Origin of the sequence: Kitasatospora sp. NPDC004614, assembly GCF_042873675.1 — a bacterium.
In the GTDB taxonomy this organism is placed as follows: Bacteria; Actinomycetota; Actinomycetes; order Streptomycetales; family Streptomycetaceae; genus Kitasatospora.
The window spans coordinates 225,278-270,391 of record NZ_JBIALR010000009.1 but is presented as its reverse complement, the minus strand read 5'-3'; the positions used below and the strand labels follow the sequence as shown (position 1 = coordinate 270,391).

The following is a 45,114-nucleotide window of genomic DNA, read 5'->3' as shown; positions in this document are numbered from 1 at the left end:
TTACATTCCGAACCCGGAAGCTAAGCCTCACAGCGCCGATGGTACTGCAGGGGGGACCCTGTGGGAGAGTAGGACGCCGCCGAACAATCATTCAGAAAAGCCCCTGCCCGGGAAACCGGGCAGGGGCTTTTCGTGTTCGGCCTCGATCTTTTAGCGCACCGACATGATGCCGGGCTGGTCCCGCAGATGCGGGGGGACCAGGAAGCGCGGCCGGTTGTACCAGACGATCGCGATTCCCGTCAGGCTGGTGGTGACGACGCCGACGAGGAGGATCAGCAGCACGACGACCAGAGCTGCGGCCGGCGGAGGTGGGTTCGTTCCTCCTATGACACCTGCGGCGCTGAGGTATCCGCCCAGGCCGATCATGGCGCCGAGGAAGCACCCGCACGCCCCGAGCACCAGCAGGGCACGTTCTCCTCCGGCCAGTACGTTCGCCGCAAGTGACCGCGCCAGGAACGTGGAGGGAGTCTGGCCTCGCCAGCTCCGGATCCCCTGCCGGACGAGCACCGTCCCGAACCATATGAGGCACAGGGCGAGAACTGTTGTGAGGACAACCATCGTTCGGGCCTACCAATCGAAGAAGTCTGCGACGGCGTCAATGATCTCATCGGCTGTCAGATCAACGCCTCGGGAAAGCTCGAGGTTGGCGGGGGTGTTGGCAAGGCCGTGCCGACCTGGGCGCGGATGGCCTCTACGCTCTCCCAGTCCTCGGCGCTGAGTTGGGCGAGGGCGGCGGAGAGGATGCCGTCCTGTTCCCTGAGGATGTGGTTGCGCAACTGGGCGAGGGCGTCGAGGAGTTGCCGCCGTGCCGCGGCGTTCCGGGGGTATCAGGCGTTGACGACGGGGGTGCCGATGGCGAAAGCGGTGTCGCCGATGCGGAGGAAGAAGCGGCCGACGAGCAGCGCGGTGAGCGAGGAGTGGCCGATCAGGCCGAGGTAGAGCACTGGCTCGATGGCGGCGGCGGACACCAGCGGGAGCATCACCCGGCCGCGGTGCCGGTCGGTGAGCGCGCCGACCGGGATGCGGCCCGGGGAGCCGATGATCACCGGGACGCGGCCAGCAGCGACTGCTCGTGGAGGTGCTGGAGGTGCCTGGCCGCTGACCCCGTAACCGGTCGCCGTCGGCACACAGCGCTGCGGCCGGTGTGCGACGCGACCTGATCGCCGCACACCGGGCGCACCCGCCAAGGCAGTTGGACCCGCTCAGTCGGTGACGAGTTCCACCGACCTGATCATCCGCGTGCCGCGCGAGACCGCGAGGCGGACCACGGTGCCGGGGGCGGGTGTGGGGGCGCCGGCGGGGAGGGCCCAGGCTCGGCTTTGGTCGGTGGTGCCGGTGTCGAGGGCGAGGAAGCGGGGGGACTTGGCGCGGCGGCGGGGTTCCATGCGGAGGACTTCGCCGGTGAGGGTGTGGGGGGCGCGCCGTTCCAGGGCGGCGAGGGTGAGGTAGTGGGCGGTGAGGGCGCCGAAGCAGACGATCACGACGGTTTCGGCGAGGGTCGGGCCCGGGTGGTTCAGGGCGTCGGACGCCCAGCCGTGGCGGCCGGCGAAGTTGCCGGGCATCATGCCGAGGAAGGCCAGGAACGCCGTCCAACGGCTGAGGCGTCCGGCCACCAGGAGGGCGAGGACGGCGATGCCGACCCAGCCGGCGCTCAGCACCAGGCCGGGGCGGCGCACCGTCTCGGTCACGTCGGGGGCGGCGGCCCACTCGGGGCGGCGGAGGAGCGCGAAGACCGTCAGGCCGACGGCCACCACGGCTGCGGCGCCCGCGAGTTGGAGCAGCCGGGTGGTGTTGGCGCCGAAGCCGGGGCGGAGCCGGGGGTAGCGGATGCGGACGGGGCGCCAGGTGCCGCCGTAGGAGGACCAGACGCGGCGCTTGTCGCCGGAGTCGAAGCCGAGCAGGCGGGAGGTGCGGACGGTGACGCCGAGCGCGGCGGCGTAGGCGAGGTAGCGGTCCCAGACGGTGACGGCCGCGGGCGGCAGTTGGGCGAAGTCCTCGTGGGCGCGGAGCCAGGACTGGACTCCGGCCCAGTGGCCGGCGCGTTCGAGCCCGGAGCGGGTCGCCCGTTCGCCGATCGCCAGCGCGAGCAGGAACCCGAGCGGGAAGATCGGAAGGGCGCCGACCCCCATTGCCGCGCGGACGCCGTGCCCGCCGGTGATGACGCCCAGCCCGAGGAGCACGCCGGGGGCGAACAGGCCGGTGAACAGCACACTGGAGAGCAGGGGGCCGAGCCGCGGCCGGGAGAGGCCGCGTCGGCGGGCCTCGGCGACGATCTCCCGGCGGAAGGCGCCGTTCCAGGCGGTCGCGCGTTCCTGCGCGCGGAAGGCGATCGCGCCGATGGGGGCGCCGGAGCCGCCGGCCTGCTCGGTGATCCGGTCGAGGACCCGCTGTTCGTAGGGGGCCAGGGCGGGGGAGGCCTTGCCGGTGAGGTGCACCGTGCTCTGCGCGGGGTCGTCGGCGGGCTGGCGGATCTCGACCAGGCCGCGCGCCGCGAGGTCCAGCAGGGTCGCGGCGGCGGCGTGGTCCACGGAACGCCAGTGGTTCGACAACAGGGCGACCACGGCCGGTCGTTCGGGCTCGTCGCCGAGTTCCTGCGTCGCGGGGCCGGGGCGGACGGTGCCGTTCCGGGTGGCGACCAGGGCGATTCCGTAGACCACGAGCCAGAGCGCGGCCAGGCCGGCGCCGGCCCAGTACAGCTGGGCGTCGAGGCTCACGCGAGGTTCACCCGGGGCGCGTCCTGCGCGGTGGCCCCGGCCTCGAAGTACTCCCGTCGGGCGTGCCCGCCGCCGAACCCGGAGATGACGTTGCCGGGGAAGCTCTCCAGGGCGGTGTGGTAGGTCTGGACGGCGCTGTTGTAGAACTGCCGCGCGTAGGCGATCTTGTCCTCGGCGGTGGTCAACTCGGCCTGCAGCTTGAGGAAATGCTGGTCCGCCTTCAGCTGCGGGTAGGCCTCGGCGAGGGCGAGCACCTTGCCGAGGGCGGCGGTCAGCAACTCCTCCGCGACCGCCTTGTCCGTGACGCCGAGCCCGGCCTCCTCCGCCGCCCCGCGCGCGGTGATGACGGCTTCCAGCGTGCCCCGCTCGTGCGCCGCGTACCCGCGCGCACCCTCGACCAGGTTCGGTATCAGCTCGTGCCGGCGCTTCAGCTGGACGTCGATCTGGGCCCAGGACGCCTGCGTCTGGTTGCGCAGCCGGATCAGCCGGTTGTACGTCCTGACGACCCACCACAGCAGCACCGCGACCAGCACGGCAAGGACGCCGCCCACGACGAGACCCACGTTGTTCCCCCTGTTGTCGAGACCAATTGCCGGGCTGTTCCGGCAGGTCGGGGGCGATCATAGGGCCGGCGACCGTTCGAATGCCCCCAATTAATCGAAAGCGGCAGCGAATCGAGACCGGGAGGGGCCGGGCCGGCGCCCGGCCGGGTGGGGCCGGGCGCCGGTGTGTGGGGCGCGGGGTCAGTTCCAGATGTCGTTGAGGGGGGTCGCGTACTGGTCGTTCTGGGTCAGGCGGCCGGGGAGGTGCAGGCCCTCTTCGACGGTGCGCAGGATGCTGTAGTGGTTGTAGGGGGCGGGGGAGCGGTAGCCGGGCTTGGTGAGGCCGGGGGAGCCGGTGACGATGGTGGGGATGCGCTGGCCGTGGTTGTTGTCGTCCTCGTCGAAGGTGATGACGAGCAGGGAACGCTGCTGCGTCCAGGCGGGGGATGCGAACAGCTTCGGGAGGTTGGTGCGCATCCAGGTGTCGCCGGTGGCGACGTCGCAGTTGTGCATGGTGTTGCAGCTGTTGGGCTCGAACCAGACGAAGTCGGGTGTGGTGGCGGGTGCTTGGAGGTCGGACCAGAGCCGGGTGATCGGCTGGAGCTTGTCCTGGCAGCGGGCGGTGTCGCCGGTGACGTCCTTGTAGTACACGAACGGGATGTTGTCAGCGTCGTAGTTGCCGCTGGAGCTCAGGTTGCAGGGCGCGTTCATGTCCTCGACGTAGCCGCGCCAGGACCGGCCGGCCTGCTCGACCAGGTTGCCGAGGTGCGGTGCGGTGATCGCGCCGGTCAGGGCCGGGTAGGGGTTGTCGGTCCGGCCGAACGTGGAACCTCCGGACACCGCAAGGTAGTTGGGGTCGCTGGGGTGGACGACGCCGTAGGACTGGGTGAGCGTGACGCCGCTGTTCGCCAGCTGGTTCAGGTAGGGCGCGGCGGAGCTGCCGATCACCTGGTCGTAGGACCTGTTCTCCAGCATCACGAAGAACACGTGGTCCAGCGAAGGCACTTGGGACGGGACGGGGGCCGGCAGGGCGGGGGCGGGGACAGCGGCCGAGATGGTCAGCGACAGGTTGTCCGCGTAGGCGTCGTTGTACGCGGTGCCGGTGCGGCTTGCCTCGCGGGTCAGTTGCAGGGCGACGGCGATGCTGCGGGTGCCGGCGGGGAGGGTGCCGGTGGCGGTGCGCTGGAGCAGGGCGGTGGCCAGGCCGCGGTCGGTGGCGCTGACCGGTCCGATCCGGGTGGTGCCGAGGGACGCGCCGGAGCCGCCGAGGAAGGTGGCCGTGAGGGTGGCGGTGGAGTTCTCCGTGGCGTAACCACCAAGCCAGCCCGAGAGGTTGTACGTCACCGTGCCGGTGTCGATCGGGCCGGCCGCGGCCGACACGTCGGCGGTCTGGGAGAGCGTGGAGCTGCCGACCGGGCCGCCGGAGAAGAAGGCGTTGCCGCGGTTGCCCGGGCCGGAGGTGCCGTTCGACGGGAAGCCGTTCGGCGCGCCGTACGCCACGGCGGTCGGGACGCCGGTGGTCTGCCAGCCGGGGAGCGTCACGCCGTCGTAGCCGCTGACGGAGGCGTCGGCGCACTCGGCGTCCCCGTTGACGATCAGGTTGGGGCTGCCAGTGGCTCCGGGCGCGGTGACGGAGAAGCGGGCGGGCCGGGCGAGCGCCGTGTAGCCGTCGTTGGAGAGGTAGTTGGCCGTGTAGGCGCCCGGGGCGAGCGTGCCGGTGGCGAGGGAGACCGAGCCGGTTCCGTTCGGCGCGTAGGCCCAGACGGGGGCCGGACTCCCGCCCGGCTGCTGGCCGTTGTCGGGGTAGATGCCGATCCAGTTGGTCGCGGAGACCCGGCCGGTGCCGTAGGAGGCGACCACCGCCTGGCCCTGCGGGTACGAGGTCTGGCCGACGCACAGCACGCTGTTCTGGGTGTCGAGGACGGCCGAGGAGGTCACGGTGAACAGCACCGGCGCGGCCAGCGGCGTGTAGCCGTTGTTGGCGAGCAGGTAACTGAGGTAACTGCCGGGCGCCAGCGAGCCCGCGGCCAGGGTGACGGTGCCGCTGCCGTTCGGGGCGTACGCCCAGGCCAGCGAGGCCTTCCCGCTGCCGGGGCCCTTGGCGGGGTCGGTGGGGTAGATGCCGACCCAGTTGGTGGAGGAGGGCTGCCCGGTGCTGTACGTCACCGCGACGGCCGAAGTCCGGCCCTGGACGTAGCTGGTGGTGGCCATGCCGACCGAGCTGCCCGCCGCGGCGGCCGGGGTCGGCAGCAGCGGGACGAGCAGGGCCACGACGGCGAGCAGCAGTAGATGCAGCCGCCGGTGAAGCCGGTGTGCGGACGGGTTCCGCATAAGGGGGACTCTCCTGAGGGTGGGAGGGCTGGGGGGATTGGCGCGCGTCAGGATCGCAGGCCCGGTGCTGCGGACTCAAGGAGTCCCGGCGGAACTCCTCGCGACGCCCGTGTGAAAAGTTGTTCGGCCAACTGTGCCGCACCGAAGGCTTCGCCCGCCTCCTACCGGTCGGTAACGATTCGTCAATTTTCTGTTTCCGCACGTGTGTTGGCGGATCGTTGATAACCTGGGTGCGTAGTCCCATGTCCTTCCGGGTTCACGCAATGTGGCCCGCCGCCAATGTACGGTCAAGCCTTCTGTGTGCTGCCCCCATTGAGCCGGTGTCATGATCGCCGGAAGGATCCGCGGTCATGACTACGCGAGTAAACCTTCTGTCGCGATGGCTGGTGGCCCCCTTGCGGTGGGCGGCCCTGCTGTCGGTGCTGGTGTCGGTCGGAGTGTTCTTCGCCGGAGCGGGGGCGGCGCAGGCCGCGCCTGCCTGCGGGGTGCTGTCCACCGGCGGGGCGTCGCAGGCGAATGCCGCGGTGCGGGCGGCCTGCGGGCTGATCGGGACTCCGTACTCGTGGGGTGGCGGCCACGGTTCGCAGCCGGGGCCGACGTACGGGATCTGCGACTCGTCCAACGGTGCCCCGAACGACTGCAACGTCCGCGGCCTGGACTGCTCCGGCATGGTCCGCTACGCCTACTCGCTGGCGGTCGGCGCGGACGTCATCAACGGCACCACGCGGACCCAGTGGCCGACGTCGCGGGCGGTGGCCCGCTACTTGCGGGCGGACGGGACGGGGCCGCTGCTGCCCGGTGACCTGGTGTACTTCGGCAGTACCGCCTCCACCATTCACCATGTGGCGATGTATCTGGGGCAGGGCTGGATCGTCGAGGCCCCGTACTCCGGCGGGTACGTCCAGGTGGCGGCGCTGTCCTCGCACGGCGACTACTACGGCGCGATCCGGCTGTACGGCGCCGGCAACACCACCCCGGCGCCGAACCCGCCGCCGGCGGGTGGCGGGCAGTACTGGGTGAACACCTTCGCCAACGCGCCGGTGTTCGCCTCGCCGACCTCCACCAGCAGCACGGGGACGCTGTACCAGGGCACCAACTACGTGTACTGCAAGACCTGGGGCCGTGAGGTGTCGAACGGCAGCGCCTTCAACCACTGGTGGCTGAAGACCGACCCGGACGTCGGCCCGAGCAGCCAGTGGGTGTCGGCGTTCTACCTCTCCGGGTGGGGCAACGACGTGGCCAAGGACAACAACGGCGCGGTCATCCCGGACTGCGCGGGCGGCGGCGGCGCCCCGGCCCCGACCGGCAAGTACTGGGTGGACACCTTCGCCAGCGTCCCCGTGTACGCCTCCGCGACCTCCGGCAGCGCCGGCCCCACCGGGACGCTGTACCAGGGCACCAACTACGTGTACTGCAAGGTGTGGGGCCGCGAGGTGTCCAGCGGCGGCAGCTACAACCACTGGTGGCTGAAGACCGACCCGGACGTCGGCCCGAAGGGGCAGTGGGTGTCGGCGTTCTACCTGACGCGGTGGGGCAGCGACCAGGCCAAGGACAACAACGGCGTGACCATCCCCGACTGCTGACACGACGCCGGCCCCCGTCGAAGGCGGGGGCCGGCGCGTGCGGACGAGGAGGCTACGGGGTCGGGCAGTTCTCGTCGATCTTGTACTGGAGCGCCCTCGGGTAGTCGTGCCGGCTGAGCCGGACGCGGGCCAGGATCGGCGCGTGGTTGAGCTGGTTGGTGGGGTCGGCGAGTTCGGTCAGCAGGGTGTCGAGCTCGGCGTAGGTGCTGAGCTTGAAGCCGTGCATCTGGTCCTTCTCGCTGCCGAAGACCTGGGCCAGCTTCTCGTAGTGCCACGGGTGCAGCACGTTGTAGAAGTCGGCGCCGTCGGACGGCTTCTGCTGGTAGTAGCAGGGGCTGACCAGCATCTGTTCGATGCCGTAGAAGCCTTCGTTGTCGAGGACGAAGACCACCGGCCGCAGGTGGTGGCGCACCTGGGTGGACAGCTCCTGGCAGATCTCCTGGAACGAGCCGTCGCCGACGAACACCATCGGGCGCTTCAGCGGCTCCTGCCGGCCGAAGGCCACGCCGGTGGCGGCGCCGACGGAGTAGCCGATGGACAGCCAGCTGTTCTGCGCGAGGAAGCCGGCCCGCTCGTTGATCCGCAGGTTCATCGAGCCGAGCAGCGAGAACGCCGCGTCCGAGACCACGGTGAACGGCGAGGGGGCCTTCGGGTCGCCGCCGGTGGCCTCGAACTGCAGGAAGTGGTTCATCCGTTCGAAGAAGCCGTCGTAGGTCAGCTCGGTCTTCTTGTGGTGCTTGGCGCTGAGCGAGCCCAGGAACTCGGCGGTGGTGGCGGGGACGTCCAGGCCCGCCTTGTGGGCCAGCGCGAAGTGGTCGGCCGGGAAGGTCTTTCCGGCCAGCGCGGTCTTCAACGCGGGGACGAAGTTGCGGAGTTGGACGTCAGGGTAGTACATGGCGCCGACGCTGACGCCGCCGCGGGCGGCCACGATCCAGTCGTCGCCGATGGACTGTTCGCCGTTCAGGTTCTTGGACGTGGACCAGGTGCCGAGGCCGATCCGGCAGCCCGCGTTCTTGAAGGTGTCGCGGATCTCCGGCAGGCTCGCCTTGCCGTTGTACACGCCGGCGAACAGCGGGTGCTGCTCGGAGACCACGGACTTCGCGCCGACCGTGGTGCAGAACTGCATCTTGGTGGCCTCGACGAACTCCACCAGTTCGTTCTCCAGCCGCTGGTGCATGAGTTCCTCGCCGGCCCACACGATCGGCGTCTTGAACTTCGTGATCAGCTCGACCGCCGCCGCCACGGCCTTGGCCAGGATGTCCTGGTTCCGCTTGGTGAACGGCCGCTCGTGCGCTCGGAGTTGACCCTGCGGGGGGTCGCAGGGCGCGTGCCAGAGGTCGTCCATGACCTCCAGGTAGACGGGCTTGCGCTCGGTCAGGCAGGCGGTGATGGCGCTGTCGATCTGCGAGGGCGCAAGACCGGGGTTGGAGAGCACCTGCGCGTCCACCGTGACCTGCCGGTAGACCTCCAGGTTGGCCTCCCGGCGCGGGCTCATGTGCGAGGTGAGCAGGCCCACCGCCTGGAAGTTGAGCCACTGCTCGTACGACGGCGCACCGTTGATCGCGATCAGCGGCACGTCCTCGACGTACGCGCCGCCGATGGTGTTGAGCAGGCTGAACGCGCCCACGCCGTACGTCACCGCGACGGCGGCGACGCCCTGTTCGGGCTGGTCGGGCGCGGCGTCGGCGAGCCGCACCCGGGCGTAGCCGTCGGCGGCGTAGCCGGCGCCCATCTCGGTCGGGGTGCCGACCCAGCGCACCGACGTGGTGTCCTGCATGATCGACAGGAACGGGCCGAGCAGGTCGCCCGGCACGCCGAACAGGTACCGGATGCCCAACTGTTCGAGCCTGGTGGCCAGGTAGCGACCCACGGTCCACTCGGTCTTGTTGCTCATCGCTGAAGTGCCTCCTCTTGGTTCTCCTGGCGGAGCTGGACTTCGGGCCGCAGTGCCCGGCGCGTCGCGGCCGGCGCCGCCGCCTCGTGCACGGCGAGCGCCGCGCGGACGGCGGTCTCCACCGCGCCCTCGATCCAGGCGTGCTTGAGCGAGATGTGCTCGCCCGCGAAGTGGACGGGGCCTTCCGCCTTGCCCGCGTCGAGGTGGAAGCTGGTCATCTGGTGCGGGGTGTACACCGCCGCCTCACCGAAGGCGTACGGGTCGCGCAGCCAGCTCTGGGTCTTGCCGTAGCCGGTGTAGAACACCTCGATCCGGCGGCCGTGCACCGACTGGAGGTTGCGCAGCGCGTAGACGTAGCGCTCGTCGTCCTCCATGGAGTCCCAGCGCGCCGCGTCGTCCGACCAGCTGTAACTGGCCAGCACCACGCCGCCGCCGTCGCCGGCGGGCACCGGGTGCGAGGGGTAGTACATGAAGCGGTTCGGGTTGTCGGTGGTCGAGCCGCCGCCGAAGCAGTCGGTGGCGGGACGGACGCTCGCCCGCAGCAGCGGGGTGTGCCGGTAGACCTCCAACTGGCCTTCGCTGATCCGGCGTTCGTCCACGCTGCGGTGCGCGCCGAGCAGCGTCTCCGGCAGGTTGCGGGGCGGCCGGTGGCCGTTGTGGGCGGCGGCCACGGCAGCCTCGGCGTCGTCCTCGCCCGCCCGTTGGTAGTACTCGTACAGACCCGGTGCGATGGAGTCGAGTTCAGCCTGCCAGTCCGCCTCGGTGAACTCCCACCAGCGGCGGGAGAACTCGAGCAGCACCTTGGTGGCCTGGTCGTAGTGGGTCTCGATGATCGCCCGGCGCTTCTTGTACGAGAACGGCGGCGTCACCTGGACGAAGGTCAGCGCCGAGAACGGCACGGTGACGATCGCCAAGTCGCCCTTCCAGACGGTGGGTTCGGCGTCCGGCTGGTCCTCGGGGACGGTGTGGACGGCGACCTGCGGACCGACCGGGCCGACGTCCCGGGCGCCGCCGCCGTCCCGGCGCGGGTCCCAGTACTCCATGCGGATCATCCGCTGGCCCATCCGGAGTTCGTCCCGCAGCTGCTCGGCGAGGGTCTCGGGCAGCATCCGGGTGCCGCCCTCGATCTCCCAGTAGGTGACGTTCGGGTTGATGTCGCTGCGGCCCAGGAAGGAGTGGAAGAAGGCCAGGTGCAGCCGGGAGGTCATGTTCTCGATGGTGCCGATCGCCTCGATCGCCTCGTCGCTGAAGCCCGCGTACTCGCGCAGGAAGCGGCCCATCGAGTAGCCGTCGAAGTCGTGGATCACCCGGGCCCAGCCGTCCAGCCACTCGGCGAACGGCTTGTTCACCCGCGTCCCGTCGGGCTGGCGGTCCGAGTAGTAGTCGCGGACCGGATCCAGCGCATCGTTGATCATCGTGGCGGTGGTGATCCGCGCCTCCTCGCCGGTGAGGTGGAAGCCCTCGTTGATGCTGGTCGGGTCGTCGGCGTACTCCTTGCGGCGGGTCTGGATCCGGTTGGTGCGGATCCAGGAGTTGTTGCGCTTGACCGGCTCGCGGAACTCGGGGCTGTCGGAGCCGTACTTCCAGACCGTGCCGTCGAAGGACTCGTAGACCACCGGCGGGACGGGCGCGTTCTGGTTGCCGGTGTCGGGGTCGATGTCGACGTTGAAGAACAGCCGCCGTTTCAGGCCGAGGCTGTCGATCAGCGCGAGGGCGAGCGGGTGGAAGCTGGGCAGCCGCATCGCCCCGGCCTCCGCGTACTGCTTCGGGTCGTGGAACGGGCCGTCGCCCTCGCCCGCGTTGTCGCCGGCGTGGAAGGTCTTGATCCGGCCGCCCACGCGGCTGGCGTTGGCCTCCAGGATGGTGACGTTGTGCCCGGCGTCCTTGAGCAGCTTGCCGGCGACCAGGCCCGCGATGCCTGCGCCGATGATCAGCACGTCCTTGCGGGCGCCGTTCGGCGGAATGCCGTCCTTGATCAGGACGTCGAGGTAGCGCAGCTTCAGGTCCTCGTCGTCCGGGCCGACCAGCAGCAGTTCGCGGGCCAACTGCTGGGCGGTGTGCCGGCGGGTGCTCTCGTCGGAGGGGTTCTTCACGGGTGTCTCCTCGGTGGGTGGGGCGGTCAGGAACCGACGCGCTTGTTGGGGAGGTCCTGGCCCCCGGCGAGCAGCCGCAGTGTGGTGATCGAGGGAGTGAAGGCGTACAGCGCGCCCGTGGTGTGGACGAAACGCTGCATGTCGACGGTGCCGTGGGTGCCGTCCGCGAGCCCGATCTCGGCCTTGCCGGCCAGGCCGACGACCTTGTCGAAGCCGTTGGGGGCGGGTGTGGAGCCGTTCGGCTTTCCGGGCGGGAAGGTGTCGCTGTTGGCCCAGAACCGCTGCACCACCTCGAACTGCTCCTCGAGCGAGGTGCCGTAGCAGACGAACATCAGCCCGCGGTCCACGCCGTCGTCGTTCGCTCCGCCCGGGAACTGCACGCCGTACGGGATGCCCCGGCGCATCAGGCGGTGGCTCTTCGGGTGGCCGTCGCCGTTGCCGGCGAAGACCCGCGGGTGGGTGCGGCGGATGTGCGCGACCCACGGGGTGTGCTCACCGGCCGGGTCGTTGCTGTAGTCGAAGTCGTTGCGGTCGGAGCCGACGCCGGTCACGGTGCCGTTCGGCGGGGCGAGCGGCGTGCCGTCCTTGAACCGGCCGACCAGGCAGGCGCCGAGGCGGGTCGGGTCCATCGTCCCGGTGAACTTGGTGGCGCCGTCGATCACCGCGGCGTTCCAGCCCGCGACGTCCTGGCGCAGGCGGCGCACCACCTGGAAGGAGCCGTTCGCCATCCACTGCGGAGCCGGCCGGTCGCCGTTCTCGCTCTTCTGGCCGAAGACGAACTCGCCCGGTTCGATCAGCTCGGTGCCGGCGTGCATGTCGCGGACGCCGGGCTGGTCCGGGCTCTCCGGGTGGAAGTCCTTCACACCGGGCTGGGAGATGCCGTCCTTGTAGCCGAAGTGCTCGTGGCCCTTCAACGGGCCCGTCAGGGTGCGGCCCTCGTCCACGTGGACGCGGACGATCTGATTGGCGTTCTCGACCGCGTCGAGGTTCTTCAGCTTCTCCTGCAGCATCTCGTCGGTGTCCGCGGCGACGATCAGCACCGCGTGCACGACCTGGTTGCCGGCCCCGGCGCCGAACAGCCACTGCTTGGGGTCGCTCGCGTCGGTGTCGCCGAGGTCGGCGGCCCGGGCGGCCGCGCCCGCGAGGAAGGACTGCATGTTGTTGTTCTCGAGGTCCGTCCGGACCTGATCGGGCTTGTTGGCGACCGCCATCAGGCCGTCGAAGGTGAGCGACACCCCGCAGCGGACGGTGACCAGGTTGGGGTCGCGGCCGAACGCCCGGCGGGCCAGCGAGAACTGCTCGTTGAAGTCCTCGGTCTCACTGGTCGTCGAGACGGTGTTGAGGATCGCGGAGAGCCAGCCGCGCCCTCTGGCGGCGTCCGGGAAGTGCAGGTAGCGGAAGTCCATGAAGTCCTTGTTGAACGCCGCCAGGATGTTGCCCTGAATGTCGGTGCTCGTCCGCAGCGGCGGCTGCGGCAACTGCTCGATGGCGGGCACGCCGGCGGGACGGGCGGAGGTGGTGGTCACGGTCGGGCTCCTCGAGTGCAGGCAGGACTGATCGCACAGTGCGATCGGGTCACCACTCAACGTAGCCCCCGCGCCGAGAGTCCTGCCACCGAACGTCGGCTTCCGGACGCAACGAAGGCTTCTTACATACCTTTGCCGTCGCTCTGCCGGGCGGCTGACAGGCACTCGGCAGAGTCGTGCCCACACCGACCGCAGGACGTACGGAGGGCACGGCGATGACGACCAGCACCAGCACTGACATGACCGCGAGCACCAACGGAGCGGCGAGGCGCGGCACCCTGGCGGCCGCGGCGCTGGCCGTACTGGCGGCCGCGCTGCCGCTCACCGCCGTCCCGGCCGCGCAGGCCGTGCCCGCCGCGCAGGCCTCCGCCGCCACCCAGGGCCGGCCCGCGTGGTGCCCGGACGTCCCGGGGCACCAGGTCGACTGCACGACCATGCGCCGCCCGCTGGTCACGGACGAGCCGCGCCTCGGCGGCATCGACGTGAGCTACGCCGTGGTGCGCCACAGCAACCCCGGCCCGGCGCTGGGCACCGTCGCGGTCAACCCCGGCGGCCCCGGCGAGACCCTGATCGACCGGGCCGAGCAGGTGGCCGGCGCGCTGCAGGGCGTGCTGGACGACTACGACGTGCTGCTGCTGGACCCGCGCGGCACCGGCCGCTCCGGCCGGCTGCCCTGCGACGTCACCGAGGCCGAGTACCGCTGGGCCCCGCGGGCCGGCCAGCGCGAGGCCGTCGCCGAGTGCGCCGAGGAACTCGGCCCGCGCGCCCGCGGCTACACCAGCGCCGCCACCGCCGACGACATCGACGCCGCCCGCGAGCGCCTCGGCGCCCCCAAGCTGGTGCTGTACGGCCTGTCGTACGGCACCTACCTGATGCCGGTCTACGCCGACCGCCACCCCGAACGGGTCGAGAAGATGGTGCTGTCCGGCGCCTACCCGCTCGCCTTCGACTCGCTGGCCCGGCCCGGCGCCCAGCAGGTCAACCTGACGCTGCGCCGGATCTGCGAGCGCAGCGGCGCCTGCGACCCGGACACCGCGGTGCACGACCTGGCCGCCGTCACCGCGCGGCTGCGCGCCCGCCCGCTGAAGGTGACCGCCCCGGTCGACGGCAAGCGGCGCACCGTGCTGTTCACCGAGGACAAGCTCGCCGACCTGATGTACGAGCCGGCCACCCGCGGCATCGGCCTGAACCCCGGCGAGCCCGGCCTGCTCGGCGCCCTGCCCGCCGCCCTGCACGCCTTCGCCGCGGGCGACGACGGGCCGCTGTCCGCCCTGGTGCGCGACGAGATGGCGAACACCGGCACCGAGGACCAGGCCTCGTTCCTGGCCGTCACCTGCAACGACTACGCCCGCGCCTGGGACCAGGACGCCCCGGTGGCGGAGCGCCGCCGCCAGTACCGCGCCGCCCTGGCCGCCGCCGACCCGGCCGACTTCGGGGCGTTCAGCGTCAAGGGCTGGACCGAGGGCCAGACCGACGGCGGGGACAACTGCCTGAACTGGCCGCGCCGGAACACCGCCCGCCCGCAGCCGACCGACCTGAAGCACGTGCCCGACGTGCCCGTCCTGGTGCTCTCCGGCGACCTCGACACCAACACCCCTGAGGTCAACTCCCGCCTGTCCGCGGCCCAGTTCCGCCACAGCACCTTCGTCTCGGTACCCAACAGCGGACACCTCCCCGAGATGGAGTCCACCGGCTGCGCCCTGGAGATCTCCAGCCGCTTCATCCGCACCGGCGAGGTCGGCGACACCTCCTGCCTGGCGCAGATCCCGCCGGTCACCGTCGTCCCCGTCCCGCGCTGAGCGGCCACTCCTTACCGGCACAACCACGCCCGCCACCAGCGAAAATGATGACATGACAGATTCCACCGCCACCCGGCGCACCATCCTGGTCGTCGAGGACGACCCCGGCGTCCGCAGCACCCTCGACCACCTGCTGCGCTTCGAGGGCTACCAGGTGCTCACCACCGCCGACGGCCAGGAGGCCCTGGAACTCCTCGAACACCGGCGCCCCGACCTCGCGGTGGTGGACGTGGTCATGCCCCGCCTCGACGGCCTCGCGCTGTGCCGGATGCTGCGCCGGCGCGGCGACCGCCTGCCCGTCCTCGTCCTCACCGCCCGCCACCAGCTCGGCGACCGGGTCGCCGGACTGGACGCGGGCGCCGACGACTACCTCGCCAAACCCTTCGCCACCGAAGAACTGCTGGCCCGCATACGCGCCCTGCTGCGCCGCACCGATCCGCCCCGCGCCGAGGACGAGGGCACCGGCAGCGCGGACTTCGCCCTCGCCGACCTCGTCCTGGACCCGGCCGCCCGGCTGGCCCACCGCGGCACCCGCCGGCTCGACCTGACCAAGACCGAGTTCGACCTGCTGGAACTGCTCCTGCGCAACCAGGGCACCGTCCTGACCCGCCACCAGATCTACCAGCGCATCTGGGGCTACGAGTTCGACACCGACTCGCGCTCGCTCGACGTCTACGTCGGCTACCTGCGGCGCAAGACCGAGGAGAACGGCGAACCCCGGCTGATCCACACCGTGCGCAACGTCGGCTACACCGCCAGGACCGCCTGATGCTGCGCACCAGGATCGGCCTCGTGGTCCTCGCCTCCGTCCTGCTGGCGATCGCGGTGCCCGTCACCGCCGCCTACCGCGGCGTCAGCGCCCTGGTCTCCGACCAGCTCGACCGCAGCCTCCAGGACCGGAGCCGGACCGTGCTCGACGCCCTGGACCTCGGCCGCCTGCCGCCCGCCCGGCCCGACATGGTCGAACAGCTGCTGCCCGCCGACGGCGCCGCCCGCCCGCTGACCCCGGGCGGCCCCGCCCTGCCGGTCTCGGCCCGCGCCCTTGAGGTGGCCCGCACCGGGCAGGGCTCCCACCAGGAGGACGTCACCGTCGACGGCACCCCCTACGGCCTCCTCACCCAGGCCCGCCCCGACGGGCAGGGCGCCGTGATGGTCGGCCAGACCTACGCCGGGGCCGCCGAGGTCGACGAGGCGTTCCTGCGACGGATCACCGTCACCAGCACGGCGGCGGCCGTCTCCTGCGCCCTGCTCAGCTGGCTCGTCATCGGCCGGATCCTGCGCCCGGTACGGCGCCTGGCCCACGCCGCCGAACACATCACCACCACCCGCGACCTCGCCACCCCGCTGCCCGCCGCCGGACGCGACGAGGTCGGCGGCCTCACCCGGGCCTTCGAGACGATGGTCGGCGCGCTGCGCCGCTCCCGTGAGCAGCAGCAGCGCCTGGTCCAGGACGCCAGCCACGAACTCCGCACCCCGCTGACCTCGGTGCGCGGCTGCGCCGAACTCCTCCAGCGCGCCCGCGGCCGGCTCGCCCCCGAGGACGAGGAACAGATCCTCGCCACCCTGGTCAACGAGACCGTCGCACTCGACGAAATCGTCCGCGAGCTGGTCGAGTTGGCCACCGACCGGCAGACCGCGGAGGACCCCGAGCCGCTCGACCTGCCGGCCGCCGCCGAGGACAGCGCCCGGCGGTTCCAGCGCCGCACCGGCCGCGAGATCGCCGTCACCGCCGACGGCCCCGTCCCGGTGCTGGCCCGCCCGCGCGCCCTGCAACGCTGTGTCGACAACCTGGTGGGCAACGCCGTCAAGTTCAGCCCCGACGGCACCCCGGTGGAGATCCGGATCACCGGCACCCGGCTGTCCGTGCGCGACCACGGACCCGGCATCGCCCCCGGCGAACGGCAGGCCGTCTTCGAACGCTTCTTCCGCGCCGCCGGCACCCAGGCCACCCCCGGCTCCGGGCTGGGCCTGGCCATCGTCCACGACCTGGTCGCCGCCGACGGCGGCACCGTCTTCGCCACCGCGGCCCCCGGCGGCGGCGCCGAGGTCGGCTTCCGGCTGCCGCCCGCTACGAGTGAAAGCTGATCTCCGGGTTGCCGGGGGTCGGGCCGTCGAGCAGCGGCTGCGGGATGCCCTTCAGCTGGAGGTCGAAGAACGCCGCGACGTACTGCCGGGTCAGCTGGATGCCGCGCTCGGGGGCGATCGTGGTGGTGGGCGGGTGCGGGAGGCCGAGCTGGCCGGCGAGCAGCGGGATGTCGGTGAAGGAGTGGTGCTCGGCGCCGGCCAGGGTCAGCCAGCGCTTCCAGCCGTCGAGGTTCCTCCAGGCATCCGTCCAGCTGGTGTCCTTCCCGCCGTCCATCTGGTGCTCGATCATCAGGAACGGCTTGCCCTTGAGGCCGGTGGCGGGCACGCCGTAGTCCATGCTGCCGTCGAGGTTGACCCCGGCCCGGACCCGGTCGTCGCTCAGCAGGGTCGGGACGGTCGCCGCGCCGCCGACCGAGTGCCCGGCCATGCCGATCCGGTCGCGGTCGATCAGGCGGGCGTAGCGCCAGGCCGGATGCGGGCGGGTGGTGAGCTGGTCGAGGACGAAGGCGACGTCCTTCGCCCGGCTCGCGTCCAGGTTCGCCCACTCCTCCCTCGGGCCGAACTTGCCGCACATGACGCAGGTGGTGGTGTGCCCGTCGGGGAACGTCGTCCCGCTGTTCTCGTAGGTGTGGTCGATCAGCGCGACGACGTAGCCGCGGCTGCTCAAGTCCTCGGCGAGCGCCGTCAGTTCGGTGCGCGGCATGGTGAAGCCGGGGGAGAGTACGACCAGCGGGAAGCGGCCGTGCTGCGGCAGCGCGTCCGTCCTGGACCACGTCCGGGTGTCCGCGACCAGCTCGGCGGGGATGGTGTTGCCGGCCACCTTCGCGTCCAGCAGCAGCCGCGCCGCCTCGGGCGTCATGTACGGGGCCGGCCCGCCGGTGTCCGGCTTCGCGGGGTAGTACATGGAGACCATGAGTTGGCGGGGGCCGGCGGACGGGACCCAGGGGTCGGTCCGGTCCTGGTCGGTCAGGTGCAGGATCTGCCGGCCGACCGCGAACGGCCCCGTGGGGCGCGGGAGTTCGAGCTGGACGCTGGCCTCGATGGTGGCGGTGGCAGATGCGGGTGCGGCCAGCGCGGGCGCGGCGGTAGCGACTGCCAGCGGGAGAGCGAGCAGGAGGGCGGTTGCCGCGGCGGCGCGACGGATTCGGGTCATGGAGCTCAACGTAGGTCGGTGGTGGCCGAGTTGGCGTCACGTCGGAGGCGTAAGGGATCCCACCGAGGGCGCGGCGGGGAGCGGGTCGCGGCCCCTAAGGGTTGTCTTTCGAAGGTGTCCGGGATCCGCGGCAAGATTTCCCGGGACGTGGTGTCGATTCTCGCTACGGTCGTTCGTCATACCTGCGCAACCAGCCCGATCCGACGCACGAGGAGCGCACCCTTGAAGTACCTGCTGCTGATCAACACCGTCGCACCCGACTCCACCGAGGAGCAGCCGGCCGACGGGCCGACCATCGAGGAGTTCATGGCGTTCGACAAGGCCATCTGCGACGCCGGCGTCAAGCTCGACGGCAACGCGCTCGACACCTCGAACGCGACCAGCGTGCACGTCCGCGTGAACGGCGAACGCATCGTCACCGACGGGCCGTTCGCCGAAACCCGGGAGATCGTCGGCGGCTACCTGCTGATCGACGTCCCCGACCTCGACGCCGCGCTCGACTGGGCCGCCCGCTGCCCCGGGTCCAAGTACGGCAACGTCGAGGTCCGCACCGTCTGGGAGCACCACCAGTCGTGAATGAGCAGCGAGCGGCCCGCTCCGTGGAGGCGGTGTTCCGCGAAGACCGGAGCAGGCTGCTCGCTCTGCTCGCCGCCAGATTCGGCGACCTCGACCTGGCCGAGGAGACCGCCTCCGAGGCCATCGAGGCCGCACTCCAGCGGTGGCCGATCGACGGCGTGCCGGACAAGCCACTGGCCTGGCTGCTCACCACCGCACGCCGCAAGGCCATCGATCGGATCCGGCGCGACCGCACGTACGCGCAGCGGCTGGCGGAACTCCAGGTGGAGAGCGACCGGGCGGCCGTTCCCCCTGCCGGGCCGGGGTTCGACGACATCCCCGACGAGCGGCTGCAACTGTTCTTCACCTGCTGCCACCCCGCGCTCTCGCCCGAGGCCCGCACCGCGCTCACACTGCGCTTCCTCGCGGGCCTCACCACCGCCGAGGTCGCCCGCGCCTTCCTGGTCCCCACCGCGACCATGGCCCAGCGCATCGTCCGCGCGAAGAGCAAGATCCGCAGCACCCGCATCCCGTTCCGCGTCCCCGGCCCGGACGAACTGCCCGCCCGGCTCCCCAGCGTCCTGCGGGTCGTCTACCTCGTCTTCACCGAGGGCTACGCCGCCAGCTCCGGCACCGACCTGCTCCGCCCCGACCTCGCCGACGAAGCCATCCGACTTGCCCGCATCCTGCACCAACTGCTGCCCCGCGAACGCGAAGTGACCGGCCTGCTCGCGCTGCTCCTGCTCACCGACGCTCGCCGCGCGGCCCGGACCGACGCGGCGGGCAACCAGGTACTCCTCGACGAGCAGGACCGTGCCCGATGGGACACCGGCCTGATTGCCGAGGGACAGCGGCTCCTCGTCCCCGTTCTCACCGGACCGGGCGTCGGACCGTACGCCGTGCAGGCGGCGATCGCGGCGCTGCACGACGAGGCGGGCGACTTCGAGACCACCGACTGGCCGCAGATCGTCGCGCTCTACGACGTGCTGCTCGAGCTCGAACCGTCACCTCTGGTCGCACTCAACCGGGCCGTCGCCATCGCCATGTGCGACGGCTACGAGGCCGGACTCACCCTGCTGGACGACCTCACCGAGAGTGGTCAACTCCCCGGCTACCATCTGCTCCCCGCCGCCCGCGCCGACCTCCTGCGCAGGCTCGGCCGCACCACCGAAGCAGCCGCCGCCTACCGGGCCGCCCTCGCCCTCGCCGACGCCGGCAACGAACCGGAGCGGGCCACGCTCGCCCGCAGACTCGCGGAACTCACCGGTGGAAGCTGACCTCCGGGCCCGCGCGACGCAGGTGGTGGTGTGCCCGTCGGCGCGAGACCCTGCACACGAGTACGAGTACGGATGGAAGGCCGGGCTGTGCGGAAACTGATCTACGCCATGAACCTGACCCTGGACGGCTACATCGCTGCGGCGCACGACGACATCGGCTGGAGCGGACCGCCGAGCCGCGAACTGTTCCAGTGGTGGCTCGACCACGAGCGGGCGAGCGGCCTGACGCTGTACGGCCGCAAACTGTGGCAGACGATGAGCTCCTTCTGGCCGACCGGCGACCAGCGGCCGGGCGCCACCCCGGCGGAGATCGAGTTCGCGCGGAACTGGCGGGACACGCCGAAGGTGGTGTTCTCCTCGACCATCCACGAGGTCGACTGGAACACCCGCCTGGTCACCGGCGACGCGATCGCCGAGATCACTCGCCTCAAGGCCGAGGACGGCCGCCCCATGAACATCGGCGGCGCCACGCTCGCCGGCGCGGCCATGCGCGCCGGCCTGATCGACCAGTACGTGATCGCCACCCATCCGGTCCTGGTGGGCGGCGGCACGCCGTTCTTCACCGCGCTGGACAGCTGGGTGAACCTGAACCTGCTGGAGACACGGACGTTTCCCGGCGGCGTGGTCCTGACCAGGTACGGGACGAGGCGCTGAGCTCTTGCCGTTACAGGTGGAAGGCGATCTCCGGGTTGGCGGCGGTCGGGCCGTCGAGGGCCGGCCGGGGGATGCCCTTCAGCTGGAGGTCGAAGAACGCCGCGACGTACTGGCGGGTGAGCTGGATACCGCGCGCCGCTGTCATGGTGGTGCCGGGAGGCTGGGGGATGCCGAGCTCTTCGAAGAACAGCGGGTTGTCGGTGAAGGTCATGTGACTGGCGCCGGTGACCGTCAACCAGCGCTTCCAGCCGTCGAGATGGGCCCAGGTGTTGGTCCAGGTGGAGTCGTCCCCGGCTGCGTTTGCGCGGCCGACCATCAGGAATGGCTTGCCCTTGAGGCCGGTCGCCGGGACAGGGACGTCCATGCTGCCGTCGAGGTCGACGCCGGCCCGGATCCGGTCGTCGGACAGCAGGGCGGGCACGGCCGCGGCGCCGCCCGCGGAGTGACCGGCCATGCCGATCCGGGTGCGGTCGATCAGGTGGGCGTAGCGGGGGTGCGTGGTGAGTTGGTCGATGACGAAGGAGACGTCCTTCGCCCGGCCGTTCTCGATGGCTTCCCGGACGGCATCGGTGAGCGGTATCTCGCAAGCGACGCAGGTGGTGGTGTGGCCGTCGGGAAAGGTGGTGCCGGTGTTCTCGTAGGTGTGGTCGACCAGTGCGACGACGTAGCCGTGGCTGGTCAAGTCCTCGGCGAGGGCGGTGAGTTCGCTGCGCGGCATGGTGAAGCCCGGCGAGAGGACGACCAGTGGGTACCGGCCGTGCCGGGGGAAGGCGTCGGACCTGGACCAGGTGCGGGCGCCGGTGACGACCTCGGTGGGGATGGTGGTGCCGTGCAGCTTCCCGTCCAGCAGGAGCCGGGCGGCCTCGGCGGTCATGTACGGGGCCGGACCGCCGGTGCCCGGCTTGGCGGGGTAGTACATCGAGACCATGAGTTGGCGCGGGCCGGCCGACGGCACCCACGGGTCGGTCCGGCTCTGGTCGGTCAGGTGCAGGATCTGCCGCCCCACCGCGAACGGCCCGGTGGGGCGCGGGAGTTCGACGTGGAAACCCGCCGCAGGAGCGGCGAGAGCGGGTGCGGCGGCGACGGTGGACAGGGGTAGGGCGAGCAGGAGCGCAGCTGCGGCGGCGGCGCGACGGATTCGGATCACGGGCCGTACCATAGGTCGACTGCACGAAAATTGACGTCCCGTCAGAGACGTAAGTGATTCCACTGAGATGGCGAGAGGAAGCGGGCTTCGACCCCTACGGGCCAGTGTCGGGACGTTGGGGGAACGGCAACAGGCGAGAACCCGCACGCGAGTTGGGGCAGCGTGCATAGTGTGCGCATGGACCGATTCGTGAGCCCGGCACGTCTTGAGTGGTGGGCCAATTCATCGACGTGCTTCGGCGAGTTCGACATCGACATCACCGTGGTGGTCGATGAAGCGGGCGCGTGGCACGCGTCCGGCGAGCACTCCCTCGCCCTCGACGCGGATGCGCGTGAGGGCTGGTACTTCCTGATGGGGATGGACCCCCACTTCTCGCTCGCGTTTCCCGGCGAGGATCGCGGCAGCCTCATGGTGCGGGTCGACGAGATGGAGGATGGAGGGCTCGTCCTCAGGGAGGCGCCGGACTGGGACGGTTCCGTGAGTGTCCCGTTCGGTCTCTGAGTTGGTGTTCGATACCGGTTCAGGCTGCCGCGAGGGGTTTCGGGCAGAGGTGTCGCCCGGTTCTGTCCGGGTCAGCGGTCAGCCGGTCGGTCATGGAGCAGGCCACCGACGGCACCACCCTCCGCGCCCTCGCCCGCCGGCTCGGCGCGGGCGGCCGCGAATGACCGTCCCACCAGGGCCAGTTCGGCACGGACCGGTTCGACATGGGCCGTGACGGAACACCTACACCGGGTGCGCGCCCGGCCATAAGGTCGTTCCCGTGACCGAGACCGCCGCGCCACCCCCGCCCGACACCCAGAGCCAGACGCTTCGCCAACTGCTGGGCGAACCCGCCTGGACGGCGATGCTCGACGGCGCACTGGTGCGCCGCCACCCCATCGGTTCCACGCTGCTCAGGCAGGGCGAAACGGGGCAGCACGTCCTGGCGCTGCTCGGCGGCGTCGCGAAGGTGCTGCGGCGCGAACACAGCGGCGAACTCACCCTGTTGGCGTTTCGCGGGCCCGGCGAACTGCTCGGCGAAGTGGCCGTCCTCGACGGCGGTACCCGGTCGGCGAACGTGCTCTCGATCACCGACTGCACGGTCGCCGTCCTCGCCAAACCGACGTTCCTGCACATCGTCGCCGCCCAGAACCTGTACCCCGTCCTGGTCCGCTACGCCCTCGCCCGCCTGCGCGAGTCCGACCTCGCCCGGGCCGGCGGTGACATACTGCCCCGCCTCGCCGCCGCCCTGCTCACCCTCGCCGACCTCTCCGCCGCACCGCCCGGCGGACCCGTCGAACTCGCCCTCACCCGCGAGGAGTTGGCCCAGCACCTCGGCGTCTCCCGGAACACCGTCAGCACCGGCCTGGGTGAACTCGCCCCGCTCGGCGTGCAGAGCGCCCGGAAGCGCGTCCTGCTCACCGACCTGCCCGCGCTGCGCCGTGCGGCTCCACGGCATTGACCAGCCGTCAGCCATGCTGTGACGCCCGTCACTCTCCTTTCGCACTGCGCGAGCACACCGCCTCGCGCGAACTCGGGAAGCTGGAGGCACTTCGTCCGCACAAGAAGATTCCGAGGTGCCGCCATGACCCAGTACGACCAGTACGACCAGTACGACGAGCACGAGCCGATGCGCCGCCCGTACGACCGGCCGCTGCCGCAGGCCAGCGCCCTGCCGCACAGTCGCAGCCGCCAACTGCCGCCCTACCGGGGGCTCGTGGCCGTCGACGCCAAGGACTTCACCGGGTACCCCGCGATCGAGCACGGGGTGATCAGCCGGGCCGTGCCGGAACTGCTGGAGCGCTCCTTCGAACGGGCCGGCCTGGCCCACGTCTGGGACGACCGGCGGTTCCCCGCGTCCACCGGCGACGGCTACATCTTCGGCTTCGACCCGGCCTGGATGCCGTTCCTGATCCACCCCTGGCTGCACACCCTGCAGGACGTGCTGACCGAGTTCAACGTCCACTCGGCCGGCGCCGTCCGCACCCGGCTCCGGGTCAGCCTGCACATCGGCCCGCTGCCCGACACCGGCGACGAGTTCGACGGCAACGGCACCCCGCGCAACGACACCCACCGGCTGCTCGACTCCCGCCCCGTCAAGGCGATGTTGGCCGCGTCCAGCGAAAGCATCACCCACGTCGCCGCGATCCTCTCCGACCGCTGCTACCAGGACGCCGTCGCCTCCGGCTACACCGGCCGCCACCCCGACCACTTCGTCGAGGTCCCCGCCACCGTCGAGGGCAAGCGCTTCGACCAGCGCGCCTGGCTGTACGTCCCGATGCCCTCCGGCAACCTCTACGACCGCCGCATCCTCGGCGACCGCGTCGTCGACGAACACGAATCCGCGAAGTCCGCCGCGGACACCGACGAGCGGGGCGTCGGTCGGCCCGCGCGGTCCCACGTCACCCAGCGGGCCGACCGGGGCATCATCAACTCCGGTACCGTGCACGGCGGTCAGAGCGTCACCAACACCGGCCGCGACAGCATCGGCGGGGACCGGTTCGGCGGGGACAAGATCGGCGGCGACCGCCTCGGCATCGCCGGTGACTACGTCGGCGGTAACAAGTCCGGCACCGTGAACGGCAACCAGGCCGGTACGGTCCACGGCAACCAGGGTGACACCGTGCGCGGCAACAAGAAGGAGAAGCGCCGGTGACCGCGCCCGATGCCGGACCCCTCGAACAGGCGGCGGAATCCTTCGCGGACGACCCCGACGAGGAGATGTACGACGACGAGTTCGCCGACCGGTTCGCGGAGCACCTCGCGGGCGGGCAGCCGTTCATCTACGCCCCCAACGGCAGCATCAACACCGGCTCCGTGTACGGCGGCCAGCGGGTGAAGAACGTCGGCGCATCGGTCGGCGGCCCCGGGCCGCGCCGCGTCGAGGCCTTCGAAGGGCCGATCACGGAGGCGGAGATCCTCGACGCGCGGTTCGGATTCGCCGAACCCGACTGGTTCCGGCAGGCGCTGTCCGAACTCTCCACCCGGATCCTGTTCCTGACCGGCGAGCCCGGCAGCGGACGCCGCACCGCCGCGCTCAACCTGCTGTACCGGCACAGCGGCCACAGCCTGGACCTGCGCGCTCTCGACAGCGGCGTGGACCTGTCCTCCTGGCGGCCCACCCACACCAAGGTGCGGGGCTACCTGGTGAACGGCCTACTGCCTCAACAGGCTTTCGGGCCCGCGGTGTTGGCGAACCTGCGCGCCAAGCTCAAGGACGCCGGCGCCTGCATGGTGATCGTCCTGCCCAACGAGCCGAGCAGGCTCCGCAGCCTCACCCGCGAGCTGCACGTCGAGCCGATCCGCTGCACGCCGCCCACACCCAGCAAGGTCTTCAACGCCCGCCTGGCCGCCACCGTCCCGTCCGAGCAGCGCCGCAACCGTTTGGAGGACCGGTTCAGGCCGCTACTGACCAGCGAGCTGACGCCCAGTCAGGTCGCCGAACTGGTCGCCGAAGTGGCCGCCGGCGGGGACGACGGCCCTGACCCCGAGGCGCTGCGCGAGCGCCTCAGCTACCTCGCCGAGGACGAGGTGCCGGAACTGCTCGACCGGCTCCGCAACGACCCCGACGGCCTGGCACTCCTGCTGGCCATCAGCGTCCTCGAAGGGCTCGATCACCGGATCGTCCAGGACGAGGCCAGGCGGCTCGTGGCCCTGGCCGACGGGCGACTCGACGCCGTCCTGACCGGCGAGGACGAAGGTGCCAAGCGCAGCACCCGTCCCAACCCGAAGTTCGTGCTGCGCCGCCCGCTCGAAGAGCTCCTCAGGATGGTGCGCGCCGAGTGCGGGCCGCCGGAGATCCGCAACACCTCCGGCTTCAACTACACGGTAGAACCAGTGCACTTCACCCGGCACCGACAGAGCGAGACCGTGCTGCGTCACCTGTGGCGGCAGTACGGCGGGTCGTCCGAACTGCTCACCGAGTGGATGGACACCATCCCCGGCAGGGACAGCGACCTCGCCGAGCGGGTCGGCCGGGTGATGGGCCTGGCCGCCAGCTGGGGCGGCGGCCGGCGGGCGCTGCGCCACATCGAGACACTGGCCGACTCGGACCGGGCCCGCAGTCGGAGCGCCGCCGCCTACGCGCTCGGCATCGCCGCGCAGGAACCGGTGCTCGCCAGTGAGGTCAAGTACCGTCTGGATCAGTGGAGTTACCAGGCCGGCAAGTACCGGCGCTGGACGGTCGCCCGAGCCTGCGGAACGGACTTCGGTCTCGCCCGGCCGGAGGTGGCGCTCACCATGCTGCACCGCTGCTACCGGGGCCGGGACGGCGACGAGGCCGGTGTGGCGGGCGAAGTGGGCAGGGCGTTGTCCGCGCTCTTCGCGGCTGGCAACGAGGAACTCGTGTTTCGCGCCCTCACCACTTGGGCCGAGCGGCCCGGTGGTGACGCGGATCTCCTCCTGTGGGTCTTCCCCAGCCTGATGTACTGCGACGATTCCTGGTTCCAGCGGCATCTGACCACCGTCACCGAGCACACCGCCACCGTCCTCGCCCTGGTCCGCCAACTCCTCGATGACGAGCGCCACTTCCGCACCATCTGCTTCGCCCTGCTCTACTGGTGTCGCACCGCTGTTTGGGACGAGGAGTTCCGGCCGGCGGTCGAGGCCCTGCTGTCCGCCCTCGCCCAGGACATGCGGCACGGCGTCTTCGCCCTGTTCGTCGAGATCGACCGCTACGACGGCGACCTGGCCGGCCGTCACATCGCCCGCCAGGCCCTGGAGGACTGGCGCCGCGGAACTCCGCGCACCAACCGCCAAGCGGCCAACGGCAGTTATCCCGCATCACCGGACGGAGGATCCGATGTCCACTGAGAACGACGCACCGCTGTACGTCCGGGCCCCGCGCGCCCTGTGGCGGGAGGTGCTACGCCACCGCTGGTCCGCGCCGCGCAACCGGGCGCTGGTCCTGCGCGACCGCAGCGGCGGCTTCCACCGGGCCGGGGCCGACCCGAGCGGCCCGGCCCTCGGCAAGTTCCCGGCCGCCCGGCTGCGCCTGCGCGACTACGACCAGGCGTACCACGTCGACCTCGACCAGCGCATCGGCTCCCGCACCGTCGGTCTGCCGACCGGTCGCGGCACCGCATCGACCGACGTCCGGGTGCTGTGGTGGGCGGACGACGCCGCGCAGGTGGTGCGCAGCGGCACGCTGTACGGCTGGCACCCGGTCCGCAAGGAGCTCGAACGGTGCCTGGGGCACATCGGCGACGAGTACGCCGCCGTCGGAAAGCGGGTCACCGCCGACGTCCTGCTTCAGTACCTCGGCGGGCCGCGCCGCCTGCCCGATCACGGCCTGGTGTACCGCGTCACGGACGTCTCCACCCGTGAGGACGCGGAGGAACTGCGGCTCGGCGAACCGGTGGAGGCGGGTGCGCCGTACCCGTGGACCGACAGCCGGGAGGAGTACGAGTTCTGCAAGCAGGCCGTCCAGGAGGGCCCCGTCTCGCTCGCCGCGCTCTGGCTGGTGCGCCATCCGGAGCAGGTCAGTCAGGTGCTGGACTGGGCGGTCGGCCACGCCGACCTGATTCGCGGCGAGACGACCTGGCAGGACCAACTGGCGGGCCTGCTCGGCAAACTGCCGCAGCAGGAGCAGGACGAGCTCTCCCTGCTGCTGCACGACCGGCTGTCCGCACTCGGCCGCCGCGTCCCCGGCCCGACGCCGCCACCCGCTCCGCAGACGCCGCCACCCGGCCACGACTGGACCGGCGGCGGCCTGAACGGCCGGGTGGCCGGTGACCGGCTGAACGGGGTGGCGCGGTGATGCGGTTACCCGTCCGGCATCGCACGACCGCGGCGGCGTTGCGTCGGCGGCGGGATGGCGCGCACGTGGGGCCGGCGTCGCGCAGCGCACGGGCGGTGGCAGCCATGGAACGGCTGGCGGCGGCCAACAGCGCCGAGCTCGGCCGGGCCGACGCGAAGGCCGCGGTGCTGCTGGGCTTCACGGGTGCGGCGTTCGGGGCGTTCCTCCCGTTGAGCCGCGACGGCGGTGGCGGGTCCTGGCCCGCGCACCTGCTGTGGTGGACGACGGCGATGAGTGCGCTGCTGGCCGTTGCGTGCTTCGTCGCCGCGATCGTGCCGCGCCGCCGCCGGGGGCGGTCCAGGGCGACCGGCGCGCCCGGCTACTTCGAGCACATCACCGCGGCGGACGGCGCCGAGCGGCTGGGCGGCGAGTTCGAGGCGTCCGGGCGGGATCCGGGGCGGGCATTGCTGTCCTCGCTGATCGGGACCAGTGCGATCATCCGTTCGAAGTACCGCTGGATCGAGGCGGGCACGACGCTGCTGCTGCTCGCCCTGATGCAGTTCGGCGCGGTGCTGCGGCCGGTCTGACACGCCGCAGCCCCGGCCTGGTCGGGCCGGGGCTGCGGGTGGGTGCCGGGGTGGTCAGGCGGCGGCGGGGGCCGGGAGGTCGAGGCCGCGGGTGGTGACCAGGTGGGCGGTGCCGTCCACCAGGCGGTAGGAGAGGCCGACGACGGCGGTGCGTCCGGCGTCGACCGCGTCGGAGAGGATGCGCGAGCGCTCCATCAGCAGGGCGACGGTGTGCCTTATGTGCTCGTTGATGAAGTGGGAGTTGTCGGTGTGTCCGGCGGCGTTCGCGGCGAGCACGCTCGGGGTGACCCGTTCGATCACGTCGCGGACGAAGCCCTCGCCGGTGGCGCCGGCGGCGACCGCCTCGCGGGTGGCGGCGACGGCGCCGCAGGAGTCGTGCCCGAGGACCACGACCAGCGGGGTGCCCAGCAGGCTCACGCCGTATTCGATGCTGCCGAGCACCTCGGGACCGAGCACGTGGCCGGCGGTGCGGACCACGAACAGGTCACCGAGGCCCTGGTCGAAGATGATCTCGGCGGCGAGTCGGGAGTCGGAGCAGCCGAACAGCACCGCGAACGGTGCCTGCGCCGGCGCCGTCTGGGTGCGGCGGGCCGCATCCTGGTTCGGGTGGTAGGGGCTACCGGCGACGAACCTGCCATTGCCCGCCAGCAGCATCTCGAAGGCTTCCCGGGGAGTGAGGTTCGCGGCGTCTGTCATGCCCGCAGACTACGTCCCCCGGCTAGGGGCAGGCTCGTCCGGGCCACCTCCTGGACGCGCCGGAGCCGCTCACGGAACGGGACGAACCGGTCGAAAATGGCCGGAATCGTTCGGATATCGGTGTGGCGGCGGCGATAATTATGCAGGAACTGCGCCGTTGGTGCGGACACCATCGATCCCGCCGGCCGGCCGCGAACGCGTTGACGATGCACCGGGCCGGCACCGCTCAGTAGCAGCGGTACTCGCGGTAGCCCTCGGTGGTCTCGCCGTAGTTGTTGCGGAACACCACGTTGTAGTGGCCGTACCGGGCCCCGTTGCCGCCGGTGAACGTGTACGCCAGGGTCTGCACGAACCCGCCGTTGCCGTAGTAGTTGGTGTAGTAGTCCGGGCAGCCCATGCCCGTCAGGTCGGCGATCCCCGCGGCGGAGGCGGTGCCGGTCATTCCGGCCACCAGCGCACCCCCGAGGGCGAGAGCGGACATGGCCTTGGCGGCGCGGCGGACGGGCACGGGGGCTCCTCTGGGTAGGGAGGTTCGGGGCGGCCGTGGGTGGGCCGGGAGGGATCTTGCCGGGGTTGAGTTGAGCGCGTCAATGGTATGTACCAATTGGCGCCGGAGGATGGCTGGAATCGGACTCGCGGCGCGGTGGCGTGCCCTCGGCAGCGAGGGAGGGCCGCTCGGGATGCCGGGCCGAGCTGCGCCAACTCCTCGGCGAGGCCGCCCCGTCGGGCCGCTTCGCCGTCCGGCCGCTTCGCCGTCGGGCGGCCGAGCGTCGAGCGTCGAGCGCGGAACTCCGTGGCGAGGTGGCAATCGGGTCCGGCATCATCCCCGTGTGATCATCATGCAGCCCGTTCTGGAGATCTTCGCCGACGACGACTTCACGCTCTGGCCAGTCGGCAACCACGAGCCGTACGGGGTCCTGGCACTGAACGGGAAGTTGACGCCGGCGGAGGTCGGCACGGCAGTCAAGCGGATCGCCGACTGCAACGACTTCGAGCCGGAGGAAGAGCACGGGCCGTGCCCGACCGATCCGCTCGGTATGTTCCTGCACGGGCTGCTCACCATGCCGGACCTGTTCGCCGCCGGCGGCCTCCGGTTGACCGACACCGCGACCGGCACCGTTTTCGAGCCCGGCTGCTGCAACGGGCTGGAGACCTGGCGGGACTGGCTGGACGCGCTGGAGGTCGGGGGCAGCGCCACCTTCGGCCACGACCCGTCCCCGCTGGCCGAACGCGTTGGCGGCACCGTCCGGCTGACGCTCGACGCCGAGGCCGAGAGCGCCGGCCCGGTGATCGAACTGCCGGTGGACGAGGTACGCGCACTCGTCGCCGGCGCCGAGCAGGACCTGCGGGACTTCCTCGGGCTTGCCGCAGCCTGGGCCGAGCAGCACCTGCCGACCCACGCCGCCGCTGTCACCGCAGCCCTGTCCCGAGCGCTGGACCTGGACCAGGACCTGGAGCTCGCCGAATGACCAGCTTCCGGACCCACCGGGCCCGCGTGCACGACGACCGGCTCCCCGTCCACCGGCGGCACAGCGCGCTGCGCACCTGCGTCACCGAATTCGCCCCCTACGGCTTCCGTGCGACCTACCACCACCTCACCCTCAGCGCCCGCATCCCCCGGCGCCTGGAGGCGGACCCGGACTCGCTGCTGCGGGCAGTGGAGGAACTGCACGAGGCCAGGCTGCTGTGGCGCGAGCGGGCGGAGCAGTTCGCAGAGCAACGCCGCGCGGAGAAGCGGGCCGGGCGGCGGGCCGTACCGAACCCCCGGCCGTGGTGGCTGTGGAACGGGTCGGAGAATTGGCCGGAGCGCGTCTGGTGCGACGACCCGTTCCGCCACCCGTCGCTGCACCTGGCCGCGTACGTCCGGCGCCAGAACGCGCTCCTCGACGGCGCCGAACTCCCCGGCTGCCCGGCCTGCGGGGACGAGGGCGCGCCGACATCGCACGCGACCGGGCACGGCTGGATCGAGCTGTGCGCCCGCTGCTCGTGGGTGACGGCACCATGCCCGTGCGGGCGGTGGCACCCGCTCGAGCCCACGGTCACGAACAGCTGGCCCGCGATCTGGCGGCGGGCGCACATGGGCGATGATGGCAGGCCCAACCCGCACTGGCCCGCGAGCTGATGCACGCGTCCCCCGCACCCCGAACGACAGGAACTGACCCGTGAGTCTCCTCGTACACACCTTCCTCCGCGCCGCCGACGGCGGATGCGACTTCCTGGAGGACCCCGCGTACGGCAAGACCCTGGCCGGTTTCGAGAGCACCCGGAAGCGGCTCTGGGGATCCGAGGCGATGCGGGACCTGGGCGCCCGGTTCTTCCCGCGGCTCGACGGCTACGACCTCTACGCGGAGCCGGACGAGATCGACGAGTTCCTCGCCGAGTGCGACCTCGTCCGCCCGCATCTCGACCAGCTGGCCGCGCAGGGCGGTTACGACGCCGACTACGTCGCCGAGCGGTTCGACAACATCGTCGCTGCCGCGCGCCGCGCCAAGGCGGTGGGCGGCGGGATCGTCGTCTGGTAGTCATGCCGGGTACATGGCCGGGGCGGGTGTTGGCGGGCGGGGTTACGGTCTCGGCCCATGGGGTTCTCGGGATCTTTTGTCGTGGCGCGGGTCGACCGGCCGTTGAACGAGTTGGCATCGGTTCGGGCAGCGGGTGCGCCGCTCTACTGGTTGGCCACGGACGGGGCGTGGCAGATCCTTCAGATGCACACGGACGACAAGACCCCGGACGCGATCGTCGCGGAGACGGGGGGTCCGGTGCTTGAGATGCACGTCCACGACAGCGACCTCGCCTGGGTGGAGGCCAAGGGTCTGGCCGACCTGGGTTGGCGCGGTGTGCTGTCTCCGGAAATGGCGCGGGATCACCAGGTCCCCGAGTGGTGGATCGGCGAGCCCGACGAGGTCGGCCGCAAGGCCGTGGCCTGGGCGGAGGAGGCCGGGCTGCGGCCCGATCCGGCCGCCGTTCGGGCTGCCCTGGTCGCGGAGAGCGACCCGTTTGCTGAGGACTTGATATTCGCCCTGGTCAAGGCCATGGGCCTCAGGTTCGGTCCTGGCGAGAACCTGATACTCAGCTAGGGCATGCCTGAACGGCGGTGCGGGGACGGCCCGTTGGGCTTCCGCCGTCAGGCGGGTTGGCGGTAGAGGACGGCCGTCGCCGCCGTGATGGTGGCGGCGAGGAGAAGCGCCCAGGGGAGGTGGTGGTGCAGGACGAGGAGGGCGCCCGGGGCGGTGCCGGCGGTCATGGTGAGGGTGGCGAGGACGCGGCGGCGCTGGTGGGGGGAGTGGTGGCCGGCCAGGCGGGTGTCGGCGGCGAGGCCGGTGAGGGTCATGGTCAGGACGGTGGTGGTGAGGTCGGGGACGCCGAGGCTGCGGACGGTGGCGTTGCGCAGTCCCATGGCGACGGCGAGCAGGGCGATCACGCCGTACTGCACGGCGCCGCCGGTGCCCACGGCGAAGGCCACGGCTGCGGCGGCGAGGTGGAGCAGGGTTTCGGCGGCGAGGGCCGGTCGGAGGCGGCCGGTGGTGAGGCGTCCGCCGAGGGCCGCACCGAGCAGGAACGCGCCGAGCGAGGTGAGTGAGCCGAGGGTGGAGAATCCGGGCGCGCCGGCCAGCGCGAAGCCGATGACGACCACGTTGCCCGTCATGTTGGCGGCGAACACGTGGTCGAGCCCGAGGTAGCTGACGGCGTCGATCAGTCCGCTCACCGCCGTGAGCCCGAACAGTGCGAGGGCCAGCGGGTCGCCGTCCTCGGTGGCCGCGCCGATCGGCCGGGAAGGCGGCGGGTTTGCGGCGGACGCGGGCACGGCTCCTCCGGGGCGGACGGACTGGCGGCTGGTCAGTAGCCTGCCAGGGCACCGCCGCACACCGATGGACCCCACAAGCGGCCGACACGTCCGGTCGAACGCCGGGCGCGGGCCGCGCCTGCGGGCATGCTGGTGCCCATCGACGTAACCGGCCTTCGGCGTACGGGGAATGACGATGAACCAGTGGGAATCGTCCGGCGCGCAGCTGAACCGTCGCGGCCTGCTGACCGCCGCCGCAAGCCTGGTGGCCGTCGCGTCACCGGCCGTCGCTGCGGGCGCGCCGTCCGGGCGGGATCCGGAGACGTTCGGGCCGGCGCCGGTGCGGCCGGGGGATCCGCGGTACGAGAGCCTGCTGCGGGGCGACAACCACCGGTTCTGCGGGAGACCTGGCGGAACCAGCCGGCCGCATGCGCGTCCGTGACCCGGGACCACGGGTCTGCCGGGCCGGGTACTCGATCTACTTCACGGTCAGTCAGCGGCTGCCGGGTTGCCGGCATGTCGGCCGGAGAGGACGAAGGCTGCGCCCACGGGAAGGCGGCGATCTCAGTCGTGCGGGACGACGGCGACCGGGGCGGTGCAGTGGTGGATCGCCGCGTGGGCGACAGCGCCGAGCCGGGTGCCGAGGCGGTGCTGCCGGCGGCCCACCACGACCAGGTCGGCCTGGGCCGAGGCGGCGACCAGCGCGTGCGCGGCACCGCCGGTCCTGGTCTCGGCGACGGCCTCGACGCGGGGATGTGCCGCCCGGACCGGCGCGAGCGCCTTGGCCAGCACGTCCATGAGCTCGGCGCCCCGGAGTTCCACGTCCTCCTGCGGCGGCATCCAGCCTGCCGCGGTCCAGAACGGGACCGCCTCCCATCCGTGCACTGCCCGTACTCGCGCCCCCCGGCGCTCGGCCTCGGCGAACGCGAATTCCAGCACCGCCGCGGAGGACTCACCGGCCACGCCCACGACGATCTCGGGGCGGTCGGCGGCGTCGGCAGGAGCTGCGGGCGCGCCGTCGCGGACCAGCACCACCGGGGTGGTGCTGCGGGCGGCCACGGCCAGGCCGACGGAGCCCACCACCAGGCCGGCGAAACCGCCGAGGCCGCGTGAGCCCAGCACGACGAGCCGGTGCTCCGCGGCACGGGCGAGCAGGGCGTCGGCGGGGTCGTCGGCCACCGCCTCGGTGACGACGTCCAGCGCGGGGTGAACGCCGCGCAGCCGGTCAGCGACCTCTTCCAACTCCAGCAGGGCGCCGCGGTGGGGAGCCGCCGCGGGCCCGTCACTCCAGGCCGAGCCGAGCCAGGGCCAGGCGTGCACGATCCGCAGCGGTTCGCCCTGCCGGGCCGCCTCGGCGGCGGCCCAGCCGACTGCGGTTTCGGACCGCGCCGATCCGTCGAACCCGGTGACGATTCCGTGGGCCATGGCCGTTCCGTTCTGTCGGGCGGTGACCTGGTGTCCCGCCTCCGGGATCCATGCTGCTGCTCGCAGCGACCGCCCCGACAGGGCCCGACGGTCCCTCGCGCGGAACCCAAGGTCCTTCTTCGCAGCAGGACTTGGCATGGGGCCGGGTGGCGTCGGCGGGCTGCTCAGCGCAGCCAGCGGCGGGACCGGGCCACCGGCAGGGTGGCCCACCAGCGGCCCAGGCCCCAGCGGTCACCGGCCTGCGCGGCCGCGAGGACGATCGACAGGAGGGCATAGACCATGTGGTGGTCGATGACCGGGTTGGTCGATCCGCTGGGTGCCCCGCCCGCGAGGTGTCGGGCGGGAGGCCATTCGGCCGCCCAGTGGAACCTCCGGAATCTTGCTGACCTTTTGCTGACCCCGGATGTTGGATCACGCCCCTGAGCTGGGGAGAGGCGTCGATCTCGTGATAACAAGCAGAACTACCCGCGCCTGCAACGCGTCAAGGCCCGCTGGGACCCGCGCGACGTCTTCCGGCACGCCCTGTCGATCGAACTGCCGCGCTGACCTGGCATGCAGGCCCGAATCGAGTATCCGGAGCCGCAGCCGAATCCTTCGGTGTGTCCACAAATGATGTGATCATGTGAAGTGAGTGTTCGTCAGATCACTTAGGCGGTAACGTCTTTCGCCATGGGGCGGGAGGATCCTTGGCTCGCGCGCATCGAGGACACCCAGGGGCGCGTGCATGGTGCCGGGACGATGCTCGACGGCGAGTATGTGCTGACGTGTGCGCATGTGGTCGAGGAGGCGATCGGCGCTGTGCGCGGGGCCGATCGCGAGGTCCGGGTCCGTATTGCCGGACGTCCGGACGAGGCCCATCCGGCGACCGTTGTCGAGAGTTGCTGGCAGCCGCCGCTGCCGGACCAGCGCGGGGACGTGGCGATTCTCGCCCTGCGGTCCGTGGTGCCGGGCGCGCCGCGGGCGAGGATCCGACGGACCTGGCAGCACGACGAGATCGTGCGGATCTTCGGCTTTCCGGCGGGTACCGACAACGGCCAGCTGGCTCGGGCGAAGATCGCCGCGTACGACTTCACGGGGGAGCGGGTGCAGCTCGACGCGGTGCTGGAGCAGCGCGTCGATCGCGGGTTCAGCGGTGCGGCGGCGCTCGCCGCGAGTGGTGAGATCCTCGGCGTGATCGCGGTGGTCCGGGCGCCGCTCGCCGAGAGCAGCTGGATGATCGCGGTCCGGACGCTGTACAAGTACGCGAGCGCGGTGCTCGACGGGCATCTGGCGAGCCGGCCCTCGCAGGTGGCGCCGAGCGACTGGTCGTCGCCGCGGGTCCCGGAGGTCCTGGACGACCCGGTGCAGCTTGCGCTGACCCGGCACCTGGTCGGCTGGCTGGCGTCCGGTGGGCCGGGCGGGGTCTGTGCGATCGGCGGTGGCGGCGCGGTCGCGCTGACGTCCCGTCTGGTGGGCCTGACGGTGCCGGGCTACCGTCGGGCGGCCCCTGACGAAACCGTCACCGGCGCCCCGCCCGGCACCGTTCCCCAGCTGGGTGAGGTGGACGCCGCCGTCGACGCGACCGGGCGGACGACGGAGCAGGTCGCCGAGCAGCTCGCGGAGAGTCTGAGCCTGCTGACCGACCGCGTCACCGATGAACTCTTCCACCAGCTGGAGGAGTTGGGCTCACCGATCGTCGTCGTGGTGAACGCGGTCGACCTGGCGGCCGACCCCGCTGAGCTGTACTACCGGCTGCTCGAACCGATCGCCGCGCGGGCGCCGAGCATCGGCGTGCGCCTGCTGCTCGCCTACCACGGCGACCCTCCGCGCTACGTCCGCAGCGCGGTCGCGGCGAGCCTCGGGCGGCCCGCCGCGACCGCCCCGCCGGGCGGTCAGCGGGGCGGTGGGCACGGCGGGGCGACACGGTTCGGCCAGCGACTCGAGCGGCTCGACCGGTTGGTGGAGGAGGTCGAGGCGGCCGAGCGCGACGCCCGGGTGTGCCGCGACCACGTCGCACCGCGGATCCTCGGCACGCCGCCGCCGCAGGTCGCCGGCGCCGCCGCGCTTGCGGTCCGCCTGCGGGTGCTGCGGGACACCCAGCACCACGATGGTGCCGGCCCGGCCAACGCCGGATCCGCCCTCCGGGGACGGCTGCTGGGCGAACTCCATGCCTGCGAGGAGGCGGCCGCCCGGTCGCTGGCGCGGGCCCGGCGCCTGCACGCCGCGTGCACGGCCCTGCTCGCCCGGCGCGACCGGGCCCGGGGGCGGCTGGACGCCTACCGCTCGGAGGCCGCGGGGCGCGGCCTGATCGAGGAACTGGGCGAGCCGTACGAGGCGGCCCGGCGGCTGCTCTACAGCGGTGAATGCGATCTGCCCCTCGCCGAGCTCCGGGTCGAGGAGTACCACCAGGCCGTTCGACGCGTGATCGACGGGAGACAGGCATGAACCGGTGCAACCGTCCTGGCTGCGGTGGCGAACTCGACGCGACCGGCTACTGCCGGCGCTGCCTGCTCCCGCCACTGGTGGCCCCGCCGGCGGGCGCCGGCCGGCCGCCGGCCGGGGAACAGGCCCCGGTGCGGTCGGTGCGGTCGGTGCGCTCGGTGCGCTCGGTGCCGGTGGGCACGGAGCGCGGCGTGGCCCCGGTGCGGTCGGCGCCGGTGGGCACAGGTCGCGGCGTGGTGCCGGTGGGCACGGGCTTCGGCGTGGTGCCGGTGGGCACGGAGCGCGGCGTGGTGCCGTCCGGGCGCCGCGCAGAACTCGTCCAGCCGCCACGCCAGTTCGGCGACGATCCATGGTGGGGGCTGGGCCTCGTCACGCTGCCGACCATCGACGGACCGGAGCCGGGCCAGGCGGTCAAGGCCATGCCGCAGATCCCGGAGGAGCGGAGGGTCTGCCCCAACCCCGCCTGCGGCCGCCCGGTGGGCACCGGCCTCGACGGCCAGCCGAGCCTGTTGGAGGGGCGCTGCCCGTACGACGGAACGGCCTACTCGTTCGTGCCGAGACTCAGCCCGGGCGAGCTGCTGTCGGACCGCTACCGGGTCGCGGGCTGTATCGGGCACGGCGGCTTCGGCTGGGTCTACCTCGCCCACGACGAGCGCCTGAACAACCGTCCGGTGGCGCTCAAAGGCCTGATCGACGCGGAGGACCCCGTACATGTCGAGGACGCCGCCGAGGAGAAGCGGTTCCTGATCGAGCTCAGGCACGCCGACATCGTCGACATCTACGACTTCGTCACGCACGAGCCGGCGGGCGGGTCCCGGCACGGCTACCACGGCTACCTGGTGATGGAGTACCTGCCCGGCTACTCCCTGGAGCGCCCGGACCTGTTCGGCAAGCTGGAGACCGAGCAGATCATCGGCTACGTCCTGTGCGTGCTCCGGGCGTTCCAGTACCTGCACGACCGCCAGTACCTGTTCTGCGACCTGAAGCCGAGCAACCTGATGGTGTACGGCTCCCGGATCAAGCTGATCGACCTCGGCGCGGTGCGCGAGGCCGGGAAGCCGGGCAGGTGGGCGTACTCGGAGGACTACCGGGCCCCGGAGCTGCTGGACACCGGGCCCACCGTCGCCACCGACCTCCACACGGTGGGCCGGACCCTGGAGTCGCTCCTCGGGTGGTACACCGCCGACCCGGACCATGCCCGCTTCACCTCACTGCGTCAGCTCATCAGCCGCGCCACCAACGCCGATCCGCAGCTGCGGTTCGGCTCGGCGGCCGAGATGGCGGGCCAACTGAGCGGCGTGCTGCGCGAGTTGGTCTCCAGGCGCGACGGCACCCAGTACACCGCGCCGTCGCTGCTCTTCGCCCGCTCCACCACGCTGCTCGACCCCGGACTCGGGACGGTGCCGCCGCTCGACCGGTGGACGAGCACCGCGGCGCTGCGGGCGGCCGCCGAGGGCAGCTGCCGTCCGCTCGTCACCGCCCCGCCCGCGCCGGTCATGGCGGCGGCCGGGCTGCCCGAGCCGCTGGTCGACGCCCGCGATCCCGCCGCCGGGTTCCTCCGGGCCTCGGTCAGCGCCGATCCGGCCGTCGCCCTCTCCCAGCTCGCCTCCTACACCGACGCGGCCCCGGCCGCCGCCCGCGTCCCCTCGCCCGAGGTCGAGTTGCTGCGCTGCCGGCTCCACCTGCGGCTCGACGACCTCGAAGCGGCCCGCGCCGCGCTGGACCGGGCGAGGGGCCTGCTGCGGCCCGGCTGGCGGCTCAACTGGCACGAGGGGCTGACAGCCCTGGCCGAGCGGCAGTTCGGCGGCGCGGAGAAGATGTTCACCGCCTGCCACCGGATGCTGCCGGGTGAGCTCGCGCCGAAGCTCGCGCTGGCCCTGTGCGCCGAGTACCGGGCGGCGACCGACGAGGAACTCGACGCCGCAGCGGCCGCCTACCTGTCGGTGTGGCGGACCGACAGCTGGCACGAGAGCGCCGCCTTCGGCCACGCCCGGACCAGGCTCCGCCGCGGCGACCGGGCCGGCGCGGTCTCGGCGCTGCGGGAGATACCCGACACCTCGCCGCACCACCGGGCGGCCCGGATCGCCGCGCTGCGGATCCACACCGGGCGGCTCGGCGCCGGCCCCGAGGGCCTGCCCGGCCGCACGGACCTCGCCGAAGCCGAACAGGCGCTGGCCACACTGCCGTTGGACGAACCCGAACGGCGCCGGCTCGCCGCCCTGATCGCGGAGGCCAGGCTCGACCGCCGGCGCACCGCGCGACCGGACCGCACCGCGTCCGAGGACGAAGCCACCGAGCACGAACTCCGGTCGCGGCTGGAGAAGGAATACCGGGCGTTCGCCCAGTGGGCACCGGACGAGATGCGCCACACCGTGCTCGTCGACCTGGCCAACGCCGTAAGACCGGTCACCACGCAGTGAACCCGCACGCTCCGACGGATCGTCAATCTTTCTCTACGAACGGGGAATTGGCACATGATCGAAGCGCCGAGAGTCACCCTCGAGGCCAACTACGACAGGTACCGCTCCCTGGCCGAACGTGAGGTGCACGTCTACCTCAGCGTGGCCGCGAGCACCCCGGACGGCCGGTCGGTGAGCCCGCGGAGCCAGACGCAGTTCGCCGAGGTCGTCCTGCTGGACCAATCGGGGTCGATGAGTCATCCGCGCACCAAGCTCCAACGGGCCAAGGAAGCGAGCTGCGCCGCCATCGACACCCTGCGCGAGGGAACCCGCTTCGCCGTGGTCGCCGGCACCCACGAGGCCACCATGATCTACCCCCGCGAGTCCTTCCTCGCCCCGGCCAACGCCACCACCCGCGCGGAGGCCAAGCAGGCCGTCAACCGGATCGCCCCCGGCGCCCAGGGCACCGTCATCGGCGCCTGGCTCGACAAGGCCCGCGAACTGCTCGAACCGCACCGCGACCGGATCTGCCACGCACTCCTGCTCACCGACGGACGCAACGAACACCAGGACCGCTCGGCACGGTCGATGGAGACCGTACTCGCCGACTGCCGTTCCGTGTTCACCTGCGACGCCCGCGGCATCGGCGCGGACTGGGAGCCGGCCGAGCTGAGACGGATCGCCGAGGAACTCCGGGGAACGGCGGACGCGGTACCCGACCTGGCCGACCTGGCACCCGACTTCCGCACACTGGTCCGCACCGCCATGGGCCGCACACTGTCCGACCTGGCGCTGCGGGTGCGCTGCGCACCGGGAGTGTCCGTGTCGGTCCTCGAACAGGCCCACCCGGCGGTGGCCGACCTGTTCGGCCACCGCCTGCCGCTGGCCGGAACAGCGGTGACCGACTACCCGACCGGCCCCTGGAGCAGCGAGACCCGCGGGTTCGTCGCGACCTTCACCGTGACCGGCGACCGGACGGCCGGCGCCGGCGCGGAGACCCTGGCGTCAATCGAGGTGGTCATCGGCGCGATCGGCACCGAACGGGCCACACCCGTCAGCCCGGTCGAGGTGGTCACCGCGCGCTGGCTCGACCAGCCCGCCCCGGAAACCGTCCTCGGGGCCGACCGGCACCGCCACGAGCAGGAGAAGGAGCTGTACGCGCTCAGATGGCGCGGCGGCGCGCTGTTCCGCCAAGGGGATCGCCAAGGCGCGTGCGACGCCTGGGGCCGGGCCGTGGCACTGGCCACCGAACTGCGCAACGAGGACGCGCTCCGGCGACTGGGCCAGGTCGTCCAGGTCGAGGACGCCGTACGCGGCGTGGTCAGCCTGCTGCCGGAGCTGGATCCCGACTACGTCCTGCAGGCCATGATGGGCACGGTCACCAGCAGCTCCTACAGCCACTCGCGCAACCCGGCGCCACGCGCCGACCCCGCGCCCGCGCACCCGTCCGGCCCCGGGCCCGTCTGCCCGAGATGCCACCGGATCGCCGTGGCCGGCGCACGGTACTGCGAGAACCTCGCATGCGACCACGAATTCACCGACCACGCACCGGCGGTGGGCGGATGACGGCCCCCGGCACGGTGACGCCCGAACCCGCGACGGACGAACCGGCGACGGACGAACCGGCGGCACCCTCCACCACCGCACGCACCCTGCGCCGGCTCCGCGCGGCACTGGTGGCCGGCAGCCTGCTGACCGGCGCGCTGTGCCTGCTGGTGTCCAGCCAGGCCCACACCGGAACCTACGCCGCCGGCGGACGGGCCGCCCCCGCGCTGCTCCGGGCCGAGGCCGCGAACAGCGCGCTCGCGGACGCCCACCGGGTGGCGGTGCACGGCTTCCTGCAAGGCACCGTGGGACTCGGCGGCCTCGGCGACCAGTACCAGAACGACATCGCCGCGATCAGCCAGAACCTCGCGGAACTGGCCAGGTACAACGTGGCGGGCCCGGAGAGCACCAGCGATCTGCAACTCGTCGAGGGCCTCGTCGTCGCCTACAACGCCGAGATCGAGCAGGCCGCCGCCGACTACCAGCGGACCCACGACATCAACCGCGCCCTGCCGGCCCTCTGGTACGCCACCCTGCAGTACCGGGAGATCTCGGCCACGCTGGACCGGCTGCGGACGGACGGCCGCACGGCACTGACCGACCGGCGCAGCTCGGCGTGGCTGGCGGGCACCACAGAGCTGCTGTTCCTGCTGCCGTTCGCCCTGGTACTGGCGCTGTTCGCGCGGACCCAGTTCGTGCTGCGCCGCCGGTTCCGGCGCCGGCTGAGCATCTGGCTGACGACCGCTGCGCTCGCCCTCACCGCGGCGGTGCTGTGGTGCGGTCAGTCGCTCGGTGCCTCGGAGGGACACCTGCGCTCGGCCCTGGACGGTCCGTTCGGCGAAGCGGTCACCCTGACGCAGCAGCAGGCGAGCCGGTCCGCCGCCAAGGCCGGCGAGGACCTGTTCGCCATCGTCACCGACGAGAAGGCCTGCCCGGACGCTCCCAGGTACTGCGGGACCGGCCTGACACCGCCGGCGCCCGCGACCGGCGGGACGAGCGAAGACGGTCACCAACTGGGTCGGGCCGAGGCCGAGTTCACGAACGGGGTCGGCAAAGCGGAGGCCTCCTCCACCGAACGCCTGACAGTCGTCCTGCTGCTGACCCTGACCGCGGCCGGGGCGGCCGCCCGCGCGCTGAATCCGCGCATCGACGAGTACCGGTTCGGAGGCCGATGATGCGGCACAAGCGCCAGGCAGCCCTCCGGCTCCTACTGGTCCTCACCCTGCTGGCCGGGTCCGCCTCCTGCCTCGGCGGCTCGTCCACGTCCGACCGGCGAGTCCTGACCATCCTGACGCCGTGGACCGGCGGCGACGAGAAGGACTCCTTCCAAGCGGTGATCGATGCCTTCGAGGCCGACAACCACGACATCACCGTCCACGCCTCGCCCACCCGGGCGCTCGACCAGGTGCTGCGGGCCGGTGTGCAGAAGGGCGAGGAACCGGACCTGGCCGTGGTCGCGAACCCCGGGGCGCTGCGCTCCTACGCGCAGCAGAACGCCCTGGTCCCGCTGGACGCCTTTCAGAACAAGGCACTCGGCGATGAACTCGTCGCGCAGCTGAAGTCCGACTACGACCCCCTGTGGTACCGGCTCGGGGAGGCCGGGACGAAGCATCAGTACGCGGTCGTCGTCAAAGCCTCCGTCAAGAGCCTGATCTGGTACAACCGTGAGCTCGCCATCCGACCGGACAGCAGCTGGGCCGACGTGGTCGCCGCCGGCCGGTCGAAAGCCCAACAGGGCAAGACGCCCTGGTGCTTGGCCATGGCCGACCCCCCCAACTCGGGGTGGCCCGGCACCGACTGGATCGAGGACATCCTGCTGCACCAGTCGGGTGTCGGCACATACACGGACTGGGTCGACGGCAAGCTCGAATGGAAATCTCCGGAGGTCATCGCGGCCTGGCAGACCTGGGGCCAGACCGTCGCTGCCCCGGACGCGATTCGTGGCGGCCCGCTGACCGCGCTGCTGACCAGCTACGGCGAAGGGGCCTATCCGTTCTTCACCGCAACGCCCGGCTGCTACCTCGAGCACGGCGCCCTCGTCACCCCGGACCCCGGGACACCGACCGCACTCGTCTCGGGAAAGGACTACGACTTCCTCGCGTTCCCCGACTCCCAGTCGACGTCGACGTACGAGGTGTCGGGAGATCTCGTTGCGATGTTCCGCGACTCGCCCGAGGCGGAGAGGTTCATGGCCTTCCTCGCGAGCCGGAAGGCCCAGCAGATCTGGCCGGAACGCCAGCCGGAGGCGGCCTTCTCCGCCAACCGCACCGTCACGAAGACGCTGGCCCAGGGCGCGACCAACCTCATCGCCCGCCGGATCAACCAGCTGCTGGACTCGGGCGCCACCCTGTGCTTCGACGCCTCGGACACCATGCCCAGCGCCATGTCGGCCGCCTTCAACCACGCGGTGCTCGAGTACCTGAACGACCCGACCCGACTGGACGCGATTCTCGCCGATCTGGAAAAGGTCAGGGTCGACGCCTACCCGCAGCCGATACAGAGCTCCGTCTGCCCGCCCCCATCCTCAGGCCAGGAGGCCAAGTGACAACACGTACCGAATTCACCCTCGCGTCCGGCGGCACGCTGGTGGTCGAGAGCGAGGGCACCGGCACCGGGGTGGCGCCGGCCGGCCGGGGAAGTCTGGAGCGAGCCAGCGCCACGGTGCGGGACTCGCTGCACACCGTGGTCAACACGGCGTCCGACGTGATCGACGCGTTCCGCGCCCTGCCACGCCGACCCGACGAGATCGAGGTCAAGTTCGGCGTCAAACTGGACGGCAGCGTCGGCGTGATCCTGGCGGGCGGCTCCGCCGGCGTCCACTTCGATGTGACGCTCCGCTGGTCCCCCGACCATGCCGCTGAAGCCGAGGACGAGGACGAGGCCCAGGCCCAGGCCCAGGAGTGACCGCAACTGCCAGGTGCGAGCCGCCTGTCGCGAACTCGCACCTGGCAGGACCGTTGCCGTGCTGGAGGCGGAAGGGGTGAAGGCACGCGCTTCAACCCCGAAGCCCTCGCGGCCCGATATCACGGTCACACCATCGCTGACGTCCTCACGATGAACCGAGGGCAAGTTGCGCCGGCACGGCCTTCGGCCCGAGTACGGAACGGGCAATCCGGGTGAACCACGGTGCGGGTTGGCGGACGACCGCCTGCCGCCGTGCTCGACCAGCGCGTCACGAACGTCGTGGCCTCCTGCACCCACCTTCGTCCTGGCCTGCGACGAACAGGGAACACCGACCGTCCGCTTACCGCGTTTCCGCCCGCAGGCCGACCGATCCACCCCTGGGGGTGACACCGGCGCCCCGGGAGCTCCTCAGCGCGGTTCCTCGCCGGCGGGCCGCTCGGCAAGGTGTTCCGCCGCGCGGGTACTCCCGAGGTCCGCTGCTTTTCGGTACCAGTCCACGGATTCGGCGTGCTTTCCTTGCTGCTCGAGAATCCACCCGACCGACTTCGCGGCCGTTGCGTTGCCCATTGCCGCGCAGATCAGAAACCAGTGTTTCGCCTCGCGCAGTGCGCCACGCTCCGCCAGCCTGACGGCGAGCCGGAACATCGCCTCGGGATCGCCGTTTTCGGCATCAGGCCGGTAGCCGGCTTCGGCTGCGGCGGCGATTTCCGGTCGGTCGGGTTGCGGGTGAAGGTTGAATCCAGGGGTTCGGCTGCCGTCCTTTCGGAACGTCACCATGGACGTTTCGGCTGTGGTGCGGACGTTGCAGCTGGTCCACGCTTTCTTCTCCCCGCAGCTCCACTCGATGCCGAGTTCCCACTCGACGTCGTGCTCCTGGGTGTGCGCGGTCAGCAGGAACCACTCGCTCTGCCCGCGCGGAATGGTGGTGGGAAGCGTGATGGGAACGGGCCCGTCCGCCATTTGCGCCGGTTCGTCCAGCCACACCCGAACCTGCGGGTCCGGGATGCTGCCCCAGGGGTCGATTTCCAACGGTGCGGTTCGAGTGGGATGGCGGGATTTCACCCGGAAGCCCAGGGTGTGCACGACCACCGGCTCCGTCTCGGGTGCGCTCACTCGCGCCGCGATCCCGTGTCCGCTGACCTGGGCGGTAATCGGGCGCGGACCGGTTGCCGAGCTGGGCGGATAAATCAGCTGAAGACGGCTGATGAATCGAACTTCAACGACGGGTTCCAAAGGGCCACCTCCGTGCTCCTGGCTTGGCCGTGAACTCGAAAGGATGCCCACCGAGATCGATGACGCTCGTGCCCGACCGGCCCGCGCAGGTCCAGTCGAGTTCCAGGCGCCATTCGACGTAGTGGCGGGTGGAGGTGACTGTCAGCTCGAATACTTCCGGGTCGCCCGGAGAGACCGTGTACAGGAATTTCGGGCCTTTCAGGCGCGGCGGGTTCTTGTCGAGATCAAGGGAATACTTGCGTACTTGCGGGATTCCCCGATGCGTGGTCTCGGTTCCGTCGAGCGGAGGGCGGCGCGCCACCACAATGGGGCGCAAGGCGCGTAGCAGGACGGCCCGGTCCTCGACGGCCTCCACAAAGATCCGGACCAGCCCACCGCTGAGGGGAACTCCGTCGGACCAGTCGCGCTGGATCACGTAGTCGCACTCCACCTCGCAGGTAATGGCGACCGGAATTTCGGCAGGAGGCCGCGGCGGGGGAGAGTGGTAGATATTCACCGCCCCGACCGATCCGGCCTGTACGGCCGACTCGGCCCTGCCCGAGAAATCGTTGTGCGTCCGCGGTTCCGACGTCCCGCCGCTGTCCGAGCGTTCGGGATCCCTGGTGCCACCGTGATCGCACATGCTTCCCCCACGCTGGGATCGTGTGATGGGCGCTGCGGTCGCCGGCGTCCGTCTCAGCCATCGTCCTCCGTCCGGGTGCCGAAGGAGCCGGTTCGCCGGAGATTCCAGGGCTGGGCCGGGAAAGGTGGGAAGCCCGTGGCGGTGTCGCGGATGAGCGAGTAGCGTCCGGGCTCGATGACCGACTCCTGGGACACCATCGCCGATTGGTACACAGCCCTGCTGCGGGCCGGCTCCGCGATGAACGACTTCAACCGCGACGTCCTGCTCGAACACCTCCCCGACGAACTCGGCGGCCATCGCGTGCTCGATCTCGGCTGTGGCGAAGGCGTCATCGCCCGTGCGGTGGCCGCGCGCGGGGCCTCGGTCGTGGGTATCGACCCGTCACCTCGCATGATCGAGCACGCGAAGTCCGCCGTGGCAGGCCGGGCC

41 protein-coding genes, 1 rRNA gene and 2 pseudogenes (1 of these 44 running past the window's edge) are annotated in these 45,114 nt (G+C 71.6%); 27 read left to right on the top strand and 17 right to left on the bottom strand.

All coding sequences use genetic code 11. The features are described 5' to 3' along the window. Nucleotides 1-85: ribosomal RNA gene (gene rrf, locus ACFYST_RS21060) — 5S ribosomal RNA — on the top strand; the annotation flags it as partial. Between the two features lie 65 nt (nt 86-150). Here the strand turns inward: rrf and ACFYST_RS21055 are convergent. The 6 genes and pseudogenes from ACFYST_RS21055 to ACFYST_RS21030 all read right to left on the bottom strand — a co-directional run bounded on the left by ACFYST_RS21055 (nt 151) and on the right by ACFYST_RS21030 (nt 5,587). Continuing rightward, complete coding sequence (locus ACFYST_RS21055; RefSeq protein ID WP_387864392.1) at nt 151-507, bottom strand: hypothetical protein; 357 nt, start codon at nt 505-507, stop codon at nt 151-153. A gap of 107 nt (nt 508-614) precedes the next feature. Beyond that, the gene (locus ACFYST_RS21050) at nt 615-776 is read right to left on the bottom strand and encodes a hypothetical protein (RefSeq protein ID WP_387864421.1); all 162 of its coding nucleotides are present in this window, start codon (nt 774-776) and stop codon (nt 615-617) included. Between the two features lie 25 nt (nt 777-801). Continuing rightward, nucleotides 802-1,052 (bottom strand): annotated as a pseudogene (locus ACFYST_RS21045) (MFS transporter); the annotation flags it as partial. Nucleotides 1,053-1,202: 150 nt separating this feature from the next. Beyond that, nucleotides 1,203-2,714: a DUF2207 family protein gene (locus ACFYST_RS21040; protein ID WP_387864389.1), complete on the bottom strand. Its 1,512-nt coding sequence runs from the start codon at nt 2,712-2,714 to the stop codon at nt 1,203-1,205. Next, nucleotides 2,711-3,277, bottom strand: coding sequence for a LemA family protein (locus tag ACFYST_RS21035; RefSeq protein WP_387864388.1), 567 nt, complete (start codon nt 3,275-3,277; stop codon nt 2,711-2,713). Before ACFYST_RS21035 ends, ACFYST_RS21040 begins: the two co-directional genes overlap by 4 nt. A gap of 180 nt (nt 3,278-3,457) precedes the next feature. Further along, nucleotides 3,458-5,587: an alkaline phosphatase family protein gene (locus tag ACFYST_RS21030; protein WP_387647190.1), complete on the bottom strand. Its 2,130-nt coding sequence runs from the start codon at nt 5,585-5,587 to the stop codon at nt 3,458-3,460. A gap of 350 nt (nt 5,588-5,937) precedes the next feature. On the opposite strand from ACFYST_RS21030, the gene ACFYST_RS21025 reads away from it, so the two are divergent. Further along, on the top strand, nt 5,938-7,170 hold the full coding sequence (locus ACFYST_RS21025) for a C40 family peptidase (protein ID WP_387864386.1): 1,233 nt from the start codon (nt 5,938-5,940) through the stop codon (nt 7,168-7,170). Between the two features lie 52 nt (nt 7,171-7,222). Here the strand turns inward: ACFYST_RS21025 and ACFYST_RS21020 are convergent, their stop codons facing one another. The 3 genes from ACFYST_RS21020 to ACFYST_RS21010 are packed head-to-tail and all read right to left on the bottom strand — an operon-like array spanning nt 7,223 to nt 12,683. Beyond that, entirely contained in the window at nt 7,223-9,064 is a 1,842-nt protein-coding gene (locus ACFYST_RS21020; protein ID WP_387864385.1) for an alpha-keto acid decarboxylase family protein, read from the bottom strand. Continuing rightward, nucleotides 9,061-11,157 (bottom strand): FAD-dependent oxidoreductase, encoded by a 2,097-nt coding sequence (locus ACFYST_RS21015; RefSeq protein WP_387864383.1) that lies wholly within the window; start codon nt 11,155-11,157, stop codon nt 9,061-9,063. The genes ACFYST_RS21020 and ACFYST_RS21015 overlap by 4 nt, the downstream gene beginning before the upstream one ends. 26 nt (nt 11,158-11,183) lie before the next feature. Continuing rightward, nucleotides 11,184-12,683, bottom strand: a complete 1,500-nt coding sequence (locus ACFYST_RS21010; RefSeq protein ID WP_387864381.1) for a Dyp-type peroxidase — start codon at nt 12,681-12,683, stop codon at nt 11,184-11,186. A 215-nt stretch (nt 12,684-12,898) separates the two neighbouring features. Here ACFYST_RS21010 and ACFYST_RS21005 point away from each other — a divergent pair, with 215 nt between their 5' ends. The 3 genes from ACFYST_RS21005 to ACFYST_RS20995 are packed head-to-tail and all read left to right on the top strand — an operon-like array spanning nt 12,899 to nt 16,567. After that, nucleotides 12,899-14,482 (top strand): alpha/beta fold hydrolase, encoded by a 1,584-nt coding sequence (locus ACFYST_RS21005; RefSeq protein ID WP_387864379.1) that lies wholly within the window; start codon nt 12,899-12,901, stop codon nt 14,480-14,482. 52 nt (nt 14,483-14,534) lie between these two features. Further along, nucleotides 14,535-15,251, top strand: coding sequence for a response regulator transcription factor (locus tag ACFYST_RS21000; protein WP_387647175.1), 717 nt, complete (start codon nt 14,535-14,537; stop codon nt 15,249-15,251). Next, a complete protein-coding gene (locus ACFYST_RS20995) occupies nt 15,251-16,567 on the top strand; it encodes an ATP-binding protein (protein ID WP_387864376.1) in 1,317 nt (438 codons plus the stop codon). Before ACFYST_RS21000 ends, ACFYST_RS20995 begins: the two co-directional genes overlap by 1 nt. On the opposite strand, the gene ACFYST_RS20990 is transcribed toward ACFYST_RS20995, so the two are convergent. Next, the gene (locus ACFYST_RS20990; RefSeq protein ID WP_387864374.1) at nt 16,551-17,720 is read right to left on the bottom strand and encodes an alpha/beta hydrolase family protein; all 1,170 of its coding nucleotides are present in this window, start codon (nt 17,718-17,720) and stop codon (nt 16,551-16,553) included. The genes ACFYST_RS20995 and ACFYST_RS20990 overlap by 17 nt on opposite strands. A 222-nt stretch (nt 17,721-17,942) precedes the next feature. Between ACFYST_RS20990 and ACFYST_RS20985 the strand changes: the two genes are divergently transcribed. The 3 genes from ACFYST_RS20985 (at nt 17,943) to ACFYST_RS20975 (ending at nt 20,206) form a co-directional block, all read left to right on the top strand. Continuing rightward, nucleotides 17,943-18,296 carry a YciI family protein gene (locus ACFYST_RS20985; protein WP_387864371.1) on the top strand — a complete coding sequence of 118 codons (354 nt, stop codon included), beginning with the start codon at nt 17,943-17,945 and terminating at the stop codon, nt 18,294-18,296. Beyond that, nucleotides 18,293-19,552 (top strand): RNA polymerase sigma factor, encoded by a 1,260-nt coding sequence (locus tag ACFYST_RS20980; protein ID WP_387864369.1) that lies wholly within the window; start codon nt 18,293-18,295, stop codon nt 19,550-19,552. Before ACFYST_RS20985 ends, ACFYST_RS20980 begins: the two co-directional genes overlap by 4 nt. A gap of 87 nt (nt 19,553-19,639) precedes the next feature. Beyond that, entirely contained in the window at nt 19,640-20,206 is a 567-nt protein-coding gene (locus ACFYST_RS20975) for a dihydrofolate reductase family protein (protein ID WP_387864366.1), read from the top strand. 10 nt (nt 20,207-20,216) lie between these two features. Here the strand turns inward: ACFYST_RS20975 and ACFYST_RS20970 are convergent, their stop codons facing one another. Then, on the bottom strand, nt 20,217-21,353 hold the full coding sequence (locus tag ACFYST_RS20970; RefSeq protein WP_387864363.1) for an alpha/beta hydrolase family protein: 1,137 nt from the start codon (nt 21,351-21,353) through the stop codon (nt 20,217-20,219). A gap of 177 nt (nt 21,354-21,530) precedes the next feature. Between ACFYST_RS20970 and ACFYST_RS20965 the strand changes: the two genes are divergently transcribed. The 6 genes from ACFYST_RS20965 to ACFYST_RS20940 all read left to right on the top strand — a co-directional run bounded on the left by ACFYST_RS20965 (nt 21,531) and on the right by ACFYST_RS20940 (nt 27,656). After that, a complete protein-coding gene (locus ACFYST_RS20965) occupies nt 21,531-21,854 on the top strand; it encodes a hypothetical protein (protein WP_387864361.1) in 324 nt (107 codons plus the stop codon). A 259-nt stretch (nt 21,855-22,113) separates the two neighbouring features. Beyond that, entirely contained in the window at nt 22,114-22,794 is a 681-nt protein-coding gene (locus tag ACFYST_RS20960) for a Crp/Fnr family transcriptional regulator (RefSeq protein WP_387647150.1), read from the top strand. A 168-nt stretch (nt 22,795-22,962) separates the two neighbouring features. After that, nucleotides 22,963-23,988: a hypothetical protein gene (locus tag ACFYST_RS20955; protein ID WP_387864413.1), complete on the top strand. Its 1,026-nt coding sequence runs from the start codon at nt 22,963-22,965 to the stop codon at nt 23,986-23,988. Continuing rightward, nucleotides 23,985-26,144, top strand: coding sequence for a hypothetical protein (locus ACFYST_RS20950; protein ID WP_387864359.1), 2,160 nt, complete (start codon nt 23,985-23,987; stop codon nt 26,142-26,144). The genes ACFYST_RS20955 and ACFYST_RS20950 overlap by 4 nt, the downstream gene beginning before the upstream one ends. After that, complete coding sequence (locus ACFYST_RS20945; protein WP_387864357.1) at nt 26,134-27,090, top strand: hypothetical protein; 957 nt, start codon at nt 26,134-26,136, stop codon at nt 27,088-27,090. The genes ACFYST_RS20950 and ACFYST_RS20945 overlap by 11 nt, the downstream gene beginning before the upstream one ends. 104 nt (nt 27,091-27,194) lie before the next feature. Beyond that, nucleotides 27,195-27,656 (top strand): Pycsar system effector family protein, encoded by a 462-nt coding sequence (locus tag ACFYST_RS20940; RefSeq protein ID WP_387864412.1) that lies wholly within the window; start codon nt 27,195-27,197, stop codon nt 27,654-27,656. A 54-nt stretch (nt 27,657-27,710) separates the two neighbouring features. On the opposite strand, the gene ACFYST_RS20935 is transcribed toward ACFYST_RS20940, so the two are convergent. Further along, complete coding sequence (locus ACFYST_RS20935; RefSeq protein WP_387647140.1) at nt 27,711-28,352, bottom strand: carbonic anhydrase; 642 nt, start codon at nt 28,350-28,352, stop codon at nt 27,711-27,713. 226 nt (nt 28,353-28,578) lie between these two features. Continuing rightward, a complete protein-coding gene (locus tag ACFYST_RS20930; protein WP_387864354.1) occupies nt 28,579-28,860 on the bottom strand; it encodes a hypothetical protein in 282 nt (93 codons plus the stop codon). A gap of 331 nt (nt 28,861-29,191) precedes the next feature. Between ACFYST_RS20930 and ACFYST_RS20925 the strand changes: the two genes are divergently transcribed. Genes ACFYST_RS20925 through ACFYST_RS20910 form a run of 4 tightly spaced genes read left to right on the top strand, consistent with a single transcriptional unit; the run spans nt 29,192 to nt 31,429 of the window. Beyond that, entirely contained in the window at nt 29,192-29,821 is a 630-nt protein-coding gene (locus tag ACFYST_RS20925; RefSeq protein ID WP_387864410.1) for a hypothetical protein, read from the top strand. Continuing rightward, a complete protein-coding gene (locus ACFYST_RS20920; RefSeq protein ID WP_387647135.1) occupies nt 29,818-30,474 on the top strand; it encodes a hypothetical protein in 657 nt (218 codons plus the stop codon). Before ACFYST_RS20925 ends, ACFYST_RS20920 begins: the two co-directional genes overlap by 4 nt. Nucleotides 30,475-30,514: 40 nt before the next feature. Then, a complete protein-coding gene (locus ACFYST_RS20915) occupies nt 30,515-30,874 on the top strand; it encodes a hypothetical protein (protein ID WP_387864353.1) in 360 nt (119 codons plus the stop codon). 57 nt (nt 30,875-30,931) lie between these two features. Then, on the top strand, nt 30,932-31,429 hold the full coding sequence (locus ACFYST_RS20910; protein WP_387864350.1) for a hypothetical protein: 498 nt from the start codon (nt 30,932-30,934) through the stop codon (nt 31,427-31,429). Nucleotides 31,430-31,476: 47 nt separating this feature from the next. On the opposite strand, the gene ACFYST_RS20905 is transcribed toward ACFYST_RS20910, so the two are convergent. Beyond that, nucleotides 31,477-32,157 carry a YoaK family protein gene (locus tag ACFYST_RS20905; protein WP_387864349.1) on the bottom strand — a complete coding sequence of 227 codons (681 nt, stop codon included), beginning with the start codon at nt 32,155-32,157 and terminating at the stop codon, nt 31,477-31,479. Between the two features lie 175 nt (nt 32,158-32,332). Between ACFYST_RS20905 and ACFYST_RS20900 the strand changes: the two genes are divergently transcribed. Next, nucleotides 32,333-32,578, top strand: coding sequence for a hypothetical protein (locus tag ACFYST_RS20900; protein WP_387864346.1), 246 nt, complete (start codon nt 32,333-32,335; stop codon nt 32,576-32,578). A 122-nt stretch (nt 32,579-32,700) separates the two neighbouring features. Here ACFYST_RS20900 and ACFYST_RS20895 read toward each other — a convergent pair whose 3' ends face one another. Next, nucleotides 32,701-33,561, bottom strand: a complete 861-nt coding sequence (locus ACFYST_RS20895) for a universal stress protein (RefSeq protein ID WP_387864344.1) — start codon at nt 33,559-33,561, stop codon at nt 32,701-32,703. A 453-nt stretch (nt 33,562-34,014) separates the two neighbouring features. Between ACFYST_RS20895 and ACFYST_RS20890 the strand changes: the two are divergent. The 7 genes and pseudogenes from ACFYST_RS20890 to ACFYST_RS20860 all read left to right on the top strand — a co-directional run. Next, nucleotides 34,015-34,107 (top strand): annotated as a pseudogene (locus ACFYST_RS20890) (BBE domain-containing protein); the annotation flags it as partial. 123 nt (nt 34,108-34,230) lie between these two features. Continuing rightward, nucleotides 34,231-35,985: a trypsin-like peptidase domain-containing protein gene (locus tag ACFYST_RS20885; protein ID WP_387864342.1), complete on the top strand. Its 1,755-nt coding sequence runs from the start codon at nt 34,231-34,233 to the stop codon at nt 35,983-35,985. Then, on the top strand, nt 35,982-38,402 hold the full coding sequence (locus ACFYST_RS20880; RefSeq protein WP_387864339.1) for a tetratricopeptide repeat protein: 2,421 nt from the start codon (nt 35,982-35,984) through the stop codon (nt 38,400-38,402). Before ACFYST_RS20885 ends, ACFYST_RS20880 begins: the two co-directional genes overlap by 4 nt. A gap of 54 nt (nt 38,403-38,456) precedes the next feature. Then, nucleotides 38,457-39,947, top strand: coding sequence for a VWA domain-containing protein (locus ACFYST_RS20875; protein ID WP_387864338.1), 1,491 nt, complete (start codon nt 38,457-38,459; stop codon nt 39,945-39,947). Then, nucleotides 39,944-41,101 (top strand): hypothetical protein, encoded by a 1,158-nt coding sequence (locus ACFYST_RS20870; RefSeq protein WP_387864336.1) that lies wholly within the window; start codon nt 39,944-39,946, stop codon nt 41,099-41,101. The genes ACFYST_RS20875 and ACFYST_RS20870 overlap by 4 nt, the downstream gene beginning before the upstream one ends. After that, nucleotides 41,101-42,471 (top strand): ABC transporter substrate-binding protein, encoded by a 1,371-nt coding sequence (locus ACFYST_RS20865; RefSeq protein ID WP_387864334.1) that lies wholly within the window; start codon nt 41,101-41,103, stop codon nt 42,469-42,471. Before ACFYST_RS20870 ends, ACFYST_RS20865 begins: the two co-directional genes overlap by 1 nt. Further along, nucleotides 42,468-42,830: a CU044_2847 family protein gene (locus tag ACFYST_RS20860; RefSeq protein WP_387864332.1), complete on the top strand. Its 363-nt coding sequence runs from the start codon at nt 42,468-42,470 to the stop codon at nt 42,828-42,830. Before ACFYST_RS20865 ends, ACFYST_RS20860 begins: the two co-directional genes overlap by 4 nt. A gap of 408 nt (nt 42,831-43,238) precedes the next feature. Here ACFYST_RS20860 and ACFYST_RS20855 read toward each other — a convergent pair whose 3' ends face one another. Beyond that, the gene (locus tag ACFYST_RS20855) at nt 43,239-44,063 is read right to left on the bottom strand and encodes a tetratricopeptide repeat protein (protein WP_387864329.1); all 825 of its coding nucleotides are present in this window, start codon (nt 44,061-44,063) and stop codon (nt 43,239-43,241) included. After that, nucleotides 44,047-44,685 carry a hypothetical protein gene (locus ACFYST_RS20850; RefSeq protein ID WP_387864327.1) on the bottom strand — a complete coding sequence of 213 codons (639 nt, stop codon included), beginning with the start codon at nt 44,683-44,685 and terminating at the stop codon, nt 44,047-44,049. The genes ACFYST_RS20855 and ACFYST_RS20850 overlap by 17 nt, the downstream gene beginning before the upstream one ends. 174 nt (nt 44,686-44,859) lie before the next feature. On the opposite strand from ACFYST_RS20850, the gene ACFYST_RS20845 reads away from it, so the two are divergent. Then, on the top strand, nt 44,860-45,114 hold the 5' end (the start) of the coding sequence (locus tag ACFYST_RS20845; RefSeq protein WP_387864325.1) for a class I SAM-dependent methyltransferase. It continues 468 nt past the right edge of the window; 255 of the gene's 723 nt are visible here — the first part of the coding sequence; the start codon lies at nt 44,860-44,862; its stop codon lies off the right edge, out of view.

What these genes read in the sequence shown, in the direction of transcription:
- ACFYST_RS21030 (WP_387647190.1), bottom strand. Translation starts at nt 5,587, where the DNA reads ATGCGGAACCCGTCCGCACACCGGCTTCACCGGCGGCTGCATCTACTG.
- ACFYST_RS20900 (WP_387864346.1), top strand. Translation starts at nt 32,333, where the DNA reads ATGAACCAGTGGGAATCGTCCGGCGCGCAGCTGAACCGTCGCGGCCTG.
- ACFYST_RS20865 (WP_387864334.1), top strand. Translation starts at nt 41,101, where the DNA reads ATGCGGCACAAGCGCCAGGCAGCCCTCCGGCTCCTACTGGTCCTCACC.
- ACFYST_RS20880 (WP_387864339.1), top strand. Translation starts at nt 35,982, where the DNA reads ATGAACCGGTGCAACCGTCCTGGCTGCGGTGGCGAACTCGACGCGACC.
- ACFYST_RS20935 (WP_387647140.1), bottom strand. Translation starts at nt 28,352, where the DNA reads ATGACAGACGCCGCGAACCTCACTCCCCGGGAAGCCTTCGAGATGCTG.
- ACFYST_RS20965 (WP_387864361.1), top strand. Translation starts at nt 21,531, where the DNA reads ATGGACCGATTCGTGAGCCCGGCACGTCTTGAGTGGTGGGCCAATTCA.
- ACFYST_RS20990 (WP_387864374.1), bottom strand. Translation starts at nt 17,720, where the DNA reads ATGACCCGAATCCGTCGCGCCGCCGCGGCAACCGCCCTCCTGCTCGCT.
- ACFYST_RS20940 (WP_387864412.1), top strand. Translation starts at nt 27,195, where the DNA reads ATGGAACGGCTGGCGGCGGCCAACAGCGCCGAGCTCGGCCGGGCCGAC.
- ACFYST_RS20850 (WP_387864327.1), bottom strand. Translation starts at nt 44,685, where the DNA reads ATGTGCGATCACGGTGGCACCAGGGATCCCGAACGCTCGGACAGCGGC.
- ACFYST_RS20910 (WP_387864350.1), top strand. Translation starts at nt 30,932, where the DNA reads ATGGGGTTCTCGGGATCTTTTGTCGTGGCGCGGGTCGACCGGCCGTTG.
- ACFYST_RS21000 (WP_387647175.1), top strand. Translation starts at nt 14,535, where the DNA reads ATGACAGATTCCACCGCCACCCGGCGCACCATCCTGGTCGTCGAGGAC.
- ACFYST_RS20925 (WP_387864410.1), top strand. Translation starts at nt 29,192, where the DNA reads ATGCAGCCCGTTCTGGAGATCTTCGCCGACGACGACTTCACGCTCTGG.
- ACFYST_RS20955 (WP_387864413.1), top strand. Translation starts at nt 22,963, where the DNA reads ATGCGCCGCCCGTACGACCGGCCGCTGCCGCAGGCCAGCGCCCTGCCG.
- ACFYST_RS20995 (WP_387864376.1), top strand. Translation starts at nt 15,251, where the DNA reads ATGCTGCGCACCAGGATCGGCCTCGTGGTCCTCGCCTCCGTCCTGCTG.
- ACFYST_RS20885 (WP_387864342.1), top strand. Translation starts at nt 34,231, where the DNA reads ATGGGGCGGGAGGATCCTTGGCTCGCGCGCATCGAGGACACCCAGGGG.
- ACFYST_RS20870 (WP_387864336.1), top strand. Translation starts at nt 39,944, where the DNA reads ATGACGGCCCCCGGCACGGTGACGCCCGAACCCGCGACGGACGAACCG.
- ACFYST_RS20895 (WP_387864344.1), bottom strand. Translation starts at nt 33,561, where the DNA reads ATGGCCCACGGAATCGTCACCGGGTTCGACGGATCGGCGCGGTCCGAA.
- ACFYST_RS20945 (WP_387864357.1), top strand. Translation starts at nt 26,134, where the DNA reads ATGTCCACTGAGAACGACGCACCGCTGTACGTCCGGGCCCCGCGCGCC.
- ACFYST_RS21025 (WP_387864386.1), top strand. Translation starts at nt 5,938, where the DNA reads ATGACTACGCGAGTAAACCTTCTGTCGCGATGGCTGGTGGCCCCCTTG.
- ACFYST_RS20920 (WP_387647135.1), top strand. Translation starts at nt 29,818, where the DNA reads ATGACCAGCTTCCGGACCCACCGGGCCCGCGTGCACGACGACCGGCTC.
- ACFYST_RS21005 (WP_387864379.1), top strand. Translation starts at nt 12,899, where the DNA reads ATGACGACCAGCACCAGCACTGACATGACCGCGAGCACCAACGGAGCG.
- ACFYST_RS21020 (WP_387864385.1), bottom strand. Translation starts at nt 9,064, where the DNA reads ATGAGCAACAAGACCGAGTGGACCGTGGGTCGCTACCTGGCCACCAGG.
- ACFYST_RS20875 (WP_387864338.1), top strand. Translation starts at nt 38,457, where the DNA reads ATGATCGAAGCGCCGAGAGTCACCCTCGAGGCCAACTACGACAGGTAC.